Source organism: Alteraurantiacibacter aestuarii (genome assembly GCF_039523595.1).
In the GTDB taxonomy this organism is placed as follows: domain Bacteria; phylum Pseudomonadota; class Alphaproteobacteria; order Sphingomonadales; family Sphingomonadaceae; genus Alteraurantiacibacter; species Alteraurantiacibacter aestuarii.
The window spans coordinates 114106-170736 of record NZ_BAAAFP010000003.1 but is presented as its reverse complement, the minus strand read 5'-3'; the positions used below and the strand labels follow the sequence as shown (position 1 = coordinate 170736).

Sequence of the window (56631 nt, the reverse complement as noted above, 5' to 3'; positions counted from 1 at the left end):
CGGTGGTCTTGGCCAGCACCAGTGCCAGCAACAGGCGTTCCACGGTGACATAGCTGTCACCCGCCTTCTCGGCCACTTGCTCTGCCTGATCGAGAACGCGCACGGCATCATTGTCGAGGCCGGGGGTCTGCTGGGCTCCGCCGCCCGAAACGGCCGGAATCTTGGCCAGCGCCTTGTCGATCTCAGTCACGGCCAGCGCGGCATTGCCACCGGCACGCTGGATCAGCCCGGCGGCCATGCCTTCATTATCCTCCAGCAGCGCTTTCAGCAGATGTTCCGTGCTGATCCGCTGGTGGCTGTTGCGAATGGCAACGGTCTGCGCGCTTTGCAGGAAACCCTTGGCGCGGTCGGTAAATTTTTCCAGGTTCATAACAGGCCCTCAATTCTAATTTGCTTCAAGATAGTGTTGCCAATTTGCAACACAAGCCCCCTTGGCAAATCCGGATACAAATTCAGGTGTGTTATTGCATTAAATCGGTAGGCGATGACGCAATGCAACCCCTGCTGGGGTGATTAGTGGGCCAACCCGCACCGATGGGCACTGATCCGGATCAATCAGCACTTCAAAAGCATATTTGCTGTGCTAGTAGATGCAGATGAAACCAGCTCGCATTCTCTCCGCCTTCCTGCCCTTCGCCCTTCTGGCCGCATGTACTGCGCCAGTTGCGGCTCCTCCGGTCATCTCCGCCCCGGCGACGGCCAGCGAACAGGGAGCGAGCAATCTGGCAGCAGGCGATCTGTCCGGCCTCGTTGCCCAGATCGACATTCCTTATGAGACGTTCACGCTGGCCAACGGTCTGACGGTGATCGTCCATACCGATCGCAAATCCCCCATTGTGGGCGTGACCACATATTACCGCGTCGGTTCCAAGAATGAACCGCGCGGCCGCACCGGCTTTGCCCATCTGTTCGAACACATCATGTTCAACGGCAGTGAGAATGTGGAGAATTTCGACATCCCGATGGAGGGTGCCGGCTCCACCCCCACCAATGGCTCCACCTGGTATGATCGCACCAACTATGTCGAAACCTTGCCGACTGGCGCGCTCGACCGGGCGCTGATGATGGAATCCGACCGCATGGGCTATCTGCTCGGCGCGGTGACGCAGGAAGACCTCGATCGCCAGCGCGGCGTGGTGCAGAATGAAAAGCGCCAGGGTGACAATCAACCTTACGCTCTGGCCGAATATAGCGTGAATGACCGGCTCTTGCCCGTGGGCCACCCCTATCGCCACGCGACCATCGGATCGATGGCGGATCTGTCCGCAGCATCGCTGGAGGATGTGCGCAGCTGGTTCACCAACAATTACGGACCCAATAACGTGGTGCTGGCGCTGGCGGGCGATATCGATGTCGCCACCGCCCGCGCTGCCGTGGAACGCTGGTTTGGCGATATTCCGCGCGGCCCCGATGTGCCGCCCGTGGCGGCTGAGCCGGTGACGCTGGCCGAACCGATCTATGAGGAAATGGCCGATCAGGTCAGCCAGGTGCGGGTATCGCGCAACTGGACTGGCCCCGGCATGACCCATCCCGATTCCGTACCCTTGCAGGTTGGGACCTATATCCTCGGCGGCCTGTATTCCTCGCGCCTCGACAATGCGATGGTCTATGGCGAGGAGCTGGCGACGCGGGTTTCCGCCGGAACGCAGGCACATGAGCAGATCAGCTTCATCTCGGCCGACTTCGACCTTGCACCGGGCGCTGACCGCGAAGCAGCCGAAGCGCTGTTCAATGCAGAGATTGAGCGCCTGATCACAGAAGGGCCCACCACCGAGGAAATCTCGCGCGCGGCCACGCAGCTGATCTCCGGCCAGCTTGGCGGGCTGGAACGCGTGGGCGGGATGGACGGCAAGGGTGCGAAGCTTGCGGAAAGCCTGCTCTACACCGGCGATCCTGAATTCTACCGCAAGGACTTGCAGCGTATCGCCGCGCTGACCCCTGCCGAAGTGCGCGATGCCATGCAGCGCTGGATGACCCGCCCCGCCTATACGCTGGTGGTGGTGCCCGGAGAGCGCACACTGGACGGCGCGCTGATGGGCGGCTGGGGTGATGAAGCGACCGTGCCATCCCGCGCACCCGATGCAGGCGGCGGCGTCACCGCGCAGCGCACCGGCCCTCCGCGCGCCATACCCGATGTGGCGGATGTGTCGGACCTGGAATTCCCCGATGCCCGGCGCGCACGGCTCGCCAACGGCATAGAGGTGGAACTGGTGCAGCGCTCCACCGTGCCGCTGGTCACTATCGCGCTTTCGCTGGATGCAGGATCGTCCGTCGATGCCCGCGCTGAGGCAGGCAAGCACGAACTGATGATGGACATGCTGACCGAAGGCACCGCAACGCGCGGGCCGCTGGACATCGTGATCGAGCAGGAGGAACTGGGCGCCAGCATTTCCGCGTCGACCGGTGTCGATGCCAGCCGCGTCTACCTCAGCTCGCTGACCAGCAATTTGCCGCAATCGCTGGAGCTGATGGCCGATGTCACGCTCAACCCCAGCTTTGCCGACGATGCCTTTGCCCGCGTGCAGGGCCAGCGTCTGGCAGAGATCGAGGATGAGCGCACATCGCCCGGATCGCTGGCTACACGCGCGCTCGGCCCGCTGCTGTACGGACCGGACCATCCCTATGCGATGGCCGCCACCATTGGCGACTATGACGTGATCGAACAGCTGACACCGCAGATGCTGCGCGCCGAACATGCCGAATGGTTCCGCCCGGATCTGGCAAAGTTCACCGTGGTGGGCGATATCGACATGGCCGAACTGCTGCCGCTTCTCAATCAGGCCTTTGGCAGCTGGACGGCCCCTGCCGCCCCGCCCCCGGCCAAGGCCATCAACCAGCCGACACCGCCTGCGCAAGCGCGGCTGGTAGTGATTGACCGCCCCAATTCTCCGCAATCGGTGCTGCTGCTGGGCCGCCTGCTGCCCCTCAAGGGCACAGACAGAGGGACAGAAGCGCTGGAACTGGCCAATGAGGTAATCGGCAACGGCTTCCTTTCGCGCCTCAATGACGATCTGCGTGAGACACGCGGCTGGACCTATGGCGTGCGATCCTCCATCGCCCCGCGTCTGGCGAGCACCAGCTTCACTGTATCCACCGCTGTGCAATCTGATCGCACGGCAGATTCGATCCGCGTGATCCTGGAGCAGCTGGAGGCATTTCCGGCGCAGCGTCCGGTGGATGAACTGGAATTGCAGCGCGTGACCGATGGCAATATCCGCGGCCTGCCCAATCGCTTTGAGACCAATGGCCAGGTGCTGGCTGCGCTGCTCGGCAATGATCTGCTGGATCGGCCGGACGATTATCAGGAGAGCCTGCCGTCAATCTACCGGGCCATCGATGCCAATGCGATCAACGCCGCTGCCACGCAATATCTGCACCCGCGCGCGCTCACCATCGTGGTGGTGGGTGATCGCGCGCAGATTGACGAGCAGATCGCCACGCTGGGCATGGATGTGACCTATCTGGATGCGGAGGAACTGTAAGGCCCCCGCCCTGGTCCTCTGCCCTCGCCCCGCGTCAGGGCTCAGCCCTTGTACTGCTGCCGCAGCGCCTGATAGGCGACCGCTGTCGCCGTATTCGCCATATTGAGCGAGCGTATATGCTCTGACCGCATCGGCAGGTTGAATATCCGGTGCTGCCAGGGCCGGGTAATCTCCGGCGGCAGGCCGGTGGTTTCCCGCCCGAACACCAGATAGGCATCTTCGGGATAGTCGGGATCGTAGAACGACTGCGCGCCATATTCCTCGAACAGGAACAGCTGGTCTTCGCGCGGGCAGCGCGCTGCGATGAAGTCCTCCCAGCTGGCGAATTCCACCAGCCGCACATGCTTCCAGTAATCCAGCCCGGCACGCTTCACCCGGCTCTCCGTCAGCTCAAAACCCAGCGGATGGATCAGGATCAGTTCCATATCCAGCGCCACGCACGTGCGCCCCATCGCTCCGGTATTACCGGGGATTTCCGGCGTCACGAGGACGATGGACATGGTGCCGGGCATGGTTGCGGTCATGGCGCGGCGCGAACGCTACCCCAGCTTCGCCTTCAGGATCTGGTTGACCACCGCCGGATTGCCCTTGCCCTGCATGGCCTTCATCGTCTGGCCCACGAAGAAGCCGAACAGCTTGTCCTTGCCGCCGCGATATTCCTCGACCTTGTCGGGGTTGGCGGCGAGCACGTCATCGATCACCGCCTCAATGGCGCCGGTGTCGCTCTGCTGCTTGAGGCCTTCGGTATCGGCAATCTCGTCCGGCGCGCGGCCGGTCTTGAGTACGATTTCGTAGATTTCCTTGGCCTGGCCGCCGCTGATCTCGCCTGCATCCTGCATGGTCAGGATGGCCGCCTGCGCCTGCGCGGTGGCATGGGCGGGATCGGCTTCATCGCCCAGCGCCTTCATCACGCCCGGCGCGACGGAGAGCGACCAGTTGGCGACCTGCGTGGCGACCTTGGCCTCGCTCTTGCCGATGGCCTGCGCGGTGGCGGCCAGCAGCGTTTCGAAGCGGGCGAAGGTTTCCACCTCCGCCGTCAGTTCACGCGCATTATAGTCCGTCAGGCCCAGCTCACCGGTGTAGCGCGCGCGCTTGGCATCGGGCAGTTCGGGCAGAGAGGCGCGGCATTCTTCCAGGAACGCATCGTCCAGTTCCAGCGGCAGCAGGTCCGGATCGGGGAAATAGCGATAGTCGTGCGCATCTTCCTTGCTGCGCATGGACCGCGTGGTGCCCGTGCCCGGATCGAACAGGCGCGTTTCCTGCACGATCTTCCCGCCATCTTCCAGCACATCGACCTGGCGCTGCGCCTCATGCTCGATCGCCTGCATCACGAAGCGCACCGAGTTGACGTTCTTGGTTTCCGTGCGCGTGCCCAGATTGGGATCGCCAACCTTGCGCACAGAAACGTTCACGTCCGCGCGCATGGAGCCTTCCTCCATATTGCCGTCGCAGCTGCCGACATAGCGCAGGATGGCGCGCAATTTGCGGATATAGGCACCCGCCTCGGCAGGCGAGGTCATGTCCGGATCGCTGACGATTTCCATCAGCGCCACGCCCGTGCGGTTGAGATCGACATAGGACATGGTGGGGTGCTGGTCATGCATCAGCTTGCCCGCATCCTGCTCCACGTGAATGCGCTCGACCCCGATAACCTTGTCCACCGGAATGCCGGCCTTTTCATCGGCCTCGATCGTCAGCGCGCCCTTCCCCACGATGGGGTGGTACAGCTGGCTGATCTGATAGCCCTGCGGCAGATCGGCATAGAAGTAGTTCTTGCGGTCAAAACGCGACCATTTGTTGATCTGCGCCTCTATCGCCATGCCCGTGCGCACCGCCTGGCGGATGCACTCGCGGTTGGGCACAGGCAACATGCCCGGCATCGCCGCATCTATCAGACTGACCTGCGAATTGGGCTCCGCCCCGAAAGCGGTGGACGCGCTGGAGAACAGCTTGGCATGGCTGGTGACCTGCGCATGAACTTCGAGACCGACCACGATCTCCCATTCGCCGGTGGCACCCTGGATACGATAATTGCTCATGTCATGCTCCATAAGGCCGCAGAGCGCGCACCGGAAGAGGGCTTGGCAGCAAATTTATTGATGTGGGGCGATCTGCGGCGTCCAATTGAACCTAGCCTGCCTGTGCCGCTCCACCGGAACGTGCCATGCGCTCTTTCACAAGCTTCTTGCCATAGAGGCGCCAGGGTTCCTCGATATATTTGAACGTTTGCGAACCAACCAGAATCGCAATCAGGCACACGGCCAAACTCAATGCCGTATTCATCAGCGGCCCCAGGTCCATCGCGCGAAGGCCATAGGTAAGCCCTTCTTCCCGCAGGAGATCAGTCCATCCCAACCGCAGGAAGATCTGTTCCGCAGCGCGATTGATGCTGGAAATGATGAACAGGTGGACCATGTAGATGGAATAGGACCATGCACCGACAGCCAGCATGGGTGCCGTCAGCAGCAGCCGCGAGAACAGACCTTGCTCATGCGCAAAGATGAACACCATCATCGCGAACAAGGGAACACAGGCCAGGAACCTGAAGTCCCCTGCGGGCGGATATGAGAGCAGCAGGAAGACCGAAAGCAGCACCAGCGCTTCAACAATGGTTGCAACCATGTCGGAAACCACCAACCGATAACGCTGCCATATGGCGAAGACCAGCGTACCGGTGCCAAAGCCAACGATCCCTCTTTGAAGCAGCTGGCCGAACCCGATCACATTGATTGAAAAGGCCAGACAGATGCTGGCCGTGGCGACCAGGAAAACAGCCACGGCGATGCCTTTTCGCCCTGAACCGAACAGCAGGGCGGCAATGAGATAGGCAACAAATTCAACCGACAGGGACCAGCTGACGGTGCTGAAGTAATTGTCCGCACTGGGCCAGAACCCATCGAGCATGAACAGCGCGCGCACGAGGTAGAAAAGATCGTGCGATTCACCCAGGACAGGCCGGATCAAGGCCAGCTCCATGAACAGATAAATCAGCACCATCACCAGATGCAGCGGATAGATCCTGAAGAAGCGGAGACACAGAAACGCCCCGCGTGAATATCCCCCAGCGATCCTCTCACCATAGGCACAGGCGATCACGAAGCCGGAAAGCACGAAGAAGAAATCGACAAACAGCCGTGCCTCGCGAAAGAAGGGAAGCCCGGCAATCAGGCCAAAATCGTCTATGTGGAAGAAGACCACGGCTACGGCGGCGAGACCACGCAGCGCATCGAGCGCCTGGAAACGCGTTTCGTTCTTCGGCGCTTTGGACGTCAACCTCTGCAGAGCCATGGCCATCTCCTGTGACGCCGCCGTGCGTTGAGTCGCAACAATCGAGCATCAACGCAAGATGTTTTATTGCAGCGCAGCATTGGTGCAGCCAGCCCAGGAATAAGGGTCAGTTCAGCGTTTCAGGCTGGCTGCCAATCTACCACCACTTCTCGGGCTGCGCTGTGAATCCGGCCCGGCTCTCAATCGCCAATCCGGCGTTCAGCACGCCCTGTTCGTCAAATCGGTTGCCGATCAGCTGCAGGCCAAGCGGCAGGCCCTGCGAGTTGAGGCCGGCAGGAACACTCATCGCCGGCAGACCTGCCAGCGATGCGGGCACGGCGAACACGTCATTGAGATACATCGCCAGCGGATCGTCCACATTCTCACCCAGCCCGAAAGCTGCGGTGGGCGTGGTCGGCGCCAAGATCACGTCAACCTGCGCAAAGGCTGCATCGAAATCGCGCTGGATCAACGTGCGGACCTTCATCGCCTGCGTGTAATAGGCGTCATAGAACCCGGCGCTGAGCACGTAGGTGCCGATCAATATGCGGCGCTTTACCTCGTCACCGAAACCGGCGGCTCTGGTGGCGGCATACATATCCTGCAGGCCTGCACCCTCTGGCAGATCGCGCAGGCCATAACGCACGCCGTCATAGCGCGCGAGGTTGGACGAGGCTTCTGCCGGCGCGACGATGTAATAGGCGGGCAGCGCATATTTGGTGTGCGGCAGGCTGATATCGACAACCTCTGCACCTGCATCCTTGAGCCAGGCAATCCCATCTTCCCAGCTCTTGAGGATATCGGCATCGGTGCCGTCCATCCGGTATTCGCGCGGAATGCCGACCTTCTTGCCACGCAGGTCACCGTTGAGCGCGGTGGACCAGTTCGGCACCGGCATGTCGAGGCTGGTCGAATCCTTGGGATCGAAACCCGCCATCGCCTCCAGCATGATCGCGCAATCTTCGACGCTGCGGGCCATCGGGCCTGCCTGATCGAGGCTGCTGGCAAAGGCGACAATGCCCCAGCGCGAGCAGCGGCCATAGGTCGGCTTGATGCCCGAAATGCCGGTGAAGGCCGCAGGCTGGCGGATGGAACCGCCCGTATCGGTGCCGGTTGCCGCCGGGGCGAGACGCGCCGCGACTGCTGCGGAGGACCCGCCCGAACTGCCGCCCGGTGCCAGCTTGGCATTGCCACCGTCGTTGCGCCGCCAGGGGTTGGCAACATCGCCGAAATAGCTCGTCTCGTTGCTGGAGCCCATGGCGAACTGGTCAAGGTTCAGCTTGCCCAGCATGCCCGCGCCCGCATCCCACAATTTCTGGGAGACGGTGCTTTCATACTGGGGCACGAAGCCTTCGAGGATGTGGCTGGCTGCCGTGGTCTGTACGCCCTTGGTGGCGAACAGGTCCTTCATGCCGATCGGCACGCCGGCCATCAGGCCCAGCGCCTTGCCCGCAGCGCGGTCTGCATCGACCCTTTCAGCTGCTGCAATCGCGTGTTCGGGGGTGGTGACGATAAAGGCATTGAGCGCCGCCGCCGCAGCGACATTGGCATTGAACGCCTCTGCCACTTCAACCGCAGTAAACTCTCCGCCGGCCACGCCATCGGCAATGGCCTTGACGCCAAGATTGGTGAGACTGGTCATTATTCGATCACCTTGGGCACGCCGAAAAATCCGTGTTCGGCAGCGGGGGCATTGGCCAGGATGGCATCGCGCTTGCCGCCGCCTGTCAGCGGATCGGCATCGACCACGTCATCGCGCAGCCGCTGCGGCATGGGGATGACCGCAGTCATCGGCTCAACCGCAGAGGTATCGACCTCTCCCAGCTGCTCCACCCAGGCGAGGATATTGTTGAATTCGGGCACCATGTGGTCGAGATCCTTCTCGTCCACATTGATGCGCGCCAGTGCGGCGATTTTCGCCACTTGTTCACGGGTTACAGACATGTCAGCGCACTAGCGGCGCGGGGGCGGAGCTTCAAGCTATTCGGCAGGCGGAACTGCGATCAAGGGAACTTCCGCAGGCTCCGTCACTGCCGCGTCGACCAGCGGAGGGCCGATACGCCTGCCGTCGAGATAGATATGGCGGCTCACCTCGTCCCTGACCTCGATTACCGAATCCAGCGTCAGTGGCTGTCGTTCATCGGGCGATTGCTCGTTGAACGGACGGCCATTGCCTTCCTCATCGATCAGGACACGCTGATAGCCATGGGCCTGAACGAACGCCACATCGCGGCGCCCCTGATCGTCCATGCCCAGATCGACAGCGACGCAGATCTCACCGCACTGCCAGGGTTCGAACTGCAGGAAAGCCAGCACGATAGGCCGCAATGTGGGATCGTCCGACTGGACGCGCAATTTGCCGGTAAACCCTTCTGCAGAAGCCCGGCGCATGGGAGAATAGGGCCGCTCCGTCTGCGCCTGCGCGGCAAGGGCCAGCTGCGCCACCTCGCCCTCGCCCGCCGCCAGATCAGCCAGCACTTCGCGCCCCGCATCACCAAAGTCCCAGCGCAGCGCGGCATAGTCGAATTCCTGCGGCGTGACCCTGCCCGCCTCCAGCCGCGCCACCTGATTGCGCGCGGAAATCCCGCCGAAATCGAGGATCGGCAGGGCCAGGATCAGTGCCGCAACGCAAGTCGCGGCCGCAAGGTGGAGGTTGGCGCGGCGCAGGAATGCGGTCCAGCGCGCCTTGCGCCCGCGCACCAGACCGACCCAATAGGCGAGGCCATAGGCGACCGCGATGATGATCGTCACCAGCGCCCATATCCGTTCGGGAGCAAGCCCGTACTGATCGATGCGGATACCCATGGAAATCGCCGCGAACACTGCCAGCGGCAGAATGCCCGCGGCCAGCACCAGAGAGGTGATTCGCATGATGCGGTTGGGGCTGCGGGCCTCATCCTCATCACGGATGATGACATTGGCCAGCACGTAACTGCCCAGCGCGCAGGCCAGCAATACCGGCGTGGCCGCATCGGTAGCATCCCACAGCGCCTGGCCGCCCGATGCCAGCAGCGCGACAAGAAACACCACCAGCGCCAGCGCCAGAGGAACCGCCAGCAGGGACAGCACCATCAGCACCACCGATTGCAGCGAGCCGATGATCTTGAGGTTGTTGCGCAGCACGCCCAGCGCCGCGCCAAATGCGCCGCCGCTCCACATCAGGGCGAACCAGTCCTTGTCCATCAGCGTGCTGATCAGGTCGATACCGACCAGGTCCAGCAGGCCGTTGAGCAGGACCAGCATGATCCAGCTGAGCCCGGTAAAGGCCAGCGCACCTGCCGAACTGACGGCATCGGTCCAGACGTGGAAATGGGTGATGCGATATTCGGTGGCGAACCGCGTGCGGTGGAACCCGGCCTGAAACAGCGGCAGAGCGATTATCGATGCGAAGACACCGGCGGCAAAGCCGAATTCGGCACCCGCCATGTGATCCTGCATGACCACGGCGTTATAGGTAAGACCGGCCATGACCAGACCCGCCAGCACTGCGAAAATGGCCGGCTCTCGCACGCGGTCCTGGCCAATGGAAAAGGCCGCGCAGATCGATCCGAAGAAGATGAAGGCCGTGATGGCCGCATTCAGCGGCCGGGTTTCATGGCCGTCCGTCAGGAAATAGATCAGCAGGCCCGCCAGTGCCAGCAGGCCCGCCAGTATCCAGGGGAGCGGCAGCCAGTCGGACAGGGGCGCCTGCGCGTTGGCCTGTGCGCTGACCTGTGCCGCCCGGGCTGCCGGAGCCTCCCCTTCGGTCATCGATTATCCGGCTGGCGGCACATCGGCCTGCGCCGCGCCTTCGGCGGGCTGCTGCTGTTCCAGCGCCTGCAGCATGGACTGATAGCGCTGCTCAGCTTCATCGGGCGACATGAAATCGACCAGCTCGATGTCGAAAGTCAGGTCCGCATTGGGCGGAATGGGCGAACCGGGCTGCGGCGTTGCGCCATAACCAAGCTCGGAAGGAATCTCGACCTTGTAGGACCCGCCGCGCTGCATCTGCATCAGCGCTTCCTTGAAGCCGGGGATCATCCGGTCCAGCGGCAGGGGCGTGCCGTCAGGCAATATGCCCGGAACCGGCCAGTTGGCGTCCTGCGACTGGTCGAACACGGTGCCGTCTTCCAGCTTGCCGGTGTAATGGACGAACACCACGTCCGTTTCGGTGGGGCTTTCACCCTCGCCCGCAGTGATCGTGTCAACAGAAACGCTGGCCGGACGCGAGGTAAACCAGGCGACGCTGCCGGCAAGCACGATGCCCACCAGCATGCCGAGCCAGAATTTCATCATCGAGCCCTTGGCAATGGGCTGCAACGGTACGCGGGTTACTTCGGCCATGTGTCGTCCTGATCTGAAAAGGGATCTGGTAAAGAAAGGGCGCGGAGAAAATATCCCCGCGCCCCGTTTGTCTTAGCTTTGCGAAAGGTTCAAGCCCGGCGACGCCTTAGCGTCCGCCGTCGCGCTCAACCCGCTTGCGGTCCAGCTTGCGGGCGCGGCGCACGGCAGCAGCCTTTTCGCGGGCACGCTTTTCACTGGGCTTTTCGTAATGGCGACGCAGCTTCATCTCGCGATACACCCCCTCACGCTGCAGCTTCTTCTTGAGCGCGCGCAGGGCCTGTTCGACGTTGTTGTCGCGGACGATGATCTGCATAAACCTAAGCCACCTTTTCTAATCTCAAAACAGTCAGAGCCCGCGAGCGATCGGCGCGGGATGCACCTGCTATAAAACAAATGAAAAATCGGCCGAATCCCTTACGGACCGGCTCTCTGCGGCGCGCATTATGCCAAATCGGTGCACAAGGCAAGCGCGGCTAATGGCTTTCGCTCTTCACGCCATGCGTCTAAGGGATGCCGCCATGAGTGCTACTCCACAATTTCAGGCCTCGCTGCTGGTCGCCTTTGGCGGCGGCATCGGGGCATTGCTGCGTTATCAGGCCGGACGGCTGATTACCCATGTCATGGGTGTGCAGGCCGTGATGACCTTTCCATGGGCAACGCTGATCGTCAATATCGCTGGCAGCCTGGCCATGGGCCTGCTGGCCGGATGGCTGGCCCGCCACGGCCAGGGGGGCGATCATATCCGCCTGGCAGTGGGCGTTGGCCTGCTGGGCGGCTTCACCACTTTTTCCGCCTTCAGCCTTGAAATGATGCTGCTGATAGAGCGTGGCCAGACCAGCCACGCCTTCCTCTATGCCGCCATTTCGCTGCTGGGCGGCCTTTCGGCCCTCTATGTCGGCCTGATCGTCATGCGGTTGCAGGCATGACGCAGGGATATAACCCGAACGACCGGGATCAGGACGGTCAGGGCAACAACGGTCGGGACAACACGGGTCAGGACAACAAGGTTCGCCAGTTCATTGTCGATGCCGATGATGACGGTGTCCGGCTGGATCGCTGGTTCAAGCGCCATCTGCCGCAAATCGGCTTTGGCACGGTTTCGCGCTGGGCGCGCACCGGCCAGCTGCGCGTGGACGGCAAGCGGGTGAAGCCGGAAGACCGGCTCGCCACCGGCCAGAACGTACGCGTTCCGCCCGGCGGAGAAGAGATCAAGGGCAATGTCAGGCAGCGGCAGGAACTGACCGCGGAGGAAGAACGGCAGGCAGAGGCCATGCTGATCCGCCGCAGCAAGAGCGCGCTGGTGCTCAACAAACCCCCCGGCCTTGCCACGCAGGGCGGAACCAAGACCACCAAGCACGTGGACGGCCTGCTGGACGCCTATGCCGAGGAGGACGAACCGCGCCCGCGTCTGGTCCACCGGCTGGACAAGGATACATCGGGTATATTACTGGTGGCTCGCTCTCCGGGCAGCGCGGCCTTTTTCTCCAAGCGATTTGCCGGTCGCAGCGCCAAGAAGATCTATTGGGCTCTGGTGGTGGGCGTGCCCGAAGTGCATGAAGGCACGATCGATGCGCCACTGGCCAAGCAGCCCGGCTCCGGCGGGGAGAAGATGCACGTCGACACCCACGGCGGACAGGCAGCCAAGACATTGTACCGGGTGGTGGATCGCGCCGGAAACAGCGCTGCATGGGTGGAATTGCAGCCGCTGACCGGCCGCACCCACCAGTTGCGCGTGCATATGGCCGCCATCGGCCATCCGATCGTCGGCGATGCCAAATACGGCGGCCCGGCGGCTTTCCTGACAGGCTCCATCAGCCGCAAGATGCACCTGCATGCACGGCGCCTGATCATTGAGGCTCCCGGCGGCGAGGTCATCGATGAGACGGCAAACCTGCCCGAACATTTCGCCACCAGCATGGAACAGCTCGGCTTCGATCCGAACATGAGCTCGGCCGAGCCGGAACAGGGCCGCCCTGAGCAGACCCCGGCGGAAAAGAAGCAGGTCGCCCGCCAGCACGCCAAGCAATATCGCAAGGCCCGGCGCGGCGAACGCAAGAGCCGCAGCCCCGAAGCGCCGCGCGGTCGCGGACCGGCCAAGCCTGTCGGCAAACCCGGCAAGGCGGCGGCCGGTAAGGCGGGTGGCAAAGCGGGCGGAAAGACAGGCGGCAAGGCAGGAGCCAAATCGGGCCCAAGAACCGGCCAGAAAACCGGCCAGAAAACCAGCAGGCCCAGCGCTCGTCCCGCCAGGACCACAGGCAGGCCCAAAAGAGGCGACGCATGACCATCCGCCTCGCCGTGTTTGATTGCGACGGGACGTTGAGTGATGGTCAGGCGGCAGTGTGCCGTTCGATGGAAATTGCATTTTCGCAGGCCGGCCTGCCCGCGCCCGATCTGGGCCAGGTGCGCCGCATCGTCGGCCTCAGCCTGCCGCAGGCGATCCGCAGCCTTGCGCCCGGTGCTGCGCAGGACCAGCAGAATGTGGTGCTGGAAGCCTACAAGCAGGCCTTTCGCGCCGCCCGTCTGGACGGATCGCTGCATGAACCGCTGTTCCCCGGCATGGCGGAGCTGGTCCGCTCACTGCATGGCAGGGGCTGGATGCTGGGCGTTGCCACCGGCAAATCCGACCGGGGGCTGAAAAGCACGCTGGCCACCAACGGCCTGCTGGACTTTTTCACCACGCTGCAAACCGCAGACCGCCACCCGTCCAAGCCGCACCCCTCCATGCTCCACACCGCGATGGAGGAGGCGCTGGCACGGCCCGAAAACACGGTGATGATCGGCGATACGGTGTTTGACATGGAATGCGCCGTGGCCGCCGGGACCGGTGCAATCGGCGTGGCCTGGGGCTATCATGAGGCGGACGAACTGCGCAGCGCGGGGGCAACAGCCATCGCCGCATCGGCGCGCGAGCTGGAGGAATTGCTGGATGGATAGGGAAACGCAGGAGCAGAAGGCGAAGCAGCGCTTCTTCATGATCAACGCCATGCGCATGGCCGGCGTGGCCATGGTGCTGATTGGCATCCTCGTCATGCAGGGCATGTTCGGCCTGCCCGAGTGGACCGCCTATCTGCTGATCGGCCTGGGGCTGGTGGAGACTTTCGTCACCCCGCAGATCCTCGCCCGCATGTGGAGCAGCGAAAAGGGTGGTCCCGGCGAGCGGTGATGAAGCGTTTCTATTCCGAAGTATCGATCCACAGTGGAGACGGGGGTTGGCATGTCGCTCTCGACACGCGCCCGATCAAGACCCAGCTGGGCGCGCCGCAAGTGGTGCCCGCCAAGGCATTGGCAGAGCTGCTGGCCGGTGAATGGCGCGCGCAGGGGGAGGAGATCGATCCCGGCAGCTTCGTGTTTCGCGACATGGCCGATTATGCGATCGACATCATCCGCGCCGATCCGGATGCGGCCATCGCCAATCTGGTCAGTTTCAGCCAGACAGACACGCTATGCTACCGCGCCGATCCGGAAGATGCGCTGTTCGCCCGTCAGGAAGACGTGTGGGACCCGCTGGTTGCCGCCTGCGAGGCGCGCCACGGCGTCAGCTTCCCGCGCGTCAGCGGGATCAGCCATGAACCGCAATCTGAGGAGACGACCCGGCGCCTGTCAGGCGCGCTGGCACAGCTGGACGCTTTCCAGCTGGCCGGTCTGCAAACGCTCACCGCGCTGGCGGCATCGCTGATCGTGGGGCTTGCCGCGCTGGAGGATGGCGCCGATGCGCAGGCGCTGTTCGATGCTTCCAATGTGGAGGAAGACTGGCAGGCGCAGCTGTGGGGCTGGGACGTGGATGCCCGCAAGGTTCGGGACATGCGGGCAAAGGCCTTCGCCATGGCGCTGGAATTCACCCGCGCCGCACACAGCGCCTGATCAGCCTGACAGCAGGCTTCAGCCTACCCAGTCCGCCACCTGCGCCGCCACATCATTGGCCGCGCTGTTCAGTGCCGGAGCAACAGAGAGCGCAGTCGGCGCAACGCCGGTGATCTCGCTTTCGAAACGCTGCGTGCGCACTGTGCCATCGGGCAGGCGCAGCACCGCTTCATATTGCACGATCACGGCAGACCGCGCCGGAATGTAATCCATCGCCAGCAATTGCCCGCTTAGCTGCGTGGGAGCGGCAAATTCAAGATCTCCCCCGCCAACCACAAGCCGGCCACCGCGCGCCCGGATGGTTTCGGACAGAACGCGCTGGAACAGGCGCGCGGGCTTTTCCACCCACACCGCATCCTGCAGATAGGCGAGCGAAGACGAGTCCACCTGCACCGGCACGCGCACCACGTTGAGGCGCTGCGGCACGGCAGGTTCGCTCACCGCCAGCGCGGTGGAGATGTCGCCGCTGGCCGTCGATCCGGCCGCAGCAGTGCTGCTGGCCGTCAGCGTCAACAGCTGTTCGGGAGGTTCCGTGCTGCCGCCAATGCTGACACAGCCTGCCAGCAGGAGGGCACCCAGCGCACCGAAGATGGTCTTGTTATGCATTACCATAGCTCCTCTCGCGCTCACGGCTGATATTCGGGCAGGGGCCGCGCGCCCAGGATCGAAGTGGCGCCTTCGGCCTCGATAGTTTCTGTCAGGCCGCGCAATGTCGCACTGGTGCGGCGCAGATCATTCAGCGTTGCCTGCGCGGTCGGCAGTGTTTCCTGCGACAATTGCCGGGTCAACGGCTCCACATTGCGCAAGGTCACTTCCAGCGTATCGGCAGCCGCGCGCGCCGATTGCAGCGTGGTGCGCATTTCAGCCGCCAGCGTCGCACCATCATTCTCCAGCAGCGAATCCGCACTTTCCAGCGTGTCCTGGAACGCTGCCAGAGTCAGGGTCGATTGCGCCAGCGTGGCCTGCAATTCCTGCATGGTGCGCTGAATTTCAGGAGAGGCATCGGCCAGTTCGCGGCTGATCGTGTTGGTGTTGGCCAAAATGCCGCTGATCGCGGTCTGGTTGTCATCGTCCAGCACGCGGGTCAGCCGATCGGTCAGCGTGGCCAGCCGTTCCAGCAGCAGCGGCGCGCTGGAGAGAATTTCGTCGATTGCGCCGCCAGCAGGCGGGATCACCGGCACGCCTTCGGGGCAGGCGGTGGTCTCGCAGGTAATCTCGGGCGCACCGGCGCGCGCACCATCAAGGTTCAGCGTGGAAACGCCGGTAAAGCTGAAGGAGATGGAAGCGGTGGTGCCAACCAGGATCGGCACATCATTTTCCACGCGGATACGCACGCGGACATATTCCGGATCCTTCTCCCACAGCACGATGTCAGACACCTGGCCCACCGGCACACCGGCAAAGGACACAGACGATCCATCGGCAAGACCGCCCACCGACTGGTTGAAGAAGATGTCATATTCCTTGCGGTCAGCATTGCCCAGCCGGGCCAGCCACACGAAGAACAGCGCCAGCGCTGCAATGAGCGCCAGAGTGACAACTCCGACCCAGACATGGTTTGCGCGTGTTTCCATCGCTTGCGGCTATGCCTCCCTATCGCTGTGCTTGTCCATGCCCTTGGCGCGATTGCCGCGATCACGCGATGCAACAGCGGCGCGCGCACGCGGCCCATTGAAGTATTCCTGAATCCACGGATGGTCGCTTTGCAGCAGTTCCGGGATCGTCCCCACGCCGATCACCTTCTTGTCTGCCAGCACGGCCACCCGGTCGCAAATGGCGTATAATGTATCGAGATCATGGGTGATCAGGAACACCGTCAGGCCCAGCGTATCGGTCAGCTCGCGCGTCAGCTCATCAAAATTGGCGGCACCGATGGGATCAAGACCCGCCGTCGGCTCATCCAGGAACAGCAGTTCCGGATCCAGCGCCAGCGCACGGGCGAGGCCGGCGCGCTTCTTCATCCCGCCTGAAAGCTCGGACGGATATTTGCTCGCCGCTTCGGCAGGCAGGCCGGTCATCACCGTCTTGTAGCGGGCAATCTCATCCAGCAGCACCGGCTCCAGCTCCGGATAGAACTGCTTGAGCGGGACCTGCACGTTTTCTCCCACCGTCAGCGTGGAGAACAGCGCGCCGCCCTGAAACAGGACCCCCCAGCGATTGCGCACGCCGATCACCTCGTCAGGCTCAGCCGCGACAATGTCCTGCCCGAACACCTCGATCGAACCGCACCGGGGTATCTGCAGGCCGATGATGCTGCGCATCAGCACCGATTTGCCCGTGCCCGAACCGCCCACAACGCCGAGAATTTCGCCGCGGCGGACCTTCAGGTCGATCTCGTCGTGGACGACGAAATCGCCAAAGGCATTGGTGAGGCCTTCGATGACGATCGGAAACTCGCCGTCAAAATGGAGGTCCGAAGCGCTCATCCCCAACCGATCTCGGTAAAGAACACTGCGAAAAATGCGTCCAGCACGATGACCATGAAGATCGCCTCCACCACGGCCTTGGTGGTACGCAGGCCAACTTCCTCGGCATTACCCTTGACCTGCATACCCTGATAACAGCCCGAAATCGCGATGATCAGGCCGAACACCGGTGCCTTGGCCAGGCCGACATACAGATCGTGCAACGGCACCACTTCCTGAATGCGGGCAAGGAAGGTGAGGAACGGAATGCCCAGCATGACATCGCCGATCACCGCGCCGCCGATGATCCCGATGCAAGCCGAATAGAACCCCAGAAGCGGCATCATCAAAATCGATGCAAATATGCGCGGCAGCACCAGCGCTTCCACCGGAGAAACGCCGATGGTGCGCATGGCGTCGATCTCTTCGGTCAGCTTCATCGTGCCGATCTGTGCGGCAAAGGCAGAGCCTGAGCGGCCCGCCACCATGATTGCCGTCATCAGCACGCCCAGTTCGCGCAAGGTGATGCGGCCCACCAGGTTCACGGTCAGCGTTTCTGCGCCAAACTGCTGCAACTGCACCGCGCCCTGCTGGGCAATGACGATACCGATCAGGAAGCTCATCAGGCCGATGATCGGCAGCGAAGTAACCCCCACCAGCTCCATCTGCCGCACCAGTGCGCGCACGCGAAGACGGCCCGGATGGCGAATGGTTGCCGCCATCGCCACCAGGATCGCTCCCATGAAGCTCAGATTGTTGAGCATGCCGCCGGCAAATTCGAAAACCTTGCCGCCGGTGGTTTCCAGTACGCGCGGGACAATTGGCAGGCGCGGCGGTTCAATATCGGCGCTGCTGGCGCTGCGCTCCACCGCATCGATCAGGATTTCCGCCTGTTCGCTGGCGCCGGTAATGTCGGCATTCTGGTCCGTGGCGAAGCGGTAGATCACCCACGCACCCACCGTATCGATTGGCGAGGCGTTGGAAATATCGATGAAGTGCACCGGCTGATCCAGCGCGCGCAAACCGGGATCGAGATGGCCAATGGTGGAGACGAGCAGCGGCCCTTCGACCTTCACGGTCGTGCGCCCCTCGGCCTCCTCGGTGCTGAAATCCGCCCATTCGCGCATGATTTGCAAGGCTATGCGGGCAAATCCGCGCGGCGGCAAGACCAGTTGCGCGTCAATACCCCCACGAGTGCCCCGCCAGTGTTGTGGCCAATCCGCCATTGCCCTTGCGCACCAGCGCTGGCAAAGGCGCGGGCGATATGACCCGCGAACTGGACACCACTTTCGACCCCGCCGCGATTGAAGCGCGCTGGTATTCCCATTGGGAAAATAACGGCCTGTTCCGGCCTGAACGCCCGGACGCAGAGCCTTTCACCATCGTCAATCCGCCGCCAAACGTCACCGGCAGCCTGCACATCGGCCATGCGCTGGACAATACGCTGCAGGATATCGTGATCCGGTACGAGCGCATGCGCGGCAAGGATGCGCTGTGGGTGGTGGGCACCGATCATGCGGGCATCGCCACGCAGATGGTGGTCGAACGCCAGATGGAGGCGAAGCAGGACAAGCGCACCAATTACACGCGCGAAGGCTTTGTCGAGAAAGTGTGGGAGTGGAAGCATGAGAGCGGGGGAGAAATCACCCGCCAGCTGCGCCGCCTGGGCTGTTCGATGGACTGGAGCCGCGAGCAGTTCACCATGGATAAGCATTTCACCCGCGCCGTGGTGAAGGTGTTCGTGGACCTGTATAACGAGGGCCTGATCTACCGCGACAAGCGTCTGGTGAACTGGGACCCCAAGCTGAAGACTGCAATCTCCGATCTCGAAGTCGAGACGCAGGATGTGAAGGGCAGTTTCTGGCACTTCAAATATCCGCTGGCTGACGGCGTTACTCTGGCAGATGGCAGCGATTACATCGAAGTCGCCACCACAAGGCCCGAAACCATGCTGGCCGATATGGCCGTGGCGGTTCACCCGACTGACGAGCGCTATGCCAGCGTGGTGGGCAAGCACGTGGTGCTGCCGATCACCGGACGGCGCATTCCCATCGTGGCTGACGAACACGCCGATCCGGAACTGGGCAGCGGCGCGGTGAAGATCACCCCGGGCCATGACTTCAACGATTTCGAGGTCGGCAAGCGTGCCGGAATTGCGCCAAGCGACATGCTCAACATGTTCGATGCCGAAGCCAATGTCTGCCAGGTTTCAGACGGACTGATCCCCGACAGCTATATTGGCGTGGAACGCTTTGCAGCGCGCGCGCAGGTCGTGGCGCAGCTGAAGGAGCTGGGCTGCCTGATCCCGCATGTGACCAGGGACAAGGACGGCGATGAAGTCCTGCTCGACGCAGAGCCGCGCACCATCGCCACGCCTTTCGGCGATCGCGGCGGCGTGGTGATCGAGCCGTGGCTGACCGACCAGTGGTATGTGAATGCCGCCGAGCTGGCCAAGGCGCCGATTGAAGCTGTGAAGAACGGCGATGTCGAGATCGTCCCCAAGAGCTGGGAGAAGACCTTCTTCAACTGGATGGAAAACATCCAGCCGTGGTGCGTGAGCCGCCAGTTGTGGTGGGGGCATCGGATTCCGGCGTGGTATAGCATGACACGCTACGGAGAAGGTCTCATTTTTGGGACCACAAGTGGTCGCGTCTTGCCCAACGAAAGCCCGACTTTCGTCTGCATGGAAGAAGATGAGGCGATTGCGCTGGCGAAAAAAGAATACATCGAACTTGTCGAAGATGGCTGGACAGTTGAAGCGTTTGACACGCGTGAGCAGGCAATTCAGGCAACCAACGAAAAAGAGCGAATGATCCCCATTTGGAGAGATCAAGACGTCCTCGACACTTGGTTCTCCTCCGCCCTGTGGCCCTTCGCCACGCTCGGCTGGCCCGATGAGACCGAACTGCTGAAGAAGCACTACCCCAACGACCTGCTGGTTTCGGGCTTCGATATCCTGTTCTTCTGGGATGCGCGGATGATGATGATGGGCCAGAAGATGACTGGCCAGAACCCGTGGCCGCGCCTGTATCTGCACGGCCTCGTGCGCGCGCCGGACGGACAGAAAATGTCCAAGTCCAAGGGCAATGTGGTCGATCCGCTGGTGCTGGTGGACAAATACGGCGCCGATGCGCTGCGCTTCTTCATGGCGGCGATGGAAAGCCAGGGCCGCGACATCAAGATGGATGAGAAGCGGGTCGAGGGATATCGCAACTTCGCCACCAAGCTTTGGAACGCCACCCGCTTTTGCCAGTCCAACGGCATTGGCGCGAGCGACACCATCGCCGCGCCTGCTGCCAAGCTGGCCGCCAACCAGTGGATCATCGGTGAAGTTGCGCAGGCGGTGGACGCGCTGGACAAGGCGATGGCCGATCTGCGCTTCGATGCGGCGGCCAACATCGTCTATCACTTCACGTGGGACAAGTTCTGCGACTGGTATCTGGAACTGATCAAGCCGGTATTCGCCGGCGATCAGGACAGTCCCGCCGCCATTGAAACCCGCGCCGTGGCCGGGTGGGTGCTGGATCAGATCCTTGTCATGCTGCACCCCTTCATGCCCTTCATCACCGAGGAATTGTGGCACGCCCAGGCGGACTATCAGGGGGGTGAACGCGAATATGAGCTGATCCTGGCCAAATGGCCCGACCCGCGCGCCAGCGTGGATGCGCATGCCGTGGCCGCGATTGACTGGACCATCGCCCTCACCACCGCCACCCGCGGTGCGCGCAACGAACTGGGCATTTCGCCCGGTGAGAAACTGCCCGCCTTCTGCCCCGCCCCTTCCCCGCTGGCGAAAAGCGTTGTCGAGCGCAGCGCGGCAGCGATCGAGCGGCTGGCCCGCCTCACGCCCGTCACCTTTGGCGAGGCACCGCAAGGCGCGGCCATGCAGGTCACGGCGGGCGATGACGTGTTCATCATCCCGCTGGAAGGCATCGTCGATATCGAGGCGGAGAAGGCCCGCCTGACAAAGGCGATGGCGGCATCCGAGAAGGAAGCCAAATCGCTGATGGGCCGCCTGGGCAATCCCAGCTTTGCCCAGAAGGCCAAGCCCGAAGCGGTGGAGAAGGCCAAGGCCGACCATGCGCATCATGAGGCCGAGATTGCCCGGCTGAAGGCAGCGCTGGAACGGCTGGGATAATGGCGCTCACCCTCGCCACCGTGGAGGAAGGGGAGCCGGAAATCTTCGCCTCCGTCCAGGGCGAGGGGGCAAGTGCGGGCATGCCGGTGGCGTTCCTGCGGCTGAGCCGCTGCAACCTTGCCTGCGTGTGGTGCGACACCGCCTACACCTGGCACTTCGAAGGCGACAACCGCCCGCACCGCAGCGGCGAGACTTTCGCGCGCAAGGCCAACCAGATCACGCTCGAAGCTGCGGAGGTGGCCGCGCGGATCGAAAAACTGGGCCAGAAGCGCCTCGTCATCACCGGCGGGGAGCCTTTGCTGCAATCGGCAAAACTGGCTGAAATGCTCGAACTTTTGCCAGATATACGGGTGGAGATAGAGACCAATGGCACGGTCGATCCCGTGGCCCGGCTCGATATAAGGGTGGACCAGTACAACGTCAGCCCCAAGCTTGCCCATTCGGGCAATCCCGCCGATCTGGCGCTGATCCCGGCCATGCTGGACCGCTGGACCACCGATGAACGCGCCTTTTTCAAGTTCGTGATCGCCCGGCCGGAAGACGTGGAGGAAGTGCTCACCATCCAGCGCGCCCATGCCATTCCCGCCGCGCGCATCTTCCTGATGCCCGAAGGTATAGACAGCGCGACAATTTCGTCGCGGATGCAGTGGCTGGTGCCTCTATGCCTGACCCACGGTTTCAGGCTAAGCGACCGCCTGCATATCCACCTGTTCGGGGACTCAAGAGGCACATGAACGCTTCCACGGCGAAGGAACCGGGCAAACCGCCCATGCGCGGCAATCTGACCGAAGGGCCGATCCTGCGCACGCTGATGCTGTTCAGCGTGCCTGCGCTGATGAGCAATATCCTCCAGTCGCTGAACGGCACGATCAATTCGATCTGGGTCGGGCGGCTGATCGGGGAGGAGGCGCTGGCGGCCACCGCCAATGCCAACATATTGATGTTCCTGGTGTCCAGCGCCGCATTCGGCTTCGGCATGGCCGGCACGGTCAAGATCGGCCAGCGCTATGGCGCGCGCGATATTGACGGGGCGCGGCGCACCTTCGGCACGGTGGTGGGCTTTTGCGGCCTGCTGATGACGGCAATCGCGGTGTTCGGCTATTTCGCCGCGCCTTACCTGCTGACCGCGCTGGGCACGCCGGGCGCAGCCTATCCGCTGGCGCTGATCTACCTGCGGCTGATCTTCGTCTCCATGCCCTTCATGATGGTCTCCATCATCCTGACCATGGGCCTGCGCGGAACGGGCGATGCGCGCACGCCCTTGATCTTCATGCTGGTGACAGTGCTGCTGGATGCGGTGTTCAACCCGCTGCTGATCGCCGGTGTCGGCCCCCTGCCCGCGCTGGGCATTGCCGGATCGGCAATTGCCACCATCATCGCCAGCACGCTCTCCTTCATCGGCATGGTCTTCTATGTCTATGCCAAGGACCTGCCGCTGCGGCTGCGCCAGGCGGAGCTGCGCTATCTGCGCCCGGCGCGTGAGGAGCTGAAATATATCATCAGCAAGGGTCTGCCGATGGGCGCGCAGATGCTGGTGATGTCGGCATCGGGCATCATCGTGGTGGGGCTGGTCAACCGCGAGGGTCTGCTGATGACCGCCGCCTATGGCGCGGCGATGCAGTTGTTCACCTATATCCAGATGCCCGCGATGGCCGTGGGCGGCGCTGTCAGCGCAATGGCCGCGCAATATATCGGCGCCAGGAAATGGCATGCGCTGGACCATGTGACCCGTGCGGGCGTGCTGATCAATTTCGCCATGACCGGGCTGATCACGCTTGCCCTGCTGGCCTTTGATCGCCCGGTGCTGGCGCTGTTCCTGGGCGGAGACAGCCCGGCCGTTCCGCTGGCCCGGCACATTCAGCTGCTGGCCGGGTGGAACTTCATCTTCTTTGGCGTGACGATGGTCTATTCCGCCACCATGCGCGCCGGCGGCGCGGTGATGGTGCCGCTGCTGATCATCGCCATATCGCTCTATCCCGTGCGGTTGGGCTTCTATTTCCTGACCTATCAATGGCTCGGCTCAGACGCGATCTGGTGGTCCTTCCCCGTCTCTGCCTTCAGCGCGCTGGCGATGGCGTGGTATTTCTATTTCCACACCCCCTGGCGCGATCGCGCAATTGCCGAAACCGCCCGCGAGGCCGAGGAACAGGCGCATACGGACGGCTATCCGGCAGGACGTTTCAAACCCGATATGTAAATCAGGCGCTTCATCGGTGGCCTGGAATGGCTCGGTCGGCGTCCAGCCGACCGCAAGGGCGACCGCCCGCCCGCAGGTGCCCTGCAGCGTAGCGGAAGGATCAGCACCGAGGACGCGCGCCCGGATGGGCGTGCGCAAAACCAAATACCCTTCCGGCGCCTGAGGCTAAATCAGAAAATCAAGGCAACGTCAGTTGCCTTGAGTTCTCCAGCGCTGGACCACGCGTTCGACCTGTTCTTCCTCGCCGCCTTCGTCGTTCCACAGTTCAACGAAGCTGGGATCTTCGGAAGCCGGGCGCTTGCTCTCTTCCAGATTGTCGAAGCTCACGCGGATCGGGATGGAAACACCCTCGCCGCAGATGATGCACTCGCGGTTGCGCAGGGCGGGAATGGAATCGAGGAAACCGCGCGCGCCTTCGGGCATGGCGGCCTTCACGAATGCCTGGTCGCGGTCATTGTTGAGACGCATGGAGATGATCGTGCCGCACTGCGACAGCACGCCCTCTGCAAGGTCGGACGGGCGCTGCGTGATCAGCCCCAGCGAGATGCCGTATTTGCGGCCCTCCTTGGCGATGCGGGAAAGGATGCGGCCCACGCTGGAGCCATCGGCATTGCGTTCATTGGGAACGTAGCGATGCGCCTCCTCGCACACGAGCAGGATCGGGCGGGTCTTTTCATTGCGGCCCCAGATGGCGAAGTCGAACACCATGCGCGACAGCACCGCCACCACGGTGGAGGTGATGTCCGAAGGCACGCCGGAAACGTCGATGATGGAGATCGGCTTGCCCGCGCTGGGCATGCGGAAGATCTGCGAGATGAAGCTGGCCATCGTGTCACCCACCAGCATGCCAGAGAACATGAACTGATAGCGCGGATCGGCCTTCAGCTCCTCGATCTTCGTCTTGATGCGCATATAGGGGGCGGTGGTGGTGGCCTTGTCCAGCTTGCCCATCTCGTCCTGCAGCATGTTGGTGAGGTCGGACAGCATGTAGGGAATCGGCGAATCGACGGTGATCTTGCCCATGCCCTGCGCCAGGCGGTTTTTCGACCGCGCGGCCAGCAGGCACTTGGCCAGAATGTCCTTGTCTTCCTGAAGGTCGTCTCCGCCCGACTTGAGCAGCACTTCGCAGTGCTCCTCGAAATTGAGCAGCCAGTACGGCATCTGCAAGTTCGATACGTCGAAGATGGTGCCGGTGTTGCGGAAGGCCGCCGAATATTCTCCGTGCGGATCGATCATCACGATATGGCCCTGCGGCGCAGCCTGGCAGATGCGGTGCAGGATCAGCGCGGCGCTGGTGGATTTACCGGTACCGGTGGAGCCCAGCAGCGCGAAGTGCTTGCCCAGCATGGCATCGACATAAATGCCCGCGCGGATATCGGTGGTGGGATAGACGGTGCCGATCTGGATCGAACTGCGTCCGTCCGAAGCGTAGATCTGCCGCAGGTCGGCCGTGGTGGCGGGATAGATCAGCGCGCCGGGAATGGGATAGCGGGTCACACCGCGGCGGAAGGAATGGATCTTGCCGGTCAGGCGCTCTTCCATCCCCTCACCCATAAAATCGATATTGGCGATGATGGAGTTACCATCCCCGCGCCGATCCTGGCGCTGGTTGCGGACACTGGCGAGCAGCCAGCCATCCTTGGTCTTGATCTTGATCTGGCTGCCCACCTGTCCGGCCAGCGCGATCGAGGGATCGGCATCTTCGGCACACTGGATCAGGCGCTGGAGGTCCAAAGCGATCTGTGATCCAGCGCCGGCAATTTCCAGCACCACGCCCAGCGGCGTGGTGGCATTGTCCAGGCTGGTGTTCACGGCATCCTGCGCCGCGTCATCGACCAAGGCACCAGGTGCGGGAGACGCGCTGGTGGCGGAGAGACTATCCCTTGGCATGTCGTTCATTCTGATCGCTTTCCTAGCTGCAAAGCCAACCCAAGCGATTAGGCATTCGGAGTTAATATCGCGTCAACTGCAACAGGCAGCGGGATTTGCCTCAATCTTTCGCCGTCGGACCAGTCTTTTACCTTCAGACCAGTGCGAAAAGCCTGCCGGCCACCCAGCCCATGAACACCGAAAGCGCCACTGCCAGCAGGCCATAGAAGAACGAATTGACCTGCGCCTGTTCGGCCACCACCCGGTCAAAACCGCCCTTGCGCACCTGCACTTCGGATGTTGCCGAGGCGATCACCCGGCCACCGCGCACGGCGAAGGTTTCCGCCACATAGCGCCCCACCACCACATTGGAGGGCAGGTGAATCCGCGCCTGATACAGCACATCCTCGCTGATCGTCACGCCGCCTTCATCCTGCTGGAACAGCTCCATCCGGCTGCGCAGGTCCACCAGCCCGGCGGTGAAGCGCGCATGCTCTTCAGGATCGATCGTGCCGGTCGGCGACAATTGCAGGTAATCCAGCCCGAATTCATAAATCGCCGCCGTGCGCTGATCGACAATCTGGTCCACCGGACTGGAACTGGCGAGGGCGAAGAAGGACGGGACGGAGCGGAAATCGGTATTTTCCGCATTGATCCAGATGCCGGCAAACTGCTGCTTTTCACGCAGGCGGATCGCCTCGTTCGGGCCGCGCAGGATCACCACAATGTCATAATCGGCCCGCGCCCGGCTGCCATCGGGGTCCAGAATAGCGCCGAACAGCAGCAGTTCGGTGCCGGTAAAGCCCTGCCGCACCAGCACTTCATGCTGCGATATCTCGGACACCAGGATCGGATCGCGGGCCTGTGCCAGCGCCGCCTGGGGCAGCGCGGTGATCGCGGCCACCGCCAGCAGCGGGATCAGCAGCAGGCGGCGGATCATAATGGCTCCACCGTATAAACTTCGTCCGGCACCCAGCCGAGGCCGATCAGCATGCGCAGCGCCACCAGCAGGACGATGGCCGCCAGCATCAGCCGCAGCCATTCCGGCTTTACGGAGGAAGCGATGCGAGTGCCGATCTGCGCGCCGGTGACCGATCCGATCAGCAGCAATCCGGCCAGCACCAGATCAACCGCCTTGGTCGTCAGCGCGTGGGTCATGGTGACCATCATGGTCACGAACAAGATGTTGAACAGGCTGGTGCCGACCACGACATTGGCGCTCATGCCCAGAATGTAAAGCATGGCCGGGACCATGATGAAGCCGCCGCCCACGCCCATCAGCATGGTCAATATGCCCACCAGGATTCCAAGGATCAGCGGGGCGAGCGGAGAAATATACAGGCCCGAGCGATAGAAGCGCCAGCGCATCGGCAGGCTGGCGATCAGCGGGTGGTGGCGCCGTTTGGCCGCGCGGCGCTTTTCCTGCGGCTTGCGATACAGCGCCTGAATGCTCTCACGCCCCATCATCCCGCCAATCGTGCCCAGCAGCAGGACATAGAGGATGGAGATGACCACATCGATCTGGCCCAGCGCCTTGAGCAGGTTGAACAGGCCCGCGCCGATCAGCGCGCCGATCAGACCGCCGGCCACCGTCACCGCGCCCATCTGGTAATCCACGCCGCCGCGCCTGCTCTGCGCAAAAACGCCCGAAACGCTGGCGCCGGTCACCTGAGTCGCGGCGGATGCGGCGGCGACCGTTGGCGGGATGCCATAGAAGATCAGCAGCGGAGTGGTGAGAAAGCCCCCGCCCACGCCGAAAATTCCCGAAAGAATGCCCGTTCCAGCGCCAAGCAGGACAATAACCAGTCCGTTGACGGCAAGATTGGCAATGGGAAGGTACACATCCATATCAAGCGCCTAAACCATAGGCGGATTTGATAGAAGGTGAATGGTGAGTTGTGCCTAAAATCCGGCGGATAGTGTGAGCGCAGGGCCACTAGCCGGCTGCGCATCGCCCGCCACGCGGAAGCGATAATCAGCCGCCACACGCCCGCGCGTATCGCCCAGGCGGAAGGTTACAGAGGCGCTTGGGCCGATATCCAGCCTGCGGGCATCATCCTGCGCGCCGCCCCAGACCGCGCCGCCTGCGCGCAATTGCACGTCCTGGGAACCCGCCAGCGCACGATCGACGCGCGCCTGCCCATCGACAAAGGCGGTGGCGAAATCGCCGCCGACATAGCCGCCCTGCAGATACAGCTCCCCGGTCAGCCCGGCGGGCAGCTCTACCGGCGGCAATTCGGTCACCGCATAGGCAGCGGGCCGCACATCTGTTCCGCCAGCACGCCGCGCCAGCCGCATTTCAGCCGCGAGGCGAATCGGGACAGCGGCAATCGGGCGGGCAGAGACGCCTGCCGCCGCTTCATGCTCACGCGCACCTTCCAGCGCGCCCGATCCGCGCACGTATACTTGCGGCCGGTTGCGGCTGGCCGGTGCCAGGGAATATCGCACCACCGCGCCTGCCTGGCTGCGGCCATAGGACGGACGGCCCGAAAGCAGCGGCGATGCGCTGTCCTGCCGCCACATCAACCAGCCATCGGCGGACCAGCGGCCCTCCCCGTCTTGCTGCGCGCCCGCATAGGGCACCGCGAAGGGCGCGGCCTGCGGTGCAGCAGCTGCAACCGAGGCCAGACCGGTATCGCCGGATCGACCGGGCACACGGTCTTGCACCGGATCGAAGAACACGCGCAGATGCTCGGGCACTTCCAGTTGCGAGAAGGCCGCTGCCAACAGCATCGTATGCCCCGCCACAATCCGTTGAGGCGCCTTATGGGCCGCATTCTGAGGCGTGTTCCGGAGCAAGACCTGCGATGTATCGGAAAGCTGTTCGCCGTCCCATGGCTGCGCGGCGCGATCGGGATCGTTCCAGCCACTGGCCGCAGGTGCATCGGGCACGGCGGGCGGCGCCCAGTCCAAAGCCTCTCCACCCTCACCCGCGCGCAATGGCGATTGCAGCCGCGGGAAGCCGGCGGGAGGCGTATCCTGCGCGCTTGGCGCGTCCGCTGCGGTGGTGTTGATCAGCTGCGCGATCATGACATGGGCGGGGAATGGCGCTTCCCACGTGGCCGCGCGCATCCCGATCCAGCCCAGCATCACCAGGCCCAGCATTGCCAGTGGCTGTCCGCGCCAGGCGGGTCTGCTGTTCCGGCCCCGGTTCATGTTGTCGGGACTTCACGCAATGTCGCGGCGGGATGCAGTTCGTGATGGGTCTTTTCCCACAACACCTCGCCACCGCGCAGCGTGCGGGCATAGGCCACGATTGCCCTGCGCCCGGCCATGATCGCGATCACATTGGTCACCGGAATGCGCAGGATGGCGCGCAGCCCCTCAACCGGGCCATATTCGCGGGCGGTAAAGGCAAAGCGCACCAGCGCCCGCCAGACAAAGCTCGCAAGATTGGCGACAATCAGCATGCTGAGCAGCGGATCGGTCTGCCACGGACGCTCGACACCCAGTTCGCCCAGGACAAAGAACAGACCCGCCAGAATGAAGAAGGCATATCCGCAGGCCAGCACCACAGCGGCCATCGGCCCGCGCCGGTCACGCAGCCGCATCCAGCGTTCGGTCAGGCCGCCTTCCCAGCCCAGACGGTCCCACCCCTGCAGCGCAATGCCATGGACCCAGCGCGATTTCTGGCGCACGCAGGAATCGATCCGGGAAGGGAAAAAGGCCCGCGTCGCCACCAGCTCGCCATCATCGCCGCGCACGCGCAGGAAGCGGGAACGACCGCCCGCCGCCTCTATGCGCATGCCCAGCTCATAATCCTCGGTCAGCGATTCGACGGAAAAGGGTGCATTGGCGTCCTGCAGGTGAGCCATGTCCCGCAGCATGCCGCGATCAAGCGCACAGCCCACGCCTGCGGCCGGCAGGCAGGCCCCCATGGCATCGCGCACCACCATGGTCTTGCCATGCGCCTCGGCAAATTCCTCGCAATAATGGCTGCCGATCCAGCGCGATTCCTTCTGCGGCAGAGGCAGGACCGGGATCTGGACGAATTCAAAGCGCTCAATCGCCTTGTCCATCAGGCCCATTTCCGCGGGATCGACCATGTCTTCTGCATCGTGCAGCAGGACCATGCGCACATCCTGGCCGCTGCGCTGTTCGTCCATCTCCATCGCGGCATACAGGCGATTGAGGCAATCGGCCTTGGTCGAGGGGCCATCGCAATCATGCACCACAATGCGCACGCGGCGATCGTTGCCGGCACCGCGCATGGCGGCTTCCAGTGTGGCCATATCGTTGCGATAACAGCCGACATAAATCACATATTCGGTGTGCGACCAGGCCCTGAGAGCATGGGTGATCGTGTGTTCGATCACGCTCTCTTCCTTCCAGGCGGGAATGAAGACGGCTGCATGACCGTTCAACCGGCGCGTGCGCACATCCTCGCGCACCAGATTGAGGCTGCGGTTGCGGCCAGTCAGCCGCAGCCAGGCCCACAGTCCGTCAACTGCCAGCTCGTCCAACGCCCCGATCAGAAAGAACATGCCGGCAAAAAGCAGTAACTCCTGCTCTACAACCGCCAGCCATTCCAAGATGGTCCAATGCCCCAGATTCATTCACTCACCAGTAAGGTCTTACGTATTTTTTCATAGGCCTATCGATCACAGACAAAAAACTCAATGATCCGTCAGGCGAGGGTTGCATCCTTACCGCAATTGCGAAAAGACGAATACACATGGCAAACACACCGATCATCAGAGCAGTCGTCCGGCCCTTCAAGGCCTTGTTCATCAGCGATGCCTTCGAAGGCGTCCTGCTGATCGCGGTTGCCGCGGCGGCCATGTTCGTGGCCAATTCCGCGGTGGCGGACAGCTACCACCACCTGTTCCACGGAGAGTTGTTTCCCAGCGCCACCTTCAAGCTGAACACGCTGCACCTGTGGATCAATGACGGGCTGATGGCGATCTTCTTCTTCGTTGTCGGGCTGGAAGTGAAGCGCGAACTGATCGTCGGCAATCTGTCCGATCCCAAGCAGCGCACGCTGCCGGTGCTGGCGGCGATTGCCGGCATGGCGGCTCCGGCGCTGGTCTATACCCTCATTGCCGGCGGCGAGCCCAATCTGGTGCGCGGCTGGGCAATCCCGGCGGCAACCGACATCGCCTTTGCCATGGGCGTGGTCGGCCTGCTGGGCACGCGCGTTCCTGCGCCCCTGCGGCTGTTCCTGCTGACCGTGGCGATCGTGGACGATATCGGCGCGGTGATGATCATCGCGGTGTTCTTTACCGCCAATATCAAGCTGATCTGGCTGATCGGATCGATCCTGGTGCTGGGCGCGATGATCGCCATGAACCGCATCAAGGTGGACCGGATCTGGCCCTATATCTTTGCCGCCATCGTGCTGTGGTACTGCGTCCTCAATTCAGGCGTCCATGCCACCATCGCTGGCGTATTGGCCGCGCTGACCATCCCCATGCACCGGCGCGACGGCAACAGCCTGCTGGAAAATATCGAACACGGGCTGGTGGGCTGGAACGCCTATCTGGTGGTGCCGCTGTTCGGCTTTGCCAATGCCGGCGTGGCGCTGGCGGGCATGGGTCTGCCAGAACTGCTCGCACCGCTGCCGCTGGCGGTGGCATCGGGTCTGGTGGTGGGCAAGCAGGTGGGCATCTTCACCTGCGTCTATCTGGCCGACAAGCTCAACATCGCCAAGAAGCCGGACGGTTGCAGCTGGCCCGAAGTGTGGGGCGTGTGCATCTTGTGCGGGATCGGCTTCACCATGTCGCTGTTCATCGGCGAACTGGCCTTCCCGCAATATCGCCTGCTGATAGACGAGGCGAAGATCGGCATTCTCACCGGCTCGCTGATCTCGGCCATACTGGGCTATATCGTGCTGCGCATGACCACCACCCATCCGGACGAGAAAGACGATCCCTACGATCCAGTCGTGTGAGGCCAGTCGTGTGAGGCCGGTGGTGTAAGGTCAGTTGTGTGAGGAACGGCCTGCGCGGCGGGCCTTAGCCCTTCTTGTTGACCGGCGGTTCGTCGCCCAGGTCTTCATACCAGGCTTCCACCGGGCCATTCAGCTTGATCGTCAGCGGACGGCCCTTGCGGTCCATCGTCTTGCCCGCCTGCACGCGCACCCAGCCTTCGGAAATGCAATATTCCTCAATATCGGTGCGCACCCGGTCCTTGAACCTGATGCCCACGCCGCGTTGCAGCTTGTCAGCATCGAAGAATTCGCTGGAGGGGTGGATTGCCAGGTGATCGGGCGGTGTGTCTTGTTCGGTTTTGTCGCTCATGGTTGCGCGCTTAGCCACGCAATGGCGGGAAAATCAATCACACTTCATCGCATGATATGCAGATTAAGCCATTTTGCACGCTCGTGCCGCTTGCCCTTTGTGCTTAGCAAATATAAGGGCGCATGCCTGTTTGTCAGGCGCATGCCTGAGCGAATTCGTCGGGCCGCGGGCGTGGCGGAATTGGTAGACGCGCTGGTTTTAGGTACCAGTATCGAAAGATGTGGGGGTTCGAGTCCCTTCGCCCGCACCAGTTCCTTCAGCGATCTGGGCAAGGCAAGATTATTGAAAAGGCACGGGTAAATGCAAATTGTCGAAACCACCAACGAAGGCCTCAAGCGCGCCTACACTCTGACCATTCCGGCCAAGGATATCGATGCCCGCATCGATGCCGAGGTGAAGAAGGTTGCACCGCAGGTGAAAATGCCCGGCTTCCGCCCCGGCAAGGTGCCTGCAAATCTGGTCCGCAAGATGCATGGCGAGGCGCTGCATTCCGATGCACTGAACGCCACTTTGCGCGAATCGGTCGAAGGCCTGATCCGTGACAAGAAGCTGCGTCCCGCGCTGCAGCCCAAGGTCGACATGACCGCAGGCTATGAACAGGGCAAGGATGCCGAACTGACCATCGAAGTGGAAGTGCTGCCCGATATCGAGGTGCCCTCCATCGATGGCCTGAAGCTGGAAAAGCTCAACGTTCCGGTCAGCGATGCGGACCTGGATGCGGCGCTGGCGCGTCTGGCCGAGGGTCAGAAGAGCTACAAGGACGCCGCCAAGACGAAGAAGGCCGCTGACGGCGATCAGATCGTGATCGATTTCGTCGGCAGCATCGACGGCGTGGAATTCGAAGGCGGCAAGGCCGAGAACACCCCGCTGGTGCTGGGCTCCGGCCAGTTCATCCCCGGTTTCGAAGACCAGCTCACGGGCGTGAAGACCGGTGACAAGAAGACCATCACGGTAACCTTCCCCGATGATTATCCGGCCGAAAACCTGAAGGGCAAGGATGCCCAATTCGCCGTGACGGTGCAGGCTGTGAAGGTCGAAGATGAAACCAGGATTGACGAGGAATTCGCCAAGAGCCTGGGCCTCGACGGTCTCGACAAGCTCAAGGAAATTCTCAAGGGCCAGCTGGAGCAGGAAACTGCCGGGCTCACCCGCACGCAGATGAAGCGCCAGCTGCTCGATACGCTGGCTGCCGATTATGATTTCGAAGTGCCGCCAACCATGGTTGAGGCTGAATTCGAACAGATCTGGAACCAGCTGCAGGCAGAAGCCGCCAAGGAAGAAGATCCCGCTACGGCGCAGAAGGAAATCGAAGCCGAGAAGGACGATTACCACCGCATTGCCGTGCGCCGTGTGCGCCTGGGCCTGTTGCTGTCTGAAATTGGCCAGGCCAATGGCGTGGAAGTTACCAACCAGGAAATGTCCATGCTGATCCAGCAGGCCGCGCAGCAGTATAGCCCTGCCGACCGTGAGCGCTTTGTCGAATATGTTCGCAGCGAACCGATGGCCCAGGCCCAGCTTCGCGCGCCGCTGTATGAAGACAAGGTGGTCGATTTCCTGTTCGACAAGGCCGAAGTGACCGAGCGCGAAGTGACTCGCGAGGAACTGGAAGCCGCGATCGAGGCGGAGGAATCCACCGCCGCCAAGCCTGCTGCCAAGAAGAAGGCACCGGCCAAGAAGGCTCCCGCCAAGAAGGCAGAGGCAAAGCCGGCTGCGGAGAAGGCAGAAGCCAAGCCCGCCGCAAAGAAGGCCCCTGCCAAGAAGGCTCCGGCCAAGGAAGCAGCAAAGCCTGCCGCGGAGAAGAAGCCCGCTGCCAAGAAGGCACCTGCGAAGAAGGCTCCGGCCAAGAAAGCTCCGGCAAAGAAGGCCTAGACCCAGCTGCAGTCGGCTTCGGCCCAGACAAAAAGAGGGCGGCCCTGCCAGATGGCGGGGCCGCCTTTTCTATTGCGGCATGCGAGTCTTGTGGGGAGGACTGGCCGCTCAGAAACTTCCTGAAACGCTGAGATTGAATACCTGGCCGATGGCCAGCCGCCGGTCTTCGCTGAACAGCACCGGTGCGGTGTTGCGCGGGCCGCTGTAGATCGTGCGTTGCAGCACGTTGCGGCCATTGAAAATATTGCCCACGCGGCCCCTGATGGTCAGGCCCAGCACATCCTTGTTCTCGACAAAGATCGCCCCGAAAGTGGCGACATTATAATCCAGCGTGACTTCCCTCAGGCGATAGCCGAGCGCGCTGCTGGTATCGCGGAATTCCACGCCCCAGGCCCAATCGGTATCGGGCACGTCATGACGAAAATCGAGGCGAATCTCGAACGGGGAATTGCGGTCGAAACGGCGGGGCAGGAAGGTGACCGGATCCAGCAGGTTGGAATCCTCGGCGCTGATGCGCACGTCCAGCTGGGCACCGCGCCAGCCCAGTGCCTCCATCTGAAGCGTACCGTTCAGACGCAGGCCCCGGCGGTGTGCACTGTCGATATTGCCGCTCGATTCCCCGCCGCCAATGGTGGGGATGATGGTCAGGAAGTCCTCTATCCGGTGATCGAACAGCGTCAGCGTGGCCGAACCCCAGCGCCCGAAGTTCCTGGACACTTCCAGCTCGGTTTCCCAGCTCTGCTGCGGGCGCAGCTGGTTGTTGCCGGTGCTCTGGTTTTCATCGGTCAGATTGACGCTGGCGAGGAAGTCACCAAAATTGAGCTGTCCCACGCGGCGCGCAACTTTCAGACTGATGTCCAGCCCGTCTGCCGCCGCCCAGGACAGCGAAACCGTGCCCTTGGGCCGCTGGAACGTGCGCGACAGGGCATTGACGCCGGTCTGTGAGATCTTTGAATATTCGCCGCCCGCCGCCAGTTGCAGCGACAGCCCCTCGGTCAGCGAGGTGGAGTAGCTGAGGATCGATTCGAACCGCTCCTCGCGCACGCCGCCGGTCCCCGCGGGGAAGGGAATCTGGAAGAACTCGTCGGTGATGGCGTTATAGCCGAACAGGCTGGCGACATTGTCGAGCCGGTTGAACGCCGCTTCGCCCGAAATCTGCCAGTCGCCGTTCAGCATTCCCCAGCTGTATTCGGCCCGCGCGATCCGTTCGCCCGTGTCGCTCAACCGCTCGTACCTGCTGCCGCTGGTGGGCGCAGTGCCCAGGTCGAGCAGCGAACTTGTCTTGAAATTGCCGTGCTCGTAGCTCTCCAGAGCGATCAGCTTGAGCTTGCCGGGGCCGAGCGGGAACTCGATATCGCCGCCGATCTCGTAGGAATGCTGATCATTGGTGGAGCGGAACCGCTCAAAGAATGTCGGCAGCGGATTGAGCGCGGTGCGGCGCTCCTCCTCATCAGACCGGAAAATGGTAAGCCCGCCCGAGAGGTTCAGGTTGACCTTGACCTCGGGCGCAATCTCGAAGGCAAAGCTGCCGGTCAGCGAGGGGCGCTTGAAGTCCGCCGATTGCGTGTTGAACCGCTCATCCACCACGCCTGCACTGTCGGTGAAAATGGAGGGGCCTTCCGACCCACGGATGAAGCCGCCGCTGTTGAAGGCGAGCGAATAATTCACCCCGCTTGCGGAGCCGCGCACCGAGATATTGCCCTCGCTCCAGCCAACAGGCGCGGGTCCGGTGGAAATCTGCGGGCGCCAGGAAAACTGGCCCGACATGCTGCCCGTGCGCACGATGACATTGGCCACCTGGCCAGACAGGCCGGGAATTTCCAGCGACGCGCCATCGACAATCTCGATCCGCACCACATTGCTGACCGGGATGCGCGACAGTTCATCGCGCGTGCTGGTGGATTTGCTGGAAATCCGGTCCCCGTTGATCAGCAGATTGCCCGATGCCTCGCCAAAGCCGCGTCCGCCGCCATTGAAGCCGCCGCCGCCCCCTTCGACATTGAAGCCGGGTATCTGTTCGATCAGGTTGAGCGCTGTGCGCGGGGCGAAACGCGCGAAGTCTTCCGGGACATAGACACGCGGCGCGTTGGAAAGCGGGAAGTTCTGCTCTGCGGCAACGGGCTGCTCGCTCGGCCCGGCGAGCAGTTCACCGGGAATGGCCGTGTCTTCTTCCTGCGCCCACGCGGGATTGGCCGCGCACAAAAGCGCAGCAGCAAGGGCGAAGCGCCCGGCATCCCTCAACAACAATTGCAAGCGCGCAGATCCATCCGTTGATTATGTCCAGTTTCGCTAGACGCAATCAACTGGACGAACAACATAGCAAATGTATCAAACTGTGTCGCTCAGTTTGGCTGCCAGGGCTGAAAAGAAGGCTGCGGCAGGGTAACGCTGCGCGCCCTTTCATAGGCCGCACCCGCCTGCAAAACCGCGGCATCGCGCCATTTTGCGCCGATGAAGGACAGGCCCACCGGGAGCCGCTCCACAGCGCCCATCGGCACGGTCAGGTGCGGATATCCGGCGATTGCGGCCAGGCTGCCCGCGCCAATTCCGGGCGCGAAATGGTCTCCAAGCACCAGGTCGATCGGCCATGCAGGGCCTTCGGTGGGGGCGATCAGGAAGGCGACATCATGCTGCGCCAGCAGCCGGTCTATCCCTTCAGGGCCAGCCAGATTGAAGCTGGTTGCACGCGCCGCCTCATAGGCCGCGCGGTCCGTGGTCTGTTCCGAAAGTTCGAAGATGTCCTGCCCGAACCAGCGCAATTCCTGATCGGCATGGGCGGTGTTGAAGGCGATCACATCGGCCAGCGAGCGCACCGGAATATCGGCAGGCGAGCCTTGCAGATAGGCGTTCAGATCCTCGCGCAGCTCATACAGCAGCACGCCATATTCATTCATCCCCATGCTTTCATCGGGCGTGAAATCCACGTCCACCAGCACTGCGCCCGCCGCTTCCAGATCGCGCAATGCCTGTTCGAACACCGCCGCAACCGCCGCATTGCCGCCAATCTGGTTGCGCATCACGCCCAGCCGCACGCCCTGGAGGGATGCGGTTTGCAGGCCCTGAGTGAAATCGGTGACATGCTCATCCGCATCCTGCGTTGCGGGATCGAGCGGATCACTGCCGGCAATCGCGGCCAGCAGCAGCGCTGCATCGCGGACATTGCTGGCCATTGGTCCTGCGGTGTCCTGCGAGTGGCTGATCGGCACCACATGGGTGCGGCTGACCATGCCCACGGTGGGCTTGAAGCCGACAATGCCGTTTACGCTGGCCGGGCAGGTGATCGATCCGTCGGTCTCCGTGCCGATGGCCGCCCAGGAAAAGCCCGCCGCCACCGCCGCGCCGCTGCCCGCGGATGATCCGCAGGTGTTGCGGTCAGTCGCATGCGGATTGCGCGTCTGCCCGCCCACCGCGCTCCACCCGCTGGAGGAGGTGGTGCTGCGAATATTGGCCCATTCGGACAGGTTGGTCTTGCCCAGCACCACCCCGCCCGCGCGGCGCAGATTGGCGATCAATGGAGCATCGCGGCCAGTGTTGTTGTTTGCCAGGGCCAGCGACCCGGCGGTGGTGGGGAATTCACGCGTTTCGATATTGTCCTTCACCAGCACGGTGCGGCCCTGAAGCAAGCCATCGCCAGCGGAAGCCGCGCGCGCCGCTTCGCCAGCATCGGGATTGACCACGATGACCGCAGCCAGCATCACCCCGGCATCGTCACGGCGCGCAATCCGCTCCAGCTGGGTGCTGGCATCGAGCGCGGCCTGATCTGCGCGCATCTCGCTGGTGGGTATGCGTTGATCGGCAATGACGATTGTCTCGCGCTGCTGTGCTTGCAACGGAACGGCGATGAGGGCGCTGGCGGCGAGCAATGCGGTGGCCAGCGCGACGGGCAGCGCGGCGGGCAGAGCAGCGGGCAGAGCGGCGGGCGGGGGAGCATGTTTCATGGCACTTTCCTGCGCCACGAAGTGATCTGACGCAATACCGCTAAAAATCACCCGTCAGCTGAAAGCGGAAGATCGGCTGCACCGACAGGTTGCGATATTCGTGGAACAGCACCGGCGTGCGGTCACGGTAGCCCGCATAGACCGTGCGCTGGAATCGTGCACTTCCTCCTGTCAGGTTGAACACCTGGAAATTGGCAGTCATGCCCAGCACGTCCTTATGTTCGATAAAGGCATAGGTGTAGGCGGGGCCTTCATCGTCGCGGCCCACTTCGCCAAGACGGTAGAAAGGCAGGGTGTGATTGTAACTTACCCCTGCACCCCAGGCCCAGTCGCTGCCGGGGATATCATGCCGCAGGTTAAGCTCCAGCTGGACATTGGTCTGGCCGCTGAACGGGCGCGCAATGCCGGTCAGCGGATCGGACAGGCTACTGTCGGTATAGACCACCACACTATCCAGCTTGGCCCCGTTCCAGCCCATCTGCGCCAGCTCGAACGTGGATCGCCAGTCAATGCTATAGCGCCGGGCGGAGGGGATATTGCCGCTTGCCTCCAGCCCGCCGGGCAGCGGGATGATTTCCACCAGATCCTCAAACCAGCGGCCATAGATCTTCAGCGTGGTGGAACCCCACGGCCCCAGATCCTTGTCGATCTCCAGATCCGCTTCCCACACCTGCGGCGGTACAAGCTGCACATTGCCAGCATTCTGGTTGTTCTGGTTGAGCGAGACGCTGGAAAGGAAATCGCCGAATGACAGCTGGCGCACTTCGCGGGCCATTTTGAACGAGACGTCCAGCCCGTCCTCAACCACCCAGGCCAGCGTGGCCGAACCCTTGGGCCGCCAGAAGCGCCGCACCAGCCCGCCCGGCCCGCTTTGCGCCAGCGTGGAATATTCTCCGCCCACACCAACCTGCAGCGACAGGCCGCCGGTCAATGTCCGGTTATGCGTCAGGATGGTTTCATAACGGTCCTCCGTCACTCCGCCCGATCCGGTGGGAAAGGCGATCTCGACAAAGTCGCCCGACGGATCGAGATTGAACAGGCTGGCGCTGCGGTCCAGCCGGTTGAAAGCGGCCTCACCGTCCCATTGCCAGTCCCCGCCCAGCATCGCCCAGCTGTATTCGGCGCGGCCAATCCGCTCACCCGTCTCGGTCCGCGCGGTATAGCGGTTGCCGGTATCGGGGGAGCCATCGTCAAAGATGAATACCGAATCCTGGCGCACCCTGCCGCGGTCATAGCTTTCCAGCACGATCACCTTCATCCGGCCCGCACCCAGCGCGAAATCCACATCGCCGCCCAGCTCATAACCCCAGCCGCGGTTGCGGTTGTCGAAATTGCGAAAGCGGTCCACGCCGATCACCAGATCGCGGTATTCATCGTCGGAGAAATGGTTGAAGTTGCGGCTGTAGCTGGCGTTGGCGTTGACGATGGTGCCGCCCGCGCTGGTCCATTTGCCGCGCGCGGAAAGTTGCGGGAAATCGCCGACAAAGCGGATCGCCGCATCGCGGTTTTCGATGATATTGCCCGCAGCATCGCTGATCGTGGCGAGGCCTCCGCCCCCTCCGCCGCGGCCCACGCCGTGGTTATAGGCCACGGTCCATTCGTGATTTTCCCCCGATCCGCTGACCGACACCGATCCGCCGAAATAACTCGGCTCGGCATAGCGGGGCCGGGCGGTGGCGCGATATTCGAACTGGCCGCTGATCGCACCGGGACTGGTCACCACGTTGGCCACCTGGCCAGACAGGCCGGGAATGGCCAGGCTGGCGGCATCGACAATCTCGATCCGTTCCACCCGGTCGATGGAAATCTGCCGCAACTGGTCAAAAATCCCGTCAGACTTGCTGGAAATCCGCGCACCATTGACCAGCACGTTGGCGCTGGCCTGGCCCAGCCCGCGCTGGCCATCGTCACCGCGAATGGAAAAGCCGGGCACTTGCTGCAACATGTCGAGCGCATTGCGCGGGGCAAAACGGGCGAAGTCCTGTGGCACGTAAACCATGCCGCCAAGCGCCAGCACCTGCTGGACCGCGTCGGCGCTGGAGTCGGCACTGGCGTCGGCGCTGGCGTCGGCGCTGGCGTCTTCGCCGTTCTCTCCGCCAGCAGGGGCTTCCTCAGCCTCCTGCGCGCTGACCGCCAGTGGCGTCCCGCCCATGGCCAGACTGGCCCCCGCCAGCAAGGCTGCAATATCCCGCAAACTGATCCCCTCCCCACGACCACATCTGTGATCATACCGGGTGGTAGCCGCAATCCGCCGTGTCACAGACTGGATTCGACGGGGCGCTTACCGTGCACGATGAACCGCTGTTCCCGTGTCCCGAACAGCGGATATTGTCAGGCGGATGGGGGAGAAGCGCGCAAGCCCCTTGAACATCAGGTGAGCACGCGCGACATAGGTTTCGCAATTCAATCTGAGAGGACATCCATGTTCGACCCGTTCGGCGATAACAACGACCGCTTCACCACCGATCCCATTACCGGCCAGCTGATCCCGGTGGTGGTGGAATCGACCAGCCGGGGTGAGCGCAGCTTCGACATTTTCAGCCGCCTTCTGCGTGAACGGATCGTGTTCGTCACCGGACAGGTGGAGGACAACATGGCCAGCGTCATCGTTGCCCAGCTGCTGTTCCTGGAGAGCGAGAACAGCCAGGATATTTCCATGTACATCAACTCGCCCGGCGGCGTGGTGACGGCCGGCATGGCGATCCATGACACCATGCAATACATCAAGCCCAAGGTACGCACCGTGTGCGTTGGCCAGGCGGCATCGATGGGCAGCTTCCTGCTGGCAGCGGGTGAACCAGGCATGCGCGTGGCACTGCCCAATGCCCGCATCATGGTGCACCAGCCCAGCGGCGGCGCACGCGGCATGGCCTCCGATATCGAGATTCAGGCGCGCGAGATTCTGCGCATCCGCAGCCGGATGAACGATCTTTACGTCAAATATACCGGCCAGAGCCTGACCGATATCGAGAATGCGATGGACCGTGACACCTTCCTGGAAGCGGAAGAAGCGCTGAAATTCGGCATTGTCGACAAGGTCTTCGCGCATCGTCCCAAGGGTGAAAATCCCGATGAGCCAGAGGGCACCGGCGGCGCGCCTGAATAAGCATGTGGTGGGGGGCTGCCAGCATTCTTGCTGACATGATAACGAGGGCAGGGGCATGACCGGTCTGGCAAAGCCCGCTGGCAACAGCGGCGCCACCGGTCTGGCCTCCCGCCTGTTCCCCCCGCTGGCCGGCGCGCCCGGCGAAATCGCCACTATCCAGTACCTGCGCGGCTTTGCTGCGGTGCTGGTGCTGTTGTACCACCTCTCGCAGCAATGGGCGCCTGTTGGCGGCATTCCGGCGCTGGAAGTGATGCGTTCGGGCGTGGACGTATTCTTCGTGATCAGCGGCTTCGTGATGGTCTGGTCGACCGACAAGGGCAGCCGGCTGAGCGCGGGCACATTCATGGCCCGCCGCATCGCCCGCGTTGCCCCGCTGTACTGGGTGATCACCAGCGCGGTGGTGCTGGTGCTGCTGCTGGCACCCGGCGCCATCGGCTGGACCGGCACCAACATCTGGCACATAATCGCATCCTACCTTTTCCTGCCGGCGGTGAACCCGCTGATCGGCGCGATCTATCCGGTGGTGCCGCTGGGCTGGACGCTGCTGTTCGAAATGTTCTTCTACGCCATGTTCGCGCTGGCCATCCTGCTGGGCGGACGGGTTCCGCGCCGGGTGATGGCGATCCTGATCACCTCCATGCTGGCGCTGGTGGCGCTGGGCAAGGCGGTGGCTCTGCCCGTGGCGCTGGCCTTCTATGCCCGGCCAATCCTGCTGGAATTCGTGTTCGGCGTGATCGTGGGTCTGGTGTTCAAGGGACCGATCCTCCCGGGAGGAGCACGCTCCCACCTGCCCTATTACGTGATCGCCTTTGCCGGGCTGTTCCTGCTGCTGTTCCTGCCTGATATGCCCAATTCCTGGCGCGCGTTGCGCTTTGGCATTCCATCGGCGCTGATGGTGTATGGCTTTGTCCACATCCAGGCGGCCCCCAGCGCGCTGTGGCACCGCATGGGGGACATGTCATACTCTCTCTACCTGATTCATTATCCGATCGTGGTGGCGTTCGGCGCGGCCTGGCATGGCGCATTTTCGCAATACGGACTGCCGGCCTATGCGCTGTTCATGGCCGCAGGCACCGCTATCTCCCTGATTTTCGGATATTTGTGCTGGCTGCTGGTTGAACTTCCGCTGATAGACAGCGCCCGCCGCCGCCTGCGCAGGCCCACCGCCGCCCCAGCTTAATTGCGCAGGATTTGCGTCCGGGACTGGAAGAAAGCGGCACACATCCTATTTTATCATTTCAACCAGCCGCATGGACTGTAGCATTTTGGCAACCCTGTCCCTTCAGGCGGGATCAAGGCGGGGGATATAGGGTACATGCGATTGATATTGTTTCGGCCAGCTATACATTGGCGTGGCTGATTCCTGCGTCTGTCATCACAACATGCGGGGCAGCGCATAAGGCGAGGTTATGACCAAATTGAGCGGATCCGATAGCAAGAGCACCCTGTACTGCAGCTTCTGCGGTAAGTCCCAGCACGAGGTGCGCAAGCTTATCGCCGGCCCAACCGTGTTCATCTGCGATGAATGCGTGGAGCTGTGCAACGACATTATCCGTGAGGAAGCCAAGGGTGGAATCGCGGGCAAGAAGGATGGCGAGATCGCCACTCCGCACGAGATTTGTGACAAGCTGAACGATTATGTGATCGGCCAGGAACGCGCCAAGCGCGTGCTCTCCGTCGCCGTGCACAATCACTACAAGCGCCTGAAGCACGCCGGGAAATCGGGCGATGTGGAACTGGCCAAGTCCAACATCCTGCTGATCGGCCCCACGGGTTCGGGCAAGACGCTGCTGGCCCAGACGCTGGCGCGCACGTTCGACGTGCCCTTCACCATGGCCGATGCCACCACGCTGACCGAGGCTGGCTACGTGGGTGAGGACGTGGAAAACATCATCCTCAAGCTGCTCCAGTCGTCCGACTACAATGTCGAGAAGGCGCAGCACGGCATCGTCTATATTGACGAGATCGACAAGATCACCCGCAAGGCGGAAAACCCCTCCATCACGCGCGACGTATCGGGCGAAGGCGTGCAGCAGGCTTTGCTCAAGCTGATGGAAGGCACCACCGCCAGCGTTCCCCCGCAGGGCGGGCGCAAGCATCCGCAGCAGGAATTCCTGCAGGTGGACACCACCAACATCCTGTTCATCTGTGGCGGTGCCTTTGCCGGCCTGGAAAAGATCATCGGTGACCGCCTGCAAAAGCGTTCGATCGGTTTTGGCGCCCATGTGGAAGATCCCACCAAGGCCAAGATCGGCGAAATGCTGCAAAAGTGCGAACCCGAAGATCTGCTGAAATTCGGCCTGATCCCGGAATTCGTCGGCCGCCTGCCGGTGATCGCCACCCTGCACGATCTTGATGTCGATGCTCTGGTGACGATCCTGAGCGAGCCGAAGAACGCGCTGGCCAAGCAATATATGAAGCTGTTCGAGCTGGAAGACGTGGAGCTGACCTTCACCGAAGAGGCCCTGCGCGCGATTGCCGAGAAGGCGCTGAAGCGCAAGACCGGTGCTCGTGGCCTTCGCTCCATCGTCGAAAGCATTCTGCTCGATACCATGTTCGACCTGCCCAGCATGGAAGGCGTGACCGAAGTCGTCGTCGATGCAGACGTGATCGCGGGCCGCAAGGAACCCGTGCGCGTGGTCGGCAATGAGAAGAAGAAGGAAGAAGCGGCCTAGGTCGTTTGAGCCGAACTGACGTTCGGCCCCCTCAGATACTGGACGCGGCCCATCAGGGCTGTCTGGCTTGCGGGCTGCCTTCGGGCGGCCCGTTTGCTTTTGGCGCAATGCACGATCTGAAGGACCATGTTTACATTGTCTCCGGGTCCAGTTCCTGCCTGGATGCGGCAACCGCCCGGCGCGTAGCGATCAGTCGCAGCCCACCGCGCATTCCTCTGCCCGGCCCGTCTCCACCTGCACGGTTGCATGGCCGATGTGGAAGCGGTGTTCCAGTTCATGCGCCACCTCGTGCAGGAAGCCATCGCCGGGATGGCCGCCGGGCATGCACACATGCGCCGTCAGCGCGGTCTCGGTCGTGCTCATCGGCCAGATGTGCAGGTCATGCACCGTCTCCACCCCTGCAAGGCCGGACAGATAGGCGCGCACATCGCTCTCGCTGATGCCATCGGGAACGGCCAGCAGGCCCATCTTCACACTGTCCTTCAGCAGGCCCCAGGTGCCCCATGCGATCACCGCCACGATCACCAGGCTGACGATCGGATCGATCAGCACCGCGCCTGTCATCACGATGGCCACGCCGGCAACCACCACGCCCACGCTGACCAGCGCATCGGCGGCCATATGCAGGAAGGCCCCGCGAATATTGATGTCATGCTTGCGCCCGCGCATGAACATCAGCGCGGTGGCGGTGTTGATGACGATGCCGATGCCCGCCACCCAGACCATGGTCCAGCCCTCCACGTCCGCCGGCACGATCAGGCGGTGCATGGTCTCGAACAGAATGGCGCCAATGGTGATCACCAGCAGCGTGGCATTGGCCAGCGCGGCGAGAATGGTCGAGCTTTTGAGGCCGTAGGTAAAACGCGCAGTGGCAGGCTTTCTGGCCGCGACGCTGGCCGCCCAGGCGATCAGCAGAGCCAGCACGTCTGACAGATTGTGGCCCGCATCGGCGATCAGCGCCATCGATCCGGACAGATAGCCGAACAGCGCCTCCACCAGCACGAAGCCGGTGTTGAGGCCCGCCCCTACGGCAAAGGCGGTGCCATAGTCGGCAGGCGCGTGGCTGTGCGCATGGCCGTGGCCGTGTGAATGCCCATGTGCATGACCGTGTGCATGACCCTCATGGTGGTCATGATCGTCATGGCTGTGAGAGTGGCCTGCGCCCATGTGCCTAGTCGTAGACGCAAGCGTCGAGGCCGTCACGCCTCACCACACCGATGCGCGCCTCTATCGTGTTGCCATATCGGCGGGTGAAGCCGGTGGGGTTCACCACTTCGCGCTTTTTCGGGCTGGGCAGGGCCGCGGCGATGCGGCTGGCTTCATCGCGGGAAAGGCGCGCGGCGGAATGGTCGAAATAGCGCTGCGATCCTGCCTCCACGCCGTAAGTGCCGATGCCGGTTTCCGCGACATTGAGATAGACTTCCATGATCCGGCGTTTGGTCCAGATCTTCTCGATCAGGAAGGTGAACCAGGTCTCCAGCCCTTTGCGGAACCAGCTGCCGCCCTGCCACAGGAACACGTTCTTGGCGGTCTGCTGGCTGATGGAGGATGCGCCGCGTTCGCGCGTGCCGGCGGCGCGTTCCTCCAGCGCATCCTCGATCGCTTCGACGTCGAAGCCCTCGTGGGTGCAGAACTTGCTGTCCTCCGCCGCGATCACCGCGCTCACCATGTTGCGGTCAATGCGCGAAAGCGGCTCCCAGTCGCGGGTGACGGAGTTCTCATCCATCAGCATGGTGGCGGTATAGGTCACCGGCACAAAGCGAAACAGCACCACCAGCACCAGGCTGGCGGCGATGAAGACGATGATGGATTTGGCGAGGATTCGCAGAGTTGTTATGACCATGGGCCGCCTTCTAGCGAAAGCGGCCCGGTCAATAAATGCAAGATCACGCAGCCGCGGCTGGCATCAGCCTTTCACCGGCAATGCGCTGCATCGCTTTTTGCAGCTTCTCAAACGCGCGCACCTCGATCTGGCGGATGCGTTCGCGGCTGACATCGTAAACCTGCGACAGTTCTTCCAGCGTCTGCGGATTATCCGTCAGGCGGCGTTCGGTCAGGATGTGCTTTTCGCGGTCGTTGAGCGCGCCCATCGCCTCCACCAGCATTTCGCGGCGCAGGTCTGCCTCTTCGGCCTCGGCCACCACCACGTCCTGCAGCGGACGCTCGTCCGTCAGCCAGTCCTGCCATTCGCCGGAGCCATCTTCGCCATTGCGCATGGGGACGTTGAGCGAACCATCGCCGCCCATCATCATGCGCCGGTTCATGTTGATGACTTCCTGCTCCGACACGCCCAGATCGGTGGCGATCTTGGTCACATCATCAGGGTGCAGGTCGCTGTCTTCATAGGCTTCCAGCTGCTTCTTCATCCGGCGAAGGTTGAAGAACAGCTTCTTCTGCGCGGCGGTGGTGCCCATTTTCACGAGCGACCAGGAGCGCAGGATGAATTCCTGCATGCTCGCCTTGATCCACCACATGGCATAGGTCGCCAGGCGGAAACCGCGCTCCGGCTCGAACTTCTTGACGCCCTGCATCAGGCCGACATTGCCTTCGGAAATGAGGTCGGACACCGGCAGGCCATAGCCGCGATAGCCCATGGCGATCTTGGCCACCAGGCGCAGGTGACTGGTCACCAGCTGCGCGGCGGCATCGGGATCCTCATGTTCCTTGTAGCGCATGGCGAGCATGTATTCCTGCTCTGCCGTCAGCACCGGGAATTTCTTGATTTCGGCCAGGTAGCGATTGAGGCTCTGCTCTCCGCCAAGGGCTGGCACTGAAGGTCGATTATTGCTCACTTTTTTCCCATACCTTTCTATCGTCGACCGCAATTTGCAGGCCCCTGCTGGGCACCTGACCTTCGGCGGCCACATTATTGGTTCGTCCCTTATAGCCGAACACGCTGTCAGATAGGACGCATTTCATCGATTGGAATGACTGGTTTCGTCGATCAGTTCCCGCATATCTGCCGGCAATTCGCTGCTGAATCGCAAGAAGTTACCGTTAACGGGGTGATTAAACCCCAGAATCGCCGCGTGCAGGGCCTGGCGGTTGAACTCCAGGCGTTTGAGAACAGGGCGAATCTGCGCATTTGCTCGGCCATAGACAGGGTCTCCCAATAGCGCATGACCGATTGACGCAAGGTGAACCCTGACCTGGTGGGTCCTGCCTGTTTCCAGCCGGCATTCGATCAGCGCGCAGCCATCCAGCCGTTTCAGGGTCTTGTAATGCGTAACCGCGTGTTTCCCGCGCGAGGAATCGGAGGACAGGACCGCCATTTTCTTGCGGTTGGCGTCGCTGCGCCCGATTCGCGCATCAATCGTGCCCGCTGGCGGCACGGGATGGCCGCTGCACACCGCCAGATAGGCGCGTTCGAGCGAGTGATCGGCGAATTGCCGCGCCAGCCCCTCATGCGCGGCGTCGCTTTTGGCCACCACCAGCAGGCCCGATGTATCCTTGTCGATCCGGTGGACGATGCCGGGCCGTGCCACGCCGCCAATTCCGGCCAGCTGACCGCCGCCCTTCACCGCGCAATGATGCAGCAGCGCGTTGACCAGAGTGCCGTCCGGATTGCCCGCCGCCGGGTGGACCACCATGCCAGCAGGCTTGTCCACCACGATCAGGTGCTCATCCTCATACACCACGGTGATGGGGATATCCTGTGGAAGAGCCTGTGGACTATCCAGGGGCGGAATGTGGACAGAAAAGCTCAAGCCCGCTTGAACCTTGGCGGAAGCGCTGGAAGCAGCCTTGCCGCCCACTTCCACCTTTCCCTCTGATATCAGCGCCTTGACCCGTTCGCGCGACAGATCGGTCACTTCGGCCAGCGCCTTGTCCAGCCGGCCGGCGGTGGTGATCGTGCCCGTGATGGTTTTTTCGCGCTCCATGCGGGCGATGTGGCCGAGCGTGCCCCGTCTGACAAGTATCGCGGCCACAGCTGCCCTCTCTCGCCTTGCGCCCCGTGCGCATCGGTGCGAGCGTATGTCATCCGGGGACTGTATAGCGCGACTGAGGGGAAATGGTCACATGATTGCTGCATTCAGGACATTCGCGAATCTTGCCACGATTTTCGCCGCCGCGCTGGCGCTGGCGGCCTGCGGATCGGGCGAACGCGAAACGGACCGCGCGGCGGCAGAGGGCATTATCCTGATCGGCAACGGCGGGGAGCCGCAGACGCTGGACCCGCATCTGGCAACGGGCAATCCCGAAGCGCACATACTGAACGAGATGTTCGAAGGCCTGACCGTGGCCAATCCGGACGATCCGGCAACCCCCGCCCCCGGCGTGGCGGAAAGCTGGGAGCATGACGGCAGCTTCACCAGCTGGACCTTCCACCTGCGTGACAACGCCACATGGACCAATGGCGATCCGGTGGTGGCGGGGGATTTCCTCTATGCCTGGCAGCGGGTCCTCAGCCCCGAACTGGGCGCGCAGGACAGCAGCGCCTTCTATTTCATCCGCAATGCAGAGCCGTTCAATCTTGGCCAGATCAGCGATTTTTCGCAGGTTGGCGTCCGCGCGCCCGATGATCGCACGCTGGTGGTGGACCTGATCCGCCCCGTCCCCACATTCCCGTTCCTGACCTCTGCGCCCATCATGTCACCACTGTCGCAGCGCGCGGTGGAGGCGCACGGCACGATGACCGACCGCCAGAACCCGTGGGCAACGCTGGAGAACTTCGTCACCAATGGTCCGTTCATGATGAAGGCGTGGACCGTCAACCAGATGATCGAGCTGGAGAAGAACCCCGATTACTGGGATGCCGCCAATGTCCGGCTCAATGGCGCGCGTTTCTTCCCGGTCGACAATGTCGGGACCGAGGAAAACCTGTTCCAGGACGGGCGGCTGCATGTGACCGGCACGATCCCGCCGGACAAGATTCCCGGCTATCGTGACCGGCAGGCGCCGGAACTGGTCAGCGATCCGATGCTGGCCCCCTATTTCTATTATGTGAATGTCGAGCGGCCCCCGCTGGACAACGTGCTGGTCCGCCGGGCGCTGTCGCTGGCGATAGACCGGCAGATGCTGGTGGACCGCGTGGTTCAGGGCGGGCAATTGCCGGCGGGCGGATACATGCCCCCCGGCTATCCCGATTATCAGGCAGCGCCGCCCATCGCCGTTCATGTGGAGGAAGCGCGCCGCTTGCTGGCCGAAGCAGGCTATCCCGGCGGAGAGGGCTTTCCGCGCTTTGAAATCCTCATCAACACCAGCGAGGCGCACCGCAAGATTGCCGAAGCCCTGCAGGAGATGTGGCGCACCAATCTGGGCATCGATGTGGGCATTTATAATCAGGAATGGCGCGTCTATCTGGATGCCCTGCTGGGCAGCGATTTTGCCCTCGCCCGCGCCAGTCTGGTGATGACCGATCCCGATATCTATTCTCCGCTGGAAGCCTTCACCACCGATGGATCGCGCAATATGGGCAAGTGGAAAAATCCCCGGTTCAACCAGCTGATGGATCAGGCAGAGGGGGAGACCGACATTCCCCGGCGCAACGCGCTGTTGCAGCAGGCCGAACAGGTGATGATAGAGGACCTGCCGATCATCCCCATCTATTGGGGCCGGCAGAACTATCTGCTCGATCCGCAGGTCAGGGGGTGGGTGCCCAACATCTATTCCCGCCATCCGCTCAAGCATGTCTATTTCGAAAACTGACGCGAAGGCTGTGGCAGGCCCAGCGCCCAGCCCAGTTTCCTGCGTACAGGTGACGCAAGAGGCGCTGGCGCTGATGCTGGCCGAAGCCGCCCGCGCTGCGCCGCATGAATGCTGCGGCATCTTGCTGGGCGCGGGCAATCATGTGCGCACCGCGCGTCCTGCCGCCAATATCGATCCATCGCCGCACAGCCGTTTCGAAATCGACCCGCAGGCGCTGGTGGATGCGCACCGCGCCGCGCGGGCGGGCGGGCCGCAGGTGCTGGGATATTACCATTCTCACCCTGGCGGCCCTCCCCGCCCCTCTGCCACCGATGCGGCGATGGCGGGCGGCGACGGACGCATCTGGGCGATTATCGGCCACAATGGCGATGTAATGTTCTGGCGCGACGGTGAATCGGGCTTCGCGGAGCTTTCATACCAACGCGTGCAAGGCTAAGGCGTGCAGCGAAGCATTGGCGGGAGAGGCAGGAATTTTGTCTTTCCGCGCTGCTTCGGGAAAAGTGTCACCTTGCCCGCAACCAGTCAAAATCCTGTTTCTAATGGGTTTTTGAGATCGTCAGCAGGGTTACACACTGTCACTTGTGTCACCTTGCGCATTCATACTACAGTCCAGGATCCTGAATGACTTCTTCACTCGACCTTGCCGCCCTGCTGTGTTCGCGCCTGTGCCACGATCTGCTCAGCCCGGTCGGCGCGCTCAACAATGGCCTGGAACTTCTCGCTGACGAGAAGGACCCGGACATGCGCCAGCGCTGCCTCGAACTGCTGGAACAGAGCGCACGGATCAGTGCCGACAAGCTAAAGTTCTTCCGCCTGGCGTTTGGCGCGGCCGGCGGATTTGGCGAAATGGTCCCCAGCGAAGAACCCCGCCAGCTGCTGGCATCTCTGGTTGCCGCCAATGACCGGGTGGAGCTGGAATGGGCTGTGAGCGAACCCAAATTGTCCAAGCCTGCGGTCAAGGTGATGCTGAACCTTGCGGCGATGGGCCTTGATGCGCTGGTGCGCGGCGGGGTGCTGTCCGTTGGGGCGGAAACCACCAAGGGCATGACCGAGATTGCCATCCGCGCCGCCGGCAACCGCATTGCCTTTGACACCGCCATCGGCGATGCGCTGGAAGGCAAGCTTGCTGACGATGAGCTTTCCGGCCGCACGGCCCCTGCCCACATGATCCGCCTGCTCGTGGAGGAGAAGGGCGGCAAGGTGCAATATGCCAAATCGGACGAAGCGCTGGTGATGGGTGCCATGCTGCCCGCGCCAGAGCTGATCGGGTAACGATCACGCCGTGACCGACCCGCTCGTCCACAAAGAGATCGCCTCTCCCAACTGGAATGAGCGCCGGGCGCCGATCGACATGGTCGTGCTGCATTATACCGAAATGAAGCCGATCGAGAGCGCGATAGAGCGCATGTGCGACCCGGCTGCCGAAGTCAGCGCGCATTACCTGATCAGCGAACAGGGCGAAGTGATCCGCCTGGTGGCCGAGGACAAGCGCGCCTGGCACGCGGGACAATCGTTCTGGCGCGGCAATCGTGACGTCAATTCCGCCAGTATCGGCATAGAGCTGGACCATCCCGGCCACGCGCTGGGTTATCGCCCGTTTGCCGATGCGCAGATCGATGCACTGCTGCCGCTGCTGCACCGGATCATGCAGGCGCATGACATTCCGCGCGCCAATGTGGTGGCCCATTCGGACATCGCGCCTGCCCGCAAGATCGATCCCGGCGAGCTGTTTCCGTGGCACCGGCTGGCCGAATGCAAGCTGTGCCTGCCGCGCCCTCGCAAGCTGGACCTGGGCGATCCGTTTGACAATGACAGCGCCTTTTACCTGGCGCTGGAACGTTATGGCTATGACATCACCGATGGCAGCAAGGCGGTGGAAGCCTTTCAGCGCCGCTGGCGACCAGAGCAGATCGACGGGCTGATTGATGGCGAATGCCGCGCAATATTGTTTCAGCTGCTCTTGGATCGGGACCGGGGAATGGCTAGATAGGCGGTGCCAGGGGGCCGGGCAGCCGCGTTGGGGGAAACTCCGCCGAGGAAAGTCCGGGCTCCACGAAACAAGGGTGGCGGGTAACGCCCGCCCGGCGAGGGGGCTTGCTCCCGAAGCCGAGGGAAAGTGCCACAGAGAGTATACCGCCGATGGCGCCTACAGCGCACAGGCAAGGGTGAAAGGGTGCGGTAAAAGCGCACCGGGGGCCTGGTAACAGGTTCCGCATGGCAAACCCCACCCGGAGCAAGACCAAATAGGGGTCTCGCGCGAGAAGGCCGCAAGGCACGAAGGCAGGAGCGTTTCGCTCCGAGAGATCCGGGTTGGTCGCTTGAGCTGCGGAGCGATCCGCAGCCTAGATGAATGGCTGCCCCTGCAGCGCTGGTCGCAAGATACCGGTTGCAGGACAGAACCCGGCTTACAGGCCCCCTGGCACTTTATTTTTCCGGCTGACTGCTCCGCTTTTCGACCGGCGATCAGGCCGGTACGGCGCGCGGTCCGGCCTTGATGGTTCCATCTTCGGACATGGCCGCTTCCAGATAGCGGCGGCGCGATCCTTCCAGCACCAGCGCGGTCAGCCTGCCGCTGGCATAGGCGCCGGTATCGATGCCGATGCGGTTGCCCTTGTCCTCGGGCTGGTCGCTGATCGTATGGCCATGCACCACCACCGTCCCATAAGGCTCCGAGTGGGACAGGAAGGGTTCACGAATCCAGCGCAGATCCTGCGGCCGCTGTTCCGCCAGGGGCACTTCGGGATCGATCCCGGCATGGACAAACACATAATCGCCCAGCTGGATCATATCCTCGAAACTGGCGATATAGGCGAGTTCCTGCGAGGGCACGGCCTGCACCATCATCGCCTGCGCCTCTTCCACGCTGCCCGCGCCCAGCGCCTTGCGATCCACGCCATAGCTTTGCACGGTCTCGCGCCCGCCGTGGCGCATGAAATGGCGCATCATATCGGCATTGTCGAAACTCCTGAGGAACATCTCCTCATGGTTTCCGCACAGGATGCGGACGTTGCGCTGTGCCTGCCAGGCGCGCGCGCGGCGGACCACGCCTGCACTGTCCGGGCCGCGATCAACCAGATCGCCGAGAAGGATGACAGTGGTATCGGCGGTTGGCGCAAGCGCATCGTCTTCCTCAACCGCCGCGATCAGCGCCTCGAACAGGTCGAGCCGTCCGTGGATATCGCCAATGGCATAGACGCGCTGCCCCATCGGCAAGGCCGGCAGGTCGGCATCCTCTTTGCCGGACAGAAGGGATTTGATGAACTGCAACATGATCTGGTCGGCGTCCTGTAAAGACAATGCAGCAAGGCGCAAGTCGGGTCCCCGCGATAGCAGAAGTTGCGAATTTACCTGTCTCGGCGCTGAATGTGATGCGGAAAATCAACACATTTGCGGCGATTGGGGAAAATGACGCAATAAACCTTGTGCACTGCAACATCGAAGTGCAGTTAAATTGCGTGACCGCGGATACCAGCCCGACAAAACAGAGGCCGGATCGCGATCGCGCAGGTGGGACGAGGCACGAGTTTCAACCAAGCAATTGAGGAAATTGCCCATGCTTACGTCCGTTCGCAGCCTGATGGCTGCTACCGTCCTTGCCGGTTCCATTGCTGTCGCTGCTCCTGCAGCTGCACAGGATATCGGTGTAGAACTTTCCGCAAATGCTGCTGTCGTCAGCGAATATCGCTTCCGCGGTGTTGACCTCTCGGGTGGCGATATCGCTATCCAGGGTGGTATCGATGCAGCCCTGCCCGCTGGCTTCTATGTCGGCACCTGGGGTTCCTCGATCGACGAAACCACCGTCGGCTATGGCCACACCGAACTGGACGTCTACGGCGGCTGGAGCGGCAGCGTCAGCGATGCCGTTTCTTTCGATGTCGGCGTGATTGCCTATCTCTATCCGAACGCCGGCTGCTGTGATTACGACTATGTCGAATTCTACAGCTCTGTTGGTGTGACTGCCGGTCCGGCTGAAGTGACCCTGGGCGTTGCTTACGCACCCGATCAGGATTCGCTGGGCGGTACTGACAACTTCTACGTCTATTCCGATGTTGGCGTTGGCATTCCCAACACCCCGGTGTCGCTCTCCGGTCACCTCGGCTACACCGATGGTTTCCTGACCTTCACCAACAACTCCAAGGCTTTCGACTGGTCGATCGGCGCGGACGTTGCACTGGGTGAAGTGGTTTCGGTTGGCGTTGCCTATGTCGGCGCTGAGGGCGACATTGTTGCCCCGGCTTATGACTTCACCGATGACGCAGTTGTGTTCACCCTGTCCGCCAGCTTCTAAGCTCGGCTGACACGGTACAAGAATTGGGCCCGCACCGGCGACGGTGCGGGCCCTTTCTTTTGTCCGCAGCAGGTTCGCTTGCCAGCAGCAGGCGGGATCTAGCTGAGGTAGAAGTCCACCGTCGTGACCACGCGCACCTTCTTGTAGGGCGTATCGGCCACGCCCCAGCCACCGCCATCGCCATCGCGCGCATCGATAGAGAAATAGCCCTGCGTGGCCTGGCGAATTCCGCCCACGTCGGAACCGGAATCCTCGGCAAACTGCTCTGCGGAAGCGCGCGCATCACGGGTCGCCTCGGCCACCATCTCGGGCTTGATGTCATTGAGCCTGGTGTAGGTGTAGGCCATGCCCGACCCCTCCTCCAGCATCACGCCGCGCCGGACCAGATCGAACTGGCGCCGCACCGCGCGCTGGGCGCGTTCGATATCGTTGCTGCGCAGGGTCATGCGCTGGCGCACGGTGAAATTGGGCACGCCGTCCTGAGTGAAGCTGGAGACATTCACCCCAATGGGTTGCAGCGCGTCTTCAGGAAAGCCCAGTTCGGCAAAGAAGGCGGTTATGCTGGCGGTGTCGCGGTCCACGCTGGCCTGGGCGCTGGTCATGTCATTCGCGGTTGCCGAATAGGAGATGGTCCAGGTGGCCAGATCGGCCACCACTTCGCGCTCCGCCAGACCGCGCACGGTGACGGACCGGTCCGCCATCTTGGCTCTGGTCAGCCCATCGCCCAGAAGATATCCGCCAGCGATCAATCCCAGCGTCAGCATCGCGCAGGAGGCAAGCACAAGCCTGGCTGGCGGATTTCGCCAGAAAGGAGTGGCGGAGTTGGCAGGCTCTTCGCTATCTTGTGTCATCTTCAGGGTCCTCTCTGGCGCGTTGCAGACCATGCAAGATTGCAGCGCTGTCGATGAACCGTGTTTGAATAGCGATGAACGGAGTTGAATATCCCATGGTGAAATTTCTTCACAGCATGATCCGCGTGGCCGACCTTGATGCCACGCTGGACTTCTTCAAGCTCCTCGGGATCGAGGAAGTGCGCCGCAAGGAAAGCGAAAAAGGCCGCTTCACGCTGGTGTTCCTGGCCGCGCCGGGACAGGAAGACGTGGCCGAGGTGGAGCTGACCTATAACTGGCCGCCCGAAGATGGCAGCGCCGGCGAAGTCTATGGCGGCGGGCGCAATTTCGGCCACCTGGCCTATCAGGTGGAGGACATCTACCAGACCTGCCAGGCGCTCAGCGATGCAGGCGTGACCATCAACCGCCCCCCGCGTGACGGGCACATGGCCTTCATCCGCACACCGGACGGCGTATCCATCGAATTGCTGCAAAAAGATGGCTCGCTGGAGCCGCGCGAGCCTTGGGCCAGCATGGAGAATATCGGCAGCTGGTGACTTGCTGCTTGCCAAAACAAGCAGTCAACGCCACCTGACAGGCCTCATGGTACATCGCAAACTCCCCCAGGTGGTCATTATCGGCCGCCCCAATGTCGGTAAATCGACCTTGTTCAACAGGTTGATCGGCAAGAAGCTGGCGCTGGTCGACGATCAGCCCGGCGTCACTCGTGATCGCCGTTTTGGCGAAGCGGGGCTGCTGGGCCTTGAATTCGAGGCAGTCGATACTGCTGGCTGGGAGGATGACGATCCTGAAACCCTGCCCGGCCGCATGCGCATGCAGACCGAAGTCTCGCTCAAGGGAGCCGATGCCGCGCTGTTCGTTTTCGATTCGCGCGCCGGGCTGACCCCGCTGGACGAGGAGATTGGCCGCTGGCTGCGGGAGCAAAACGTGCCGGTGGTGCTGATCGCCAACAAGGCCGAAGGCAATGCCGGACAAAGCGGCATACTGGAGGCCTACTCGCTGGGCTTTGGCGAACCGATTCCGGTGTCGGCAGAGCACGGCGAAGGCATGGCTCAGCTGTATAACGCGCTCAATCCGCTGATATCGGACAAGGCCGAATGGCTCGAGATTGAGGCCGAGGCCGAAGCCGCGATTGCTGCCGATGCCAAGACCGCCGCCATCGAAGCCGCGCTGGCCGCGGGCGAGGAAGTGGAGCTGGAGGAGCACGATCCGACCGCTCCGCTCAGCCTGGCAATTGTCGGCCGTCCCAACGCAGGCAAGTCCACGCTGATCAATCGCCTGCTGGGTGAGGACCGCCTGCTGACCGGCCCCGAAGCCGGGATCACCCGCGATTCCATCGCCGTGCCGTGGGATTGGCACAATCCCAAGACCGGTGAGACGCGCGAGATCAAGCTGATCGACACCGCCGGCATGCGCAAGCGCGCCAAGGTGCAGGACAAGCTGGAACGCATGGCTGTGGCCGATGCCAAGCACGCGGTCGATTTTGCCGAGGTGGTGGTGTTGCTGCTGGATGCCACGCGCGGGCTGGAAGTGCAGGACCTCAAGATCGCCAATATCGCCCTGGAAGAAGGGCGCGCGCTGATGATCGCGATCAACAAGTGGGACGTGGCCGAAGACCCCAGCGCCCTGTTCAACGGCATTCGCGCTGCTCTGGATGAAGGCCTGGCCCAGCTGAAAGGCGTGCCCTTGCTCGCCGTGTCAGCCATCACCGGCAAGGGGCTGGACACCATGCTGGCCGCCGCTTTCGAGCTGCGCGATGCGTGGAGCAGCCGCGTTCCCACCGCAGCGCTCAACCGCTGGTTCGACAATGCACTGGGCGCCAATCCCCCGCCTGCGCCCGGCGGCAAGCGCATCAAGCTGCGCTATATTACCCAGGTCGGCACGCGCCCGCCGCGCTTCGTCATTTTCGGCACCAGGCTGGATTCCCTGCCCACCAGCTATGAACGCTATCTGCTCAACGGCATCAGGCGCGAACTGGGTTTCGGCGCAGTTCCGGTGCGACTTACCTTGAAAAGCCCCAAGAATCCGTTTGTCTGACCGAGCTGAAAGCCTCCGTTAAGCTGCACCGGCGCTATCTCCTTCGCGTGGGACCTGCCGGATGCGGCAACGAAGGAGCGGCTGTGATGAACCGATACAGGATCGAATTTTCATCCACTGGGCGTGGCGGCGAGGACAAGCTTGCCATGCAGGTGCCCGATATCCCCACCGCGCTGATCGTTGCCGAAATCAACATGACGGGCGGCTCTGCCCAATTGTGGGATGGCGAGCGCAGGATTGCCGAAATTCAGCGTCAGCCCGGCACGCGATCGGCCTTCTGGCGGGTGAGCTGACGCGCGCCAGGCACCGAACCTGAAATGCAGCCCTATTCGGAAGCGCCCTCACCGGCGGCTTTGGAATTGAGCTGGATGTAATTGGGCAGGCCCATCCGCTCTATCAGGTCGAACTGCTTTTCAAGGAAGTCGACGTGCTCTTCC

The 56631-nt window shown here is 62.5% G+C and carries 51 protein-coding genes, 1 tRNA gene and 1 other RNA gene (2 of these 53 cut by a window edge); 24 read left to right on the top strand and 29 right to left on the bottom strand.

Annotation, left to right across the window (positions count from 1 at the left end):
- Window positions 1-370 carry the beginning of an ATP-dependent chaperone ClpB gene (gene clpB, locus ABDZ98_RS14155; RefSeq protein ID WP_160591454.1) on the bottom strand. The gene continues 2210 nt to the left of window position 1, outside the view, so 370 of the gene's 2580 nt are visible here — the first part of the coding sequence; the start codon lies at window positions 368-370; the stop codon falls past the left edge of the window.
- Between the two features lie 220 nt (window positions 371-590).
- Between clpB and ABDZ98_RS14150 the strand changes: the two genes are divergently transcribed.
- Entirely contained in the window at window positions 591-3482 is a 2892-nt protein-coding gene (locus ABDZ98_RS14150) for an insulinase family protein (protein ID WP_160591452.1), read from the top strand.
- A gap of 41 nt (window positions 3483-3523) precedes the next feature.
- Here ABDZ98_RS14150 and ABDZ98_RS14145 read toward each other — a convergent pair whose 3' ends face one another.
- The 8 genes from ABDZ98_RS14145 to rpsU form a co-directional block, all read right to left on the bottom strand.
- Window positions 3524-4006, bottom strand: coding sequence for a tRNA (cytidine(34)-2'-O)-methyltransferase (locus ABDZ98_RS14145; protein WP_237437484.1), 483 nt, complete (start codon window positions 4004-4006; stop codon window positions 3524-3526).
- A 15-nt stretch (window positions 4007-4021) separates the two neighbouring features.
- The gene (gatB, locus tag ABDZ98_RS14140; RefSeq protein ID WP_160591450.1) at window positions 4022-5521 is read right to left on the bottom strand and encodes an Asp-tRNA(Asn)/Glu-tRNA(Gln) amidotransferase subunit GatB; all 1500 of its coding nucleotides are present in this window, start codon (window positions 5519-5521) and stop codon (window positions 4022-4024) included.
- 91 nt (window positions 5522-5612) lie between these two features.
- Window positions 5613-6770, bottom strand: a complete 1158-nt coding sequence (locus ABDZ98_RS14135) for an acyltransferase family protein (protein ID WP_160591448.1) — start codon at window positions 6768-6770, stop codon at window positions 5613-5615.
- Window positions 6771-6906: 136 nt separating this feature from the next.
- Window positions 6907-8391 (bottom strand): Asp-tRNA(Asn)/Glu-tRNA(Gln) amidotransferase subunit GatA, encoded by a 1485-nt coding sequence (gene gatA / locus ABDZ98_RS14130; RefSeq protein ID WP_160591446.1) that lies wholly within the window; start codon window positions 8389-8391, stop codon window positions 6907-6909.
- Window positions 8391-8693 (bottom strand): Asp-tRNA(Asn)/Glu-tRNA(Gln) amidotransferase subunit GatC, encoded by a 303-nt coding sequence (gene gatC, locus ABDZ98_RS14125; protein ID WP_160591444.1) that lies wholly within the window; start codon window positions 8691-8693, stop codon window positions 8391-8393. Before gatC ends, gatA begins: the two co-directional genes overlap by 1 nt.
- Before the next feature lie 36 nt (window positions 8694-8729).
- Window positions 8730-10499: a DUF4153 domain-containing protein gene (locus tag ABDZ98_RS14120; RefSeq protein WP_160591442.1), complete on the bottom strand. Its 1770-nt coding sequence runs from the start codon at window positions 10497-10499 to the stop codon at window positions 8730-8732.
- Window positions 10500-10502: 3 nt separating this feature from the next.
- Window positions 10503-11072 (bottom strand): FKBP-type peptidyl-prolyl cis-trans isomerase, encoded by a 570-nt coding sequence (locus ABDZ98_RS14115; protein ID WP_160591440.1) that lies wholly within the window; start codon window positions 11070-11072, stop codon window positions 10503-10505.
- 106 nt (window positions 11073-11178) lie between these two features.
- On the bottom strand, window positions 11179-11385 hold the full coding sequence (gene rpsU / locus ABDZ98_RS14110) for a 30S ribosomal protein S21 (RefSeq protein WP_160591438.1): 207 nt from the start codon (window positions 11383-11385) through the stop codon (window positions 11179-11181).
- A gap of 205 nt (window positions 11386-11590) precedes the next feature.
- Here rpsU and crcB point away from each other — a divergent pair, with 205 nt between their 5' ends.
- The 5 genes from crcB to ABDZ98_RS14085 are packed head-to-tail and all read left to right on the top strand — an operon-like array spanning window position 11591 to window position 14933.
- Window positions 11591-11998, top strand: coding sequence for a fluoride efflux transporter CrcB (gene crcB, locus ABDZ98_RS14105; protein WP_160591436.1), 408 nt, complete (start codon window positions 11591-11593; stop codon window positions 11996-11998).
- Window positions 11995-13353 (top strand): RluA family pseudouridine synthase, encoded by a 1359-nt coding sequence (locus ABDZ98_RS14100; RefSeq protein ID WP_160591434.1) that lies wholly within the window; start codon window positions 11995-11997, stop codon window positions 13351-13353. The genes crcB and ABDZ98_RS14100 overlap by 4 nt, the downstream gene beginning before the upstream one ends.
- Entirely contained in the window at window positions 13350-14006 is a 657-nt protein-coding gene (locus ABDZ98_RS14095; protein ID WP_202386008.1) for an HAD-IA family hydrolase, read from the top strand. The genes ABDZ98_RS14100 and ABDZ98_RS14095 overlap by 4 nt, the downstream gene beginning before the upstream one ends.
- On the top strand, window positions 13999-14235 hold the full coding sequence (locus ABDZ98_RS14090) for a hypothetical protein (protein WP_160591432.1): 237 nt from the start codon (window positions 13999-14001) through the stop codon (window positions 14233-14235). Before ABDZ98_RS14095 ends, ABDZ98_RS14090 begins: the two co-directional genes overlap by 8 nt.
- Entirely contained in the window at window positions 14235-14933 is a 699-nt protein-coding gene (locus ABDZ98_RS14085) for an ATP12 family chaperone protein (protein WP_160591430.1), read from the top strand. Before ABDZ98_RS14090 ends, ABDZ98_RS14085 begins: the two co-directional genes overlap by 1 nt.
- Window positions 14934-14951: 18 nt before the next feature.
- Here the strand turns inward: ABDZ98_RS14085 and ABDZ98_RS14080 are convergent, their stop codons facing one another.
- From ABDZ98_RS14080 to ABDZ98_RS14065, 4 genes are read right to left on the bottom strand one after another with little or no spacing between them, the layout of a single operon-like run.
- Window positions 14952-15539: an ABC-type transport auxiliary lipoprotein family protein gene (locus tag ABDZ98_RS14080; protein ID WP_160591428.1), complete on the bottom strand. Its 588-nt coding sequence runs from the start codon at window positions 15537-15539 to the stop codon at window positions 14952-14954.
- Between the two features lie 20 nt (window positions 15540-15559).
- A complete protein-coding gene (locus ABDZ98_RS14075) occupies window positions 15560-16507 on the bottom strand; it encodes an MlaD family protein (protein ID WP_160591426.1) in 948 nt (315 codons plus the stop codon).
- A 9-nt stretch (window positions 16508-16516) separates the two neighbouring features.
- Entirely contained in the window at window positions 16517-17359 is an 843-nt protein-coding gene (locus ABDZ98_RS14070; protein WP_160591424.1) for an ABC transporter ATP-binding protein, read from the bottom strand.
- Window positions 17356-18465, bottom strand: a complete 1110-nt coding sequence (locus ABDZ98_RS14065; protein ID WP_160591422.1) for an MlaE family ABC transporter permease — start codon at window positions 18463-18465, stop codon at window positions 17356-17358. The genes ABDZ98_RS14070 and ABDZ98_RS14065 overlap by 4 nt, the downstream gene beginning before the upstream one ends.
- A 137-nt stretch (window positions 18466-18602) precedes the next feature.
- Here ABDZ98_RS14065 and ABDZ98_RS14060 point away from each other — a divergent pair, with 137 nt between their 5' ends.
- From ABDZ98_RS14060 to ABDZ98_RS14050, 3 genes are read left to right on the top strand one after another with little or no spacing between them, the layout of a single operon-like run.
- Window positions 18603-21476: a valine--tRNA ligase gene (locus ABDZ98_RS14060; protein ID WP_160591420.1), complete on the top strand. Its 2874-nt coding sequence runs from the start codon at window positions 18603-18605 to the stop codon at window positions 21474-21476.
- Complete coding sequence (locus ABDZ98_RS14055) at window positions 21476-22210, top strand: 7-carboxy-7-deazaguanine synthase QueE (protein WP_160591408.1); 735 nt, start codon at window positions 21476-21478, stop codon at window positions 22208-22210. Before ABDZ98_RS14060 ends, ABDZ98_RS14055 begins: the two co-directional genes overlap by 1 nt.
- Window positions 22207-23673 (top strand): MATE family efflux transporter, encoded by a 1467-nt coding sequence (locus ABDZ98_RS14050; RefSeq protein ID WP_160591406.1) that lies wholly within the window; start codon window positions 22207-22209, stop codon window positions 23671-23673. The genes ABDZ98_RS14055 and ABDZ98_RS14050 overlap by 4 nt, the downstream gene beginning before the upstream one ends.
- 189 nt (window positions 23674-23862) lie before the next feature.
- Here the strand turns inward: ABDZ98_RS14050 and ABDZ98_RS14045 are convergent, their stop codons facing one another.
- The 5 genes from ABDZ98_RS14045 to ABDZ98_RS14025 form a co-directional block, all read right to left on the bottom strand.
- Complete coding sequence (locus ABDZ98_RS14045; protein WP_237437483.1) at window positions 23863-25572, bottom strand: ATP-binding protein; 1710 nt, start codon at window positions 25570-25572, stop codon at window positions 23863-23865.
- A gap of 124 nt (window positions 25573-25696) precedes the next feature.
- Window positions 25697-26482: a TIGR02186 family protein gene (locus ABDZ98_RS14040; protein WP_160591404.1), complete on the bottom strand. Its 786-nt coding sequence runs from the start codon at window positions 26480-26482 to the stop codon at window positions 25697-25699.
- Window positions 26479-27390 carry a sulfite exporter TauE/SafE family protein gene (locus ABDZ98_RS14035; RefSeq protein WP_160591402.1) on the bottom strand — a complete coding sequence of 304 codons (912 nt, stop codon included), beginning with the start codon at window positions 27388-27390 and terminating at the stop codon, window positions 26479-26481. The genes ABDZ98_RS14040 and ABDZ98_RS14035 overlap by 4 nt, the downstream gene beginning before the upstream one ends.
- 54 nt (window positions 27391-27444) lie before the next feature.
- On the bottom strand, window positions 27445-28698 hold the full coding sequence (locus tag ABDZ98_RS14030) for a hypothetical protein (protein ID WP_160591400.1): 1254 nt from the start codon (window positions 28696-28698) through the stop codon (window positions 27445-27447).
- A complete protein-coding gene (locus tag ABDZ98_RS14025) occupies window positions 28695-30098 on the bottom strand; it encodes a glycosyl transferase family protein (RefSeq protein WP_160591398.1) in 1404 nt (467 codons plus the stop codon). The genes ABDZ98_RS14030 and ABDZ98_RS14025 overlap by 4 nt, the downstream gene beginning before the upstream one ends.
- 119 nt (window positions 30099-30217) lie before the next feature.
- Between ABDZ98_RS14025 and nhaA the strand changes: the two genes are divergently transcribed.
- Window positions 30218-31432, top strand: coding sequence for a Na+/H+ antiporter NhaA (gene nhaA / locus ABDZ98_RS14020; RefSeq protein WP_160591395.1), 1215 nt, complete (start codon window positions 30218-30220; stop codon window positions 31430-31432).
- A gap of 64 nt (window positions 31433-31496) precedes the next feature.
- Here the strand turns inward: nhaA and ABDZ98_RS14015 are convergent, their stop codons facing one another.
- A complete protein-coding gene (locus ABDZ98_RS14015; protein ID WP_160591393.1) occupies window positions 31497-31781 on the bottom strand; it encodes a DUF3297 family protein in 285 nt (94 codons plus the stop codon).
- Window positions 31782-31946: 165 nt separating this feature from the next.
- Here ABDZ98_RS14015 and ABDZ98_RS14010 point away from each other — a divergent pair.
- Window positions 31947-32031: transfer RNA gene (locus ABDZ98_RS14010), tRNA-Leu, on the top strand.
- 50 nt (window positions 32032-32081) lie between these two features.
- Window positions 32082-33650 carry a trigger factor gene (tig, locus tag ABDZ98_RS14005; protein WP_160591392.1) on the top strand — a complete coding sequence of 523 codons (1569 nt, stop codon included), beginning with the start codon at window positions 32082-32084 and terminating at the stop codon, window positions 33648-33650.
- Between the two features lie 108 nt (window positions 33651-33758).
- On the opposite strand, the gene ABDZ98_RS14000 is transcribed toward tig, so the two are convergent.
- The 3 genes from ABDZ98_RS14000 to ABDZ98_RS13990 form a co-directional block, all read right to left on the bottom strand.
- Window positions 33759-35891 carry a TonB-dependent receptor plug domain-containing protein gene (locus tag ABDZ98_RS14000; protein WP_160591379.1) on the bottom strand — a complete coding sequence of 711 codons (2133 nt, stop codon included), beginning with the start codon at window positions 35889-35891 and terminating at the stop codon, window positions 33759-33761.
- Between the two features lie 101 nt (window positions 35892-35992).
- Window positions 35993-37588: an amidase gene (locus ABDZ98_RS13995; protein WP_160591377.1), complete on the bottom strand. Its 1596-nt coding sequence runs from the start codon at window positions 37586-37588 to the stop codon at window positions 35993-35995.
- A 40-nt stretch (window positions 37589-37628) separates the two neighbouring features.
- Window positions 37629-39782: a TonB-dependent receptor plug domain-containing protein gene (locus ABDZ98_RS13990; RefSeq protein WP_160591375.1), complete on the bottom strand. Its 2154-nt coding sequence runs from the start codon at window positions 39780-39782 to the stop codon at window positions 37629-37631.
- 228 nt (window positions 39783-40010) lie between these two features.
- Here ABDZ98_RS13990 and ABDZ98_RS13985 point away from each other — a divergent pair, with 228 nt between their 5' ends.
- From ABDZ98_RS13985 to clpX, 3 genes are all read left to right on the top strand, one after another.
- A complete protein-coding gene (locus tag ABDZ98_RS13985; protein WP_160591372.1) occupies window positions 40011-40694 on the top strand; it encodes an ATP-dependent Clp protease proteolytic subunit in 684 nt (227 codons plus the stop codon).
- A gap of 55 nt (window positions 40695-40749) precedes the next feature.
- Window positions 40750-41874 carry an acyltransferase family protein gene (locus ABDZ98_RS13980; RefSeq protein ID WP_160591370.1) on the top strand — a complete coding sequence of 375 codons (1125 nt, stop codon included), beginning with the start codon at window positions 40750-40752 and terminating at the stop codon, window positions 41872-41874.
- A gap of 229 nt (window positions 41875-42103) precedes the next feature.
- Window positions 42104-43369, top strand: coding sequence for an ATP-dependent Clp protease ATP-binding subunit ClpX (gene clpX / locus ABDZ98_RS13975; protein WP_160591368.1), 1266 nt, complete (start codon window positions 42104-42106; stop codon window positions 43367-43369).
- A 189-nt stretch (window positions 43370-43558) separates the two neighbouring features.
- On the opposite strand, the gene ABDZ98_RS13970 is transcribed toward clpX, so the two are convergent.
- The 4 genes from ABDZ98_RS13970 to ABDZ98_RS13955 all read right to left on the bottom strand — a co-directional run bounded on the left by ABDZ98_RS13970 (window position 43559) and on the right by ABDZ98_RS13955 (window position 47250).
- Window positions 43559-44536 carry a cation diffusion facilitator family transporter gene (locus ABDZ98_RS13970; RefSeq protein ID WP_160591366.1) on the bottom strand — a complete coding sequence of 326 codons (978 nt, stop codon included), beginning with the start codon at window positions 44534-44536 and terminating at the stop codon, window positions 43559-43561.
- 4 nt (window positions 44537-44540) lie between these two features.
- Window positions 44541-45212, bottom strand: coding sequence for a monofunctional biosynthetic peptidoglycan transglycosylase (mtgA, locus tag ABDZ98_RS13965; protein ID WP_160591364.1), 672 nt, complete (start codon window positions 45210-45212; stop codon window positions 44541-44543).
- A 43-nt stretch (window positions 45213-45255) separates the two neighbouring features.
- Window positions 45256-46161: an RNA polymerase sigma factor RpoH gene (rpoH, locus tag ABDZ98_RS13960; RefSeq protein ID WP_337190195.1), complete on the bottom strand. Its 906-nt coding sequence runs from the start codon at window positions 46159-46161 to the stop codon at window positions 45256-45258.
- A gap of 123 nt (window positions 46162-46284) precedes the next feature.
- Window positions 46285-47250 (bottom strand): RluA family pseudouridine synthase, encoded by a 966-nt coding sequence (locus tag ABDZ98_RS13955; RefSeq protein WP_160591360.1) that lies wholly within the window; start codon window positions 47248-47250, stop codon window positions 46285-46287.
- 139 nt (window positions 47251-47389) lie between these two features.
- Here ABDZ98_RS13955 and ABDZ98_RS13950 point away from each other — a divergent pair, with 139 nt between their 5' ends.
- The 5 genes from ABDZ98_RS13950 (at window position 47390) to rnpB (ending at window position 51442) form a co-directional block, all read left to right on the top strand.
- Window positions 47390-49018, top strand: a complete 1629-nt coding sequence (locus tag ABDZ98_RS13950) for a peptide ABC transporter substrate-binding protein (RefSeq protein ID WP_160591358.1) — start codon at window positions 47390-47392, stop codon at window positions 49016-49018.
- 49 nt (window positions 49019-49067) lie between these two features.
- Entirely contained in the window at window positions 49068-49454 is a 387-nt protein-coding gene (locus ABDZ98_RS13945) for a M67 family metallopeptidase (protein WP_343809035.1), read from the top strand.
- 185 nt (window positions 49455-49639) lie between these two features.
- Window positions 49640-50290: a histidine phosphotransferase family protein gene (locus ABDZ98_RS13940; RefSeq protein ID WP_160591354.1), complete on the top strand. Its 651-nt coding sequence runs from the start codon at window positions 49640-49642 to the stop codon at window positions 50288-50290.
- A 10-nt stretch (window positions 50291-50300) separates the two neighbouring features.
- The gene (locus tag ABDZ98_RS13935) at window positions 50301-51008 is read left to right on the top strand and encodes an N-acetylmuramoyl-L-alanine amidase (protein WP_160591352.1); all 708 of its coding nucleotides are present in this window, start codon (window positions 50301-50303) and stop codon (window positions 51006-51008) included.
- A 6-nt stretch (window positions 51009-51014) separates the two neighbouring features.
- An RNA gene (rnpB, locus tag ABDZ98_RS13930) (RNase P RNA component class A) lies at window positions 51015-51442 on the top strand.
- Between the two features lie 39 nt (window positions 51443-51481).
- Here the strand turns inward: rnpB and ABDZ98_RS13925 are convergent.
- On the bottom strand, window positions 51482-52288 hold the full coding sequence (locus tag ABDZ98_RS13925; protein ID WP_160591764.1) for a metallophosphoesterase family protein: 807 nt from the start codon (window positions 52286-52288) through the stop codon (window positions 51482-51484).
- Between the two features lie 283 nt (window positions 52289-52571).
- Here ABDZ98_RS13925 and ABDZ98_RS13920 point away from each other — a divergent pair, with 283 nt between their 5' ends.
- The gene (locus ABDZ98_RS13920; RefSeq protein ID WP_160591350.1) at window positions 52572-53306 is read left to right on the top strand and encodes a TorF family putative porin; all 735 of its coding nucleotides are present in this window, start codon (window positions 52572-52574) and stop codon (window positions 53304-53306) included.
- 98 nt (window positions 53307-53404) lie between these two features.
- Here ABDZ98_RS13920 and ABDZ98_RS13915 read toward each other — a convergent pair whose 3' ends face one another.
- Window positions 53405-54070: an SIMPL domain-containing protein gene (locus ABDZ98_RS13915; protein ID WP_237437498.1), complete on the bottom strand. Its 666-nt coding sequence runs from the start codon at window positions 54068-54070 to the stop codon at window positions 53405-53407.
- A 182-nt stretch (window positions 54071-54252) separates the two neighbouring features.
- Here ABDZ98_RS13915 and ABDZ98_RS13910 point away from each other — a divergent pair, with 182 nt between their 5' ends.
- From ABDZ98_RS13910 to ABDZ98_RS13900, 3 genes are all read left to right on the top strand, one after another.
- Entirely contained in the window at window positions 54253-54693 is a 441-nt protein-coding gene (locus ABDZ98_RS13910; protein ID WP_160591762.1) for a VOC family protein, read from the top strand.
- Window positions 54694-54739: 46 nt separating this feature from the next.
- Window positions 54740-56194: a ribosome biogenesis GTPase Der gene (gene der / locus ABDZ98_RS13905; protein WP_237437481.1), complete on the top strand. Its 1455-nt coding sequence runs from the start codon at window positions 54740-54742 to the stop codon at window positions 56192-56194.
- Window positions 56195-56280: 86 nt separating this feature from the next.
- Entirely contained in the window at window positions 56281-56487 is a 207-nt protein-coding gene (locus ABDZ98_RS13900; RefSeq protein ID WP_160591345.1) for a hypothetical protein, read from the top strand.
- A gap of 32 nt (window positions 56488-56519) precedes the next feature.
- Here the strand turns inward: ABDZ98_RS13900 and bfr are convergent, their stop codons facing one another.
- Window positions 56520-56631, bottom strand: the end of a protein-coding gene (bfr, locus tag ABDZ98_RS13895; RefSeq protein ID WP_160591343.1) for a bacterioferritin. The gene runs 380 nt beyond the window's last position; 112 of the gene's 492 nt are visible here — the last part of the coding sequence; its start codon lies off the right edge, out of view; the stop codon is at window positions 56520-56522.

What these genes read in the sequence shown, in the direction of transcription:
- ABDZ98_RS14150 (WP_160591452.1), top strand. Translation starts at nt 591, where the DNA reads ATGCAGATGAAACCAGCTCGCATTCTCTCCGCCTTCCTGCCCTTCGCC.
- ABDZ98_RS14145 (WP_237437484.1), bottom strand. Translation starts at nt 4,006, where the DNA reads ATGACCGCAACCATGCCCGGCACCATGTCCATCGTCCTCGTGACGCCG.
- gatB (WP_160591450.1), bottom strand. Translation starts at nt 5,521, where the DNA reads ATGAGCAATTATCGTATCCAGGGTGCCACCGGCGAATGGGAGATCGTG.
- ABDZ98_RS14135 (WP_160591448.1), bottom strand. Translation starts at nt 6,770, where the DNA reads ATGGCTCTGCAGAGGTTGACGTCCAAAGCGCCGAAGAACGAAACGCGT.
- gatA (WP_160591446.1), bottom strand. Translation starts at nt 8,391, where the DNA reads ATGACCAGTCTCACCAATCTTGGCGTCAAGGCCATTGCCGATGGCGTG.
- gatC (WP_160591444.1), bottom strand. Translation starts at nt 8,693, where the DNA reads ATGTCTGTAACCCGTGAACAAGTGGCGAAAATCGCCGCACTGGCGCGC.
- ABDZ98_RS14120 (WP_160591442.1), bottom strand. Translation starts at nt 10,499, where the DNA reads ATGACCGAAGGGGAGGCTCCGGCAGCCCGGGCGGCACAGGTCAGCGCA.
- ABDZ98_RS14115 (WP_160591440.1), bottom strand. Translation starts at nt 11,072, where the DNA reads ATGGCCGAAGTAACCCGCGTACCGTTGCAGCCCATTGCCAAGGGCTCG.
- rpsU (WP_160591438.1), bottom strand. Translation starts at nt 11,385, where the DNA reads ATGCAGATCATCGTCCGCGACAACAACGTCGAACAGGCCCTGCGCGCG.
- crcB (WP_160591436.1), top strand. Translation starts at nt 11,591, where the DNA reads ATGAGTGCTACTCCACAATTTCAGGCCTCGCTGCTGGTCGCCTTTGGC.
- ABDZ98_RS14100 (WP_160591434.1), top strand. Translation starts at nt 11,995, where the DNA reads ATGACGCAGGGATATAACCCGAACGACCGGGATCAGGACGGTCAGGGC.
- ABDZ98_RS14095 (WP_202386008.1), top strand. Translation starts at nt 13,350, where the DNA reads ATGACCATCCGCCTCGCCGTGTTTGATTGCGACGGGACGTTGAGTGAT.
- ABDZ98_RS14090 (WP_160591432.1), top strand. Translation starts at nt 13,999, where the DNA reads ATGGATAGGGAAACGCAGGAGCAGAAGGCGAAGCAGCGCTTCTTCATG.
- ABDZ98_RS14085 (WP_160591430.1), top strand. Translation starts at nt 14,235, where the DNA reads ATGAAGCGTTTCTATTCCGAAGTATCGATCCACAGTGGAGACGGGGGT.
- ABDZ98_RS14080 (WP_160591428.1), bottom strand. Translation starts at nt 15,539, where the DNA reads ATGCATAACAAGACCATCTTCGGTGCGCTGGGTGCCCTCCTGCTGGCA.
- ABDZ98_RS14075 (WP_160591426.1), bottom strand. Translation starts at nt 16,507, where the DNA reads ATGGAAACACGCGCAAACCATGTCTGGGTCGGAGTTGTCACTCTGGCG.
- ABDZ98_RS14070 (WP_160591424.1), bottom strand. Translation starts at nt 17,359, where the DNA reads ATGAGCGCTTCGGACCTCCATTTTGACGGCGAGTTTCCGATCGTCATC.
- ABDZ98_RS14065 (WP_160591422.1), bottom strand. Translation starts at nt 18,465, where the DNA reads ATGCGCGAATGGGCGGATTTCAGCACCGAGGAGGCCGAGGGGCGCACG.
- ABDZ98_RS14060 (WP_160591420.1), top strand. Translation starts at nt 18,603, where the DNA reads ATGACCCGCGAACTGGACACCACTTTCGACCCCGCCGCGATTGAAGCG.
- ABDZ98_RS14055 (WP_160591408.1), top strand. Translation starts at nt 21,476, where the DNA reads ATGGCGCTCACCCTCGCCACCGTGGAGGAAGGGGAGCCGGAAATCTTC.
- ABDZ98_RS14050 (WP_160591406.1), top strand. Translation starts at nt 22,207, where the DNA reads ATGAACGCTTCCACGGCGAAGGAACCGGGCAAACCGCCCATGCGCGGC.
- ABDZ98_RS14045 (WP_237437483.1), bottom strand. Translation starts at nt 25,572, where the DNA reads ATGAACGACATGCCAAGGGATAGTCTCTCCGCCACCAGCGCGTCTCCC.
- ABDZ98_RS14040 (WP_160591404.1), bottom strand. Translation starts at nt 26,482, where the DNA reads ATGATCCGCCGCCTGCTGCTGATCCCGCTGCTGGCGGTGGCCGCGATC.
- ABDZ98_RS14035 (WP_160591402.1), bottom strand. Translation starts at nt 27,390, where the DNA reads ATGGATGTGTACCTTCCCATTGCCAATCTTGCCGTCAACGGACTGGTT.
- ABDZ98_RS14030 (WP_160591400.1), bottom strand. Translation starts at nt 28,698, where the DNA reads ATGAACCGGGGCCGGAACAGCAGACCCGCCTGGCGCGGACAGCCACTG.
- ABDZ98_RS14025 (WP_160591398.1), bottom strand. Translation starts at nt 30,098, where the DNA reads ATGAATCTGGGGCATTGGACCATCTTGGAATGGCTGGCGGTTGTAGAG.
- nhaA (WP_160591395.1), top strand. Translation starts at nt 30,218, where the DNA reads ATGGCAAACACACCGATCATCAGAGCAGTCGTCCGGCCCTTCAAGGCC.
- ABDZ98_RS14015 (WP_160591393.1), bottom strand. Translation starts at nt 31,781, where the DNA reads ATGAGCGACAAAACCGAACAAGACACACCGCCCGATCACCTGGCAATC.
- tig (WP_160591392.1), top strand. Translation starts at nt 32,082, where the DNA reads ATGCAAATTGTCGAAACCACCAACGAAGGCCTCAAGCGCGCCTACACT.
- ABDZ98_RS13995 (WP_160591377.1), bottom strand. Translation starts at nt 37,588, where the DNA reads ATGAAACATGCTCCCCCGCCCGCCGCTCTGCCCGCTGCTCTGCCCGCC.
- ABDZ98_RS13985 (WP_160591372.1), top strand. Translation starts at nt 40,011, where the DNA reads ATGTTCGACCCGTTCGGCGATAACAACGACCGCTTCACCACCGATCCC.
- ABDZ98_RS13980 (WP_160591370.1), top strand. Translation starts at nt 40,750, where the DNA reads ATGACCGGTCTGGCAAAGCCCGCTGGCAACAGCGGCGCCACCGGTCTG.
- clpX (WP_160591368.1), top strand. Translation starts at nt 42,104, where the DNA reads ATGACCAAATTGAGCGGATCCGATAGCAAGAGCACCCTGTACTGCAGC.
- ABDZ98_RS13970 (WP_160591366.1), bottom strand. Translation starts at nt 44,536, where the DNA reads ATGGGCGCAGGCCACTCTCACAGCCATGACGATCATGACCACCATGAG.
- mtgA (WP_160591364.1), bottom strand. Translation starts at nt 45,212, where the DNA reads ATGGTCATAACAACTCTGCGAATCCTCGCCAAATCCATCATCGTCTTC.
- ABDZ98_RS13955 (WP_160591360.1), bottom strand. Translation starts at nt 47,250, where the DNA reads ATGGAGCGCGAAAAAACCATCACGGGCACGATCACCACCGCCGGCCGG.
- ABDZ98_RS13950 (WP_160591358.1), top strand. Translation starts at nt 47,390, where the DNA reads ATGATTGCTGCATTCAGGACATTCGCGAATCTTGCCACGATTTTCGCC.
- ABDZ98_RS13940 (WP_160591354.1), top strand. Translation starts at nt 49,640, where the DNA reads ATGACTTCTTCACTCGACCTTGCCGCCCTGCTGTGTTCGCGCCTGTGC.
- ABDZ98_RS13925 (WP_160591764.1), bottom strand. Translation starts at nt 52,288, where the DNA reads ATGTTGCAGTTCATCAAATCCCTTCTGTCCGGCAAAGAGGATGCCGAC.
- ABDZ98_RS13920 (WP_160591350.1), top strand. Translation starts at nt 52,572, where the DNA reads ATGCTTACGTCCGTTCGCAGCCTGATGGCTGCTACCGTCCTTGCCGGT.
- ABDZ98_RS13915 (WP_237437498.1), bottom strand. Translation starts at nt 54,070, where the DNA reads ATGCTGACGCTGGGATTGATCGCTGGCGGATATCTTCTGGGCGATGGG.
- ABDZ98_RS13910 (WP_160591762.1), top strand. Translation starts at nt 54,253, where the DNA reads ATGGTGAAATTTCTTCACAGCATGATCCGCGTGGCCGACCTTGATGCC.
- der (WP_237437481.1), top strand. Translation starts at nt 54,740, where the DNA reads ATGGTACATCGCAAACTCCCCCAGGTGGTCATTATCGGCCGCCCCAAT.
- ABDZ98_RS13900 (WP_160591345.1), top strand. Translation starts at nt 56,281, where the DNA reads ATGAACCGATACAGGATCGAATTTTCATCCACTGGGCGTGGCGGCGAG.